Origin of the sequence: Mesorhizobium sp. CA13 (assembly GCF_020165235.1) — a bacterium.
Classification (GTDB): domain Bacteria; phylum Pseudomonadota; class Alphaproteobacteria; order Rhizobiales; family Rhizobiaceae; genus Mesorhizobium.
Genome location: NZ_JAIUHS010000006.1, coordinates 1 through 55,773 on the forward strand (window position 1 = coordinate 1; position 55,773 = coordinate 55,773).

Here is a 55,773-nt window from a genome sequence, read left to right on the forward strand (position 1 = left end):
AAGACGACGCGCGGCGATTGCGAAACTGCTGGTCAGCCACCGGCCCTTGTGGTTGCTGGACGAGCCGACGGCGGGGCTGGACAGAGCGTCCGAGGAGCGGTTTGCCGGGCTGATGGCGAGGCATTGCGGGGATGGCGGGATTATTATCGCGGCGACGCATTTGCCGCTGGGATTGGATGGGGCGGCGGAATTGAGGATGGGGGAGCCCGGTTGATGTTGGTGCTCTACGGCGCCCCCCTCTGTCCTGCCGGACATCTCCCCCACAAGGGGGGAGATTGGCAGTTTCGGCGCCTTGCTCGTCCTTGCGACGGTGGTGATTGGCGAAATCGCTGGGGACAGCCGATCTCCCCCCTTGTGGGGGAGATGTCCGGCAGGACAGAGGGGGGCGCGACGGAACGCGCACTTCAGCAAGAAGGGGTCGCATCCTGATGTGGTGCCTCCTCCTCCGCGATATCCGCCTTTCGATTCGGGCCGGCGGCGGGGCGCTGACGGGTGTGATCTTCTTCCTCGCCGTGATCGCCACCATCCCCTTCGGTGTCGGGCCGGACCTGAAACTGCTCGCCCGCATCGGCCCGGCGATCCTGTGGATCGGGGCGCTGCTCTCTTGTCTGCTCGGCCTCGACCGGCTGTTCCAGGCCGACCGCGAGGACGGCTCGCTCGATCTCTTGGTGCTCGGCAACGACCGCCATATGCTGGCGCTGACGGTGCTCACCAAATGCCTGGCGCATTGGGCGGGGAGCGTGCTGCCGCTGGTGGTCGCCGCGCCGCTCCTCGGCCTGTTCATGAACATGGAGCCGGCGGCAATAGGCGCCACGGCGCTTACGCTGCTGGTCGGCACGCCGGCGATCACTTTCATCGGCGCCGTCGGTGCGGCGGTGGCGGTGGCGCTGCCGCGCGGCGGGCTCCTGATCTCGGTACTGGTGCTGCCGCTGACCATCCCGGTGCTGATCTTCGGCGTTTCGGCGAGTTACGGCGCGACGGCCAATCCCGATCCGTTCCTGCAACCTTTCCTCATTCTTGCCGCGCTGACGTTGTTTCTTGCCGTGCTCGGACCACTGGCGGCGGCGTTGGCGCTGCGCCATGGCACGGATTGAGGGCCACGACCGGCAGGGGCTGCGGCGCGGCGGCCAATTGCGCGGTCACCGGCGTGGGGCTAAGGGGAAGGCATGATCGAGCGCGGCAGAAGGATCGACCTGGCGGGCGGCATGCCGACGAGGCAGCCGGCATGAGCCCGCATGCGCTCTACGTCACCGCCGCCTATGCCGTCACGGCGATTGCGCTGGCCGGGCTGATCGGCTGGATCCTGCTCGATCAGCGGGCCCGCAAGCGCGAACTGGCCGAACTCGAGGCGGCGGGCGTGCGCCGACGCTCCGACAAGGGCGGGGAGCGCAAGTCATGAGCACGGATATGCCAACGCCGGCGCCGCCCCGGCGCCGCCTGTTCGTACTGTTGCCGCTGCTGGTCTTCCTCGGGCTGGCGGGGCTGTTCCTGGCGCAACTCCTGTCGGGGCGCGACACTTCGGAGGTGCCGTCGGCGCTGATCGGCCTGCCGGCGCCGCCGACCAACCTGCCGCCGCTGGACGGCACGAACCTGCCGGGGCTCGATTCGAAATCGTTCGCCGGCAAGGTGACGCTGGTCAACGTCTTCGCCTCATGGTGCGCGCCTTGCCGCGAAGAGCACCCGGTGCTTTTGGGGCTGGCGCAGGACAGGCGCTTCACCATGGCGGCGCTGAACTACAAGGACCGGCCGGAAAATGCCCGCCGGTTCCTCGGCGATCTCGGCAATCCGTTCCAGGCGATCGGCGTAGACGAGGCCGGCCGCACGGCGATCGACTGGGGCGTCTATGGCGTGCCGGAAACCTTCGTCATCGGCAAGGACGGGAAAATAGCCTACAAGCATGTCGGGCCGCTGACCGCCGAGACGGCCCGGACGCTGCTGTTGCCGCAGATCGAGAAGGCGCTGGCCGCGCCGAACTGAGGTGACCGGCCGTCTTACTTGCCTGCCTTGGCCCGCTCGATCGCGTCGACGATCATCTTCTTGGCGTATTTGGAATCGTGCCAGCCCTCGATCTTGACCCATTTGCCGGGCTCGAGATCCTTGTAGTGCTCGAAGAAGTGCTGCACCTGATCGCGGGTGATCTCGGGCAACTGAGTGTATTCCGTGACGTTCTCGTAACGCAGCGTCAACTTCGGCGACGGCACGGCGATGACCTTCTCGTCCTGGCCGGCATTGTCTTCCATGATCAGCACGCCGATCGGCCGCACATTGATGACGCAGCCGGGCACCAGCGCGCGCGTGTTGCAGACCAGCACGTCGATCGGATCGCCGTCGCCAGACAATGTGTGCGGAACGAAGCCGTAATTGCCGGGATAGCGCATCGAGGTGTGCAGGAAACGATCGACGAACAACGTGCCGGCCTCCTTGTCCATCTCGTATTTGATCGGCTCGCCGCCGATCGGCACCTCGATGATGACGTTGACGTCCTCGGGCGGATTCTTTCCGGTGGCGATGGCTTCAATACGCATGGCTTATCCCTCTCTCGATTGGCAGACCGATAGCGGGCGGCGCAAAATGGTGCAATGCGGCGAATGGCGCTCGAGAACGCCCAGCAAGACGCAATGGCATTCAACGCGTTCAATCATCAGCAGAAGATGTTTCAGTGTCGTGATTGCGTAGGCTTCGCGCCGCTTACGCGATCGTTCCTCGCCGGTCATTCCCAGACGAAAGCAACCTTTTTCAGCGCTTTCTGCTCGAATATCTCGACGCCTTCGGCGATATCGCGGCCGCCGGCACCGGAATAGAAGGCGAGCGCGTTCTGATTGTCTTCCAGCGCCCACACCACTGTGCCCTTCAATCCATGGTCGGCAAGCCGCGCCCGTGCCGCCTTGAAAAGCCGGCTGCCGAGCCCGATGCCCTGATATTCGGGCCGCAGGTACAATTCATAGATCTCGCCCTGCTGCTTGAGTTCGCGGGCCCGGTTCTTGCCGATCGTGGCGTAGCCGGCAACCGTGCCGCCGATCTCGATCACCAGAACGGTGGCGGCGCGGCGGATGGCATTGGCCCACCAGTCGGCGCCGCGACGGTTGATCATCGATGTCAGGGTGCGGTGCGGGATGATGCCGCTATAGGCGCCGCGCCAAGCCTGCAAATGCACGTCGGCGATCGCCGCGGCGTCGCGCGGTTCGGCTTTGCGGATATCGATGCTCAGCGTATTCATGATTTGTTAACCATAAACCCGCATCGCTCGAATGCAAGAGTCCGGGCAGACCGGCGCCGGCTTTCTCACAAGCCGTCATGGCCTGCGCGATGCCCATTCGAAGCTGTCGGTGGAGCTCAAATCTCGACCAGATGATCGTCGAGCTCGTTGGCGTCGCCCGACGTGACCGGGAAGTGCTCGGCGAGCACCGCTCCAACCGATTGGATCGCCTTGACGAAGCCGTCGGCAAGCCGGTCGTCGCCGGCATGTGCGGTAAGCTCGCGCACCACATCGTCCCAGACATGCTGGCCAACCTTGGCGTCAATGCCTGAATCGGCGACCACCTCGGCGTAGTGCTCGGTGACCGAGACGAAGACCAGCACGCCGGTGCGCGCGGTCGTGCGGTGGACGTTGCGGGCCAGGAACTGCTTCAATGCGTTGTCATGCGCGGTCTGATAGCGCAGCCGTCTCGGCACCATATGGATGCGCAGCCCCGGAAAGGCCCATAACAGCAAAAGAAAGCAGGCAAGCGCCAGAAGCTGGGCAATCACGAAGTGGGGCAGGCGGATGGTGAGCCACCAGGCCTCCAGCCCATAGGCGACGGCGAGGCTGACCAGCAGCGTGGCGAGAGCCGCCACGAAGGCAGCCGGAAAGAAGTAGTTGCCGCTGGCATGCGCCACCACGCAGTAGATTTCGCCGTCGGTCCTCGATTCGGCGGCGCGGATCGCCCCGGCGATGCGCTCATGGTCCTGCGGACTGATCGGTCGTGTCGCCATGATCCCTCTCACCAGCTTCCCGAAGAGCCGCCGCCGCCCGAAGAGCCGCCACCGCCGGAGAAACCACCGCCGCCGCCCGAGGACCAGCCGCCGCCCGACCAGCCGCCGCCACCTGACGACCAGCCGCCACGTGACGATCGCCGGCTCGGCTCGAACGTCATGCCGAGCCAGCGGTAACGGCCGGGACCGATCTTCTGGCCGAAGATCGGCGGCAACACCGAGGCCGCTATGCTGCCGAAGAAGATGAGCGCCCAGATGCCGATGAAGATGGCGAAGAACAAATCGTCGGAATTGAACGGCGCCTGCTGGTTGCGCTTGCCGCGTGCTTCCAGCTCCTCGGGATTGCCGTTGAGCACCATGATCATGTCGTCGACGGCCTTGGTGATGCCGCCGGAGAAATCGCCGGCACGGAAGGCCGGCACCATGTCGTTTTCGATGATCAGCTTGGTGTGCAAGTCGGTCAGCGTGCCTTCCAGCCCGTAGCCGACCTCGATGCGCATCTTGCGGTCGTTCGGCGCGACCAGAAGCAGCACGCCGTTGTTCTCTTTCGCCTGGCCAAGTTTCCAGAACCGGTACAGCCGGTTGGCATAGGGTTCGATCTCCTCCCCGCCGAGGCTGGGGATGGTGGCGACGACGATCTGATCGGAGCCTTTCGTCTCGAAATCGGCAAGCTTCTGCGTCAGTGCCGCCCTGGTCGCCGCATCGATGATACCTGCATTATCGACGACACGGCCGGTCAGCGCCGGGAGCTCGGCGGCGAGAGCCGCAAATGGCAGCGCGAGAACGAGGAGCAGGACAGCGACGCGACACATGGCGCGTCGTCCCTCATTGGCGGGCAGGATCACCACGTCGGAATCCGGCAATCATCCGCCCTGTTTCGTGCCGAAATCGACCTTCGGCGTCTGCAATTTGTCCTCCTCGACCGTGAAATTGGCGAAGGGCTCGTTGCTGCGGAACCAGAAAGTCGCCCACAGCACCGAGGGGAAGGTCCGCAGCGTCAGATTGTAGTCCCTGACCGCCTGGATATAGTCACGCCGCGCCACCGCGATGCGGTTCTCGGTGCCTTCGAGCTGCGCCTGCAGCGCCAGGAAGTTCTGGTTGGCCTTCAGGTCCGGGTATGCCTCCGACACAGCGAGCAGCCGCGACAGCGCGCTGGTCAGCCCTGCCTGGGCGTCCTGGAACTTCTTGAGGGCTTCGGGATCCTTCAACGTCTCTGGCGTTACCGTGACCTGTGTCGCCTTGGCGCGCGCCTCGACCACGGCGTCGAGCGTGTCCTTTTCGTGCGAGGCGTAGCCCTTGACCGTCTCGACCAGGTTGGGAATGAGGTCGGCGCGGCGTTGATACTGGTTCAGCACCTCGCTCCATGCCGCCTTGGCGTTTTCCTCCGCCGTCGGGATGGTGTTGTAGCCGCAGCCGGCAAGCAGCGGCAGCATGACGGCCATCACCAGCAAGGCGGGCAGCGTGCGGAATGTCGGGAAAGCAAGGCGCTGGGCAAACATGATCGGTCCCCTCGGTAGAAGTTGCATGCCAAGCATTACCACAATCGGCGCGCAAGAAAACGACCTCGGCGCAGACGGTTGTCGATGGGGTTACGGTCGGCCGCAAGGCGCTGTAATTGACGGAGCGAACGCGGTAAGGTCGCCACGAAACAGGACAGCATCATGGCGCAGCGCCAGGACAGCGACACCGAATCGCGCCGCATCCTCGAGCGCGTCGCGCGCGAGACCGATCCGGCCGCAACCTCGCTCGCGGCGCGGACCGCGAAGGCCGTGCGCGACCACGTCGCCGCCGCCGATGCCGACCGCGCCGACCCGATCGAAGTCTGGGGCACGCGCATTGGCCGGATAATTGGGCTGCTGCTGGCGCTGGGCCTGATGATCTGGCTCGTGCTTTTCCTCACCCGGGGCAGTTAGGATTCCAATGAGCACCGAGCAAGCCGACGCGCCGCGCGCGGTCATCGTCGTTTCCAGCCATGTCGCACGCGGCTCGGTCGGCAATCGCGCTGCCGTCTTTGCGTTGGAATCGCTGGGTTTCCCGGTATGGGCGGTGCCGACAATCATCCTGCCCTGGCATCCCGGCCATGGGCGCGCGACCCGCATCGTGCCGCCGCTCGATCAGTTCAAGGCATTGATGGCCGATCTGGAGCGCGCGCCGTGGCTGGGCGAGGTCGGGGCGGTGCTGTCGGGCTATCTCGGCGAGGCCGGCCAGGCCGAAGCCGTCGCCTCGCTGGTCGCCGCGGTCAAGGCGAGAACGCCTGATGCCGTCTACATATGCGATCCGGTGATGGGCGATTCGGGCGGACTCTATGTGCCGGAGCCGACGGCGATCGCCATGCGCGACCGGCTGATGCCGATCGCCGACATTGCCACCCCTAACCGCTATGAACTGGAATGGATGGCCGGAGCGCCGTTGCCCGACCTGAAGTCGGTGATGGGGGCGGCGCTCCATGCCGGGCCTTCGACCATGCTGGTCACCTCGGCGCCGTCGATGATTTCAGGCGGCACCGGCAATCTTCTGCTCGACGGCAGCCAGGTGCTGCTTGCTGAGCACCGCGTTATCGAAAAGCCGCCGAACGGTTTGGGCGACCTGACAGCGGCGGTCTACCTGGCGCGCATCCTCTCCGGCCAGCCGGCGATCAAGGCGCTGCAATCGACGACGGCGGCGGTCTACGAAATCCTGGCGCGCACGGCCAAACGCGGCGGCGACGAATTGCAGCTCGAAACCGATGCGCAGAGCCTGTCGCACCCGATGGCGATGGTGCAGCTTCGCCATCTCACGCATCCGGGGCGGGACCGCCGCGCGTGACATCGGCACGGGTGCTGGTCGGCGCGGACGGCTGCAAGGCCGGCTGGGTCGCCGTGCGGAGGGCTCCGAACGCGGCGCCTTCGGTCGAGGTCTTCGCCAGCTTCGCCGCGCTGCTGGCGGCGGTCCCCGACGACGCGATCGTCGCCGTCGACATGCCGATCGGCCTGCCCGAATTTTCGAGCAAGGGCGGGCGCGGACCGGAGGCGCAGGTCAGGTCGCTGCTCGGGCCACGCCAATCCAGCGTCTTCTCGATCCCGTCTCGTGCGGCACTCTACGCCGATACCGCCGAGTTCACTTCGATCGAAGCCTGGTACGCCGCGCATCGCCGGGCGAGCGACGTGGCCAGGACCACTTCCGATCCGCCGCGCGGCGTTTCGATCCAGGCATTCGGCATCTTTGGCAAAATACGCGAGATCGATACGTTGCTGATCGCGCGGCCCGAACTGCGTCGCCGCGTCTTCGAATCGCATCCGGAAGTGGCTTTCTGTCGGCTCAACGGGGGGCAGGCCATGCTGCTGCCGAAGAAGGTCAAGGGCAGCATCAATCCGGCCGGCATGGCGGAACGCAAGGCGCTGCTTAGCCGGCACGGCTATGACTTGAACTTCCTCGATCAGGCGCCGCCGCGCGGCGCGGCCGCCGACGATTTCCTCGATGCGGCGGCGATGATGCTGATCGCCGGCCGCATCGCCGCCGGCACGGCAAGGCCGTTTCCCGACCCGCCACTCACCGACGGCTTTGGCATACCGGTCGCCATCTGGGCGTGACAACATTGGCCAGCGTCGCGCCCGACGCATGGCATTTCTCGCCAACCCTACAATTCTGCATTGCTCGCGACGGCCTTTTACCGCTAGAGCGTTTCTCGACCGCAACGCGCTGCCGCCCTCCAACCGGAAAGCCGCCCATGCCTCACCTTCCCGATCACCTTCTCACCGGCTACCGCAATTTCATGAACGGTCGCTATCTCACCGAGAGCGGCCGCTATCGCGAGCTCGCCCGGGAGGGGCAAGCGCCGGAAACCATGATCGTCGCGTGCTGCGATTCCCGCTCTGCACCCGAGGCGATCTTCGACGCAGGGCCCGGCGAACTCTTCGTGCTGCGCAATGTCGGCAATCTGGTGCCGCCTTACGAGCCGGACGGCGAGTTCCACTCGACCTCGGCCGCGCTCGAATTCGCGGTGCAGAGCCTCAAGGTCAAGAACATCGTCGTCATGGGCCATGGCCGCTGCGGCGGCATCCGTGCCGCGCTCGACGCCAATTCCGCGCCGCTGTCGCCGGGCGACTTCATCGGCAAATGGATGAGCCTGATCGCGCCGGCCGCCGAGACCGTGTCGGCCAGCACCTTCATGACGGCGACGGAGCGCCAGACGGCGCTGGAGCGCATCTCGATCCGCTATTCCCTAGCCAATCTCAGAACCTTTCCCTGCGTCTCGATCCTTGAGGGCAAGGGGCGGCTGTCGCTGCACGGTGCCTGGTTCGATATTTCGACCGGCGAGCTCTGGGTGATGAACAAGGAGACCGGCGATTTCGAGCGCCCGGTGCTGGAGTGACCGAAACGGCACGCCAGGCGATGAGCATCCGGCCGGTCATGTTCACCGCCGCCGCACTGCTGATGGCGATCATGGCCGCCCGCGCCGATGACGGCGCCATCATCAGCCGCTGGTATTCGGCCTTGCTGGTCGCCGACCGCACCGAACTTTCCGACCTGCTCGCCGACAATGTGCGTATCGAACTCGACGATCTCGGCATCGTGCAGGGCAAGCAGGAGTTCATCGCCTCGCTCGACGAATGGAAAGGTGCGGTTGCGGGTGCCGCGATCCGACACCGGATCGAGAAGAACGAAGGCGGCGTCACCACGGTGATCGCCTGCTACGACTTCCCCAACAATGACATGCTGATGCATGAGACCTTCGCCATAGCGGGCGACCGCATCACGGCCAGCACGCAGAAAGCCCTCGCGGAAAGCTGCGAAGCCTACTGACCGGCCACGCTGTTGCACGCGCCGGACGAGCGCCCTACATCGGTGATTTCAGCCTTTCCCGACCTGCCAGCCCGAAAGACAATCCATGCCCGCCACGAAAGCCGTCGACCTCGCCGCTCATCCGCTGACCACGTGGCAAGGGCCGCTCGGCCTGCCCGATTTCGCCCGATTTGGCGACGATGAGTTCGCACCCGTCTTCGATGCGGCGCTGAAGGCGCATGAGGCCGAGATCGAGGCCATCGCCGCGAACGAGGATACGCCGACCATCGAGAACACGCTTCAAGCCCTGGAGCTCGCCGGCGAGGCGCTCGACCATGTCTCGTCGATCTTCTGGTGCCGCGCCGGGGCCCACACCAACGAGGATATCCAGGCGCTGGAGCGCGACATCTCGCCAAGGATGTCGAGGCACTTCTCGGCGATCTCGATGAATGAAAGGCTCTTTGCCCGCATCGACGACCTTTACCAGCGCCGCGAGACACTCAAGCTCGATGCCGAGACGCTGCGGGTGCTGGAGAAGACCTGGAAGGGTTTTGTCCGCTCGGGCGCAAAACTTGACGCCGAGGGCAAGAAGCGACTGGCAGGGATCAACGAGGAGCTGTCGTCGCTCGGCACCAGTTTCGGCCAGAACGTGCTTGCCGACGAGCGCGACTGGGCGCTGTTCCTCGACGAGGCCGACCTGGCCGGTCTGCCGGACTTCCTGAAGAGCTCAATGGCCGAAGCCGCCGAGATGCGCGGCCAGAAAGGCCGCTACGCCGTCACTTTGTCGCGCTCGATCTACGAGCCGTTCTCGACCTTCTCGGAGCGGCGCGACCTGCGCGAGATCGCCTTCCGCGCCTTCACCATGCGCGGCCAGAATGGCGGCGCGACCGACAACACGGCCGTGGTGCGCGACATGCTGAAGCTGCGCGCCGAGAAGGCAAAGCTGCTCGGCTACGGCTCCTTCGCGGCGCTGAAGCTCGACGACACCATGGCCAAGACGCCCAAGGCGGTGCACGACCTGCTCGATCCGGTCTGGGAAAAGGCGCTGGAGAAGGCAGCAAGCGACCAGAAGGAGTTGGAACGGCTGGCGACGGAAGCCGGCAGCAACGAAAAATTCGCAGCCTGGGACTGGCGGTTCTACCAGGAGAAGCTGCGCGCCGAGAAATTCGCCTTCGACGAGGCGGAATTGAAGCCCTATCTCCAACTCGACCGGATCATCGACGCCTGCTTCGACGTCGCGACAAGATTGTTCGGCATCACCTTCGAAGAGAAGAAAGGCATTGCCGCCTGGCATCCGGACGCGCGTGTGTTCGTGGTGAAGAATGCCGATGGCAGCGAGCGCGGCCTGTTCCTGGCCGATTACTTCGCCAGGCCGTCGAAACGCTCCGGGGCCTGGATGAGCGCGCTGAAGTCGGGCTATCGCCTGGGCCACGGTGCGAGCCCGATCATCTACAACATTATGAACTTCGCCAAGCCACCCGTGGGCGAGCCGGCGCTGCTGTCGGTGGACGAGGCGAAGACCTTGTTCCATGAATTCGGCCATGCCCTGCACGGCATGCTGACCGACGTCACCTGGCCTTCGGTGTCGGGCACGTCCGTCAGCCGCGATTTCGTCGAACTGCCCTCGCAGCTCTACGAGCATTGGCTGACCGTGCCGGCAGTGCTGGAAAAGCACGCTTTGCATGTCAAGACCGGCAAGCCGATGCCGAAGGCGCTGCTCGACAAGATGCTCGCCGCGCGCACCTTCGGCGCCGGCTTCGCCACTGTCGAATTCACCGCCTCGGCGCTGATCGACATGGCCTACCACGCGCGGCCGGACGCCCCGCAGGAGCCGCTTCGTTTCGAAGCCGAAACGCTCGAAAAACTCGACATGCCCGACACCATCGCCATGCGCCACCGCACGCCGCATTTCGGCCATGTCTTTGCCGGCGAGGGCTATTCGGCCGGCTACTATTCCTACATGTGGTCGGAAGTGCTGGACGCCGACGCCTTCGCTGCTTTCGAGGAGACGGGCGATCCCTTCAATCCCGCACTGGCCGAGCGGCTGAGAAAGAACGTCTATGCCGCTGGCGGCTCGAAGGATCCGGAAGAGCTCTACACCGCGTTTCGAGGCAAGATGCCCTCGCCGGAAGCCATGATGGTGAAGCGGGGATTGGTGTAGCGCCTTTTTCCTTCTCCCCTTGTGGGAGAAGGTGGATCGGCGCGCTAGCGCCGAGACGGATGAGGGGTGTTCCAGCGGAGTGAGGCGTTGGTGTTCTCTGGAGCCCCCTCATCCGTCGCCTTCGGCGACACCTTCTCCCACAAGGGGAGAAGGGGGAGCCTTATCCTTCCACGGATCCGCTACCCTTGGCCAAATCGCCCGCTTCAGTTTCTTATAATCCGTCACCGCTGGATTGCTGGGGTACGCGCTCGGCGCCGAGACATAGATGATCTCGGCGGCGATCGGTTCGAAGCCGGCGTAGAAATGGTTGGTCGATTTGATCAGCAGCATGTCCTTGGCCAGCGGATCGACGCCGATGTTGGAAAAAATGTCCGGCTCGAAGGTCTGCGTGCGGTTGGTGTTGAGGATAATGTCGACCTCGGTGCCCTCGATGCGGACCAGCGCGGCTGGCCCAAGCGTCACCCGGCTGGGTCCAAAGCTCTGCCAGCCCTCGGCGACAGCTCTCAGCACCGTGACGCGGGCGTCGATCGGCTCGCCGGCCTGGGGACCGGCCTTGCCGCCGAAACGCAGGTCGATGCCGGCGCCCTCGCCCGCGGCCTGGCAGAAGGTCACGGCGACCGGATCCCAGATCGTCGCCACGCCGACCTTATCGATGCCGCGCGCCAAAAGCTCCCGCAGCACGATGGTGCCATCGCCCGGCACGCCGCCGCCCGGATTATCCCAGATATCGGCGATGACCACCGGCCTGCCGCGCTTTTCAGCGCGAACGGCCAAGGCGCGCTCGATGCCGTCCTTGGCGCTCAGCATCGTCATCGCCGTCTTTTCGCGCATTGCGTAGAGCTCGCGTCCCAGCGTTTCGGCCAGCGCGTCGCCCTTGGCCTTGTCATTGTCGGTGACCACGAGGATGCGCGTGCCCATTTCGGGCACATCCGCCGCCATGAAGCCATGGATGACCGAGACCGACAGCACGCCGTCCTTGCCGTGCAGCGCCTTGATGCGGTCGACGAAGGAGCGCATCGGCTCGCGGCTGGTCGGCAGCACCTGGATCATGCGGCAGTCGAAGGTCGAGATGACGGGCTTGATCTCGCCGCGCGCCGCGGCGAGGCCGAGCTCGACGACATGCTCGCCGCGCTCGTAGAAGTCGGTGTGCGGGAATTCGAGGAAATAGGCCATGACATTACAGGCCGCCGCGCGCTTGGGCGTGAGATGGCTGTGCGGATCGAACTCGCAGGCGATCACCACGCCGGGCCCGACGATCTCGCGCACCCGTTCAAGCAGGTCGCCCTCACAATCGTCATAGCCTTGCGCCACCATGGCGCCGTGCAGGCCGAGAATGACGGCCTCCACCGGCAGAGCCGCCCTGAGTTGGCCAAGAATCTCGTCGCGCAGCGCCTCGTAGGTCTGCCGCTGCACCAGGCCGCCGGGTTCGGCCCAGGTGGCGGTGCCCTCGACGACGTCAAGACCTTCCGCGGCCGCGCGCCGACGCAGCGCGACGATCGGCGAGGAGCACAGTGTCGGCGTCTCCGGATGCTTGCCCGGCCCGGCATAGAAGGCCAGCTCGAACGATGCCCTGTCGGTCGGCACCGGCGAAAAAGTGTTGGTTTCCGTCGCCAGCGAGGCGGTGAAGATGCGCATGAAAACTCCGTGATGGACTTTCTTGTTTTCGCAATTCCGGGGGGAAACCGCCGCACGCTTTTCCTGGAATTGCTGGGTTGCTATTTGACCGCCCCGAGCGCCAGCCCCCGTACCAGGTAGCGCTGCAGCCAGATGAACAGGATCGCCACCGGTAGCGTCGCCAACAGCGTGGCGGCCATGACGTGATGCCATTCGATCGTGTAGCGCCCGGCGACCAGCGAGAACACCTGGATCGGCAGCGTGTAGCTCTCCTGGCTGCGCAGCATGGTCAGCGCCACGACGAATTCGTTCCAGGCGTTGATGAAGGTGAAGATGGCGGTGACGGCAATGGCCGGCAGGCAGAGCGGCAGGAAGACTTTGCGCAACGTCAGCCAGCGCCCGGCGCCTTCCATCCAGGCCGCCTCCTCGAGATCGCGCGGGATGGTGTCGAAATAGCTCTGCAGCATCCACACGGTGAAAGCGACGTTGAAGGCCATATAGATGAAACCGAGCGCCGTTGTCGATTCGACAAGGCCCCAGGCGGCCATCAGCCGGAACAGACCGAGCACCAGCACGATGGGCGAGATCATCTGCGAGATCAGCAGGAACTGGCGGAAGGCGCCATAGCCGGCAAAACGAAAGCGCGACATGGCATAGGCCGCCGGCACCGAGATCAGGATGGCGCCGACCGTGGCGATCACCGAGACATAGAGCGAATTGGCAAGCGCCCGGCCGAAGCCGGTCGCCACCCACATGTCGGCAAAATTCGACCAGCGGAATTCGCTCGGCCACCAGGTCGGCGACAGCACCTCCTGCCGCGGCTTGACCGCGGTCAGGAACATCACCGCGAAGGGGAAGATCGTCACCACGATCAGCGGCGCCAGCAGCAGCCAGGCGATGACGGTTCGCTTCAGCTTGCCCGCCATGCTCCTCATGCGCGCTGCTCCCGCATGGCGAGGCGCACATAGATCATGGTGAAGACCAGCAATATGGCGAACATCACCAGCGACACGGCGGAAGCCTCGCCCAGTTTGCCGATGCGGAAGGCGAGCTTGTAGAGGTGAGTGACCAGTATGTCGGTCGAATTGGCCGGCCCGCCCTGCGTCATCACCCAGATGATCGGGAACGAATTGAAGACGTAGATGGTGTTGAGCACGATGGCGATGTTGATGAACGGCTTCAGGAGCGGAAAGGTGATTTCGCGAAACTGCTGTGCCGGCGTCGCTCCTTCAAGCGCGGCGGCCTCGTAGAGATCGTCCGGAATCGAAGACAGGCCGCCGAGGAAGATCGTCGTGGTAAACGGCACCGTCACCAATATACCGATCAGCACCTGCATCGGGAACGCCGTCTCGGCGCTGGCCAGCCATTGGACATTGTGATCGATCAGGCCGAGGCCGAGCAGCGCCGAATTCAGCATGCCGCTTTCGCCGCTCAGCGCCCAGCGCCAGACCACCGCCGTCATGGTCAGCGACACCGCCCAGGGCAGCATGATGATAACGCGGGCAATGCTGCGGCCGTAGAAATCAGTGTTGAGGATGATGGCGACCGGGATCGACAGAAGCAGCGCGCCGCCAACCACCAGTACGGTCCATACCGCCGTGCGCCACAGTGCCGCGACGAAATCGGGATCGGCGGCGAGGGCCGCGAAATTGGCAAGGCCGCTGAATTCGCGCAGCTGGCCGAAGCGGTTGACGTCATGGGTTGCGATCTGGATCAGGTCCCAGACCGGCCAGAAGATGACGACCGCCGCCAGGAACAGACTGGGCAAGGTCAGCAGATAGGGCAAGAAACGATTTTGCATCGGCTGGCCTGGGTTTCGGCGCGCTGGATCGGAAGGTCTATGCGAATTTTCGGATCCGCCGCAGCAGGCGTGAACCAAGGGAGTGGCGCGCCCCGCCTGAATGGGGCGCGCCACGGGCGCAGGGAGATACGCCCTATTTCTTCAGCACGGCGTTGGCCTTCGCTGCCGCATCCTTCAAACCTGCCTCCGGGTCGCCGCCGAGATAGATCTTCTGCATGGCGTCCGACGTGATCTGGGCGATCTCCTCCCAGCCCGGAATGACCGGCGCAAAGCGGGCGTCGGGCAGAAGCGCGGTGAAAGCGGCGAGGTCGGCATTGTTGACGTAATAGTCCATCTTGGCCTCTTCCTTGTTCACCGGCAGGAAGCCTTCGCCTTGCGTGAACTTGGCGCGCTGTTCCGTGGTGAACAGGAAGTCGAGCAGCTTCCAGGCCTCGTCCTTGTTCTTGGAGTTCTTGAACATGATGATGGAATCGGTGACGCCATAGGTGCCGCGCGCGCCCGTCGGGCCGGCGGGTATAGCCGCAACGCCATATTTCAGGCTCGGCGCTTCTTCCTTGATCTGGTTGGACAGGAAGGGCGCGGTGATCATCATGCCGACCTTGCCCTGCTTGAACAGGTTCTGGACGTCCTCACGGTTGTTGGAGGTTACGCCGGGTTCCGTCAGGCCTTCGTCGATCATCGACTTGTAGAGCTTGGCGGCTTCGAGCGCGCCGGGCGTGCTCAAGCCCGATGTGCCGTCCTTATTGAGGATCTCGGTGCCGTATGACCACATCGCATAATAATAATAGACGTCTGTCTCGATCTCCTTGCCCTGCAGGCCGAAGCCGAATGTGCCGGACCCCAGCGCCTTGATCTTGCGGGCGTCCTCCTGCAGCTCGGTCCAATTGGCCGGCGGCTTGGCGATGCCGGCCTTCTCGAACAACTCCTTGTTGTAATACATGGCGCGCGCCGAAGCGGCGATCGGCAGGCCGTAGGTCTTGCCGTCCATGATCGAAGGCGACAGGAACGTGTCGATGAAACGGCCCTTGAAATCTGGCGTGATATAGCTGTCGAGCGGCTCGGCGACGTCCTGCTGCACGAAGTCGATCAACCAGCGCGTGCCGATGATCGAGAGATCCGCGTTGGTGCCGGCGGTGATGTCGGTGGTCAGCTTCTGCAAGAGCACATCCCATGGCACCACTTCGAACTTGACCGTGATGCCGGGGTTCTTTGCCTCGAACTCCTTCTTGACCTCCTCGAAGTAGGGGCCGGTCTTGGCGCTGTATTCGGCGACGGTGACGCGCACCTCGCCGGCTTGCGCCTGTGCCGCGAAGGCCAGCATGCTCATTCCGGCCATCAAGCCGACAGTCCATTTCGCAATGCTCATCCGATCTCTCCCATTTTGTTCCGCGCTTTTGCGCTCCTCACGCCGATGTTGGCGCAGGATTATGTGACTTTCCTACATTATCGAGGAACTAGCCGCATGCAAGCAGATTATCGTGTTGCTTAATTACATTCCATTCACTAGCCTGCCGACATCTGCCTAACATGCGGAGGAGCGCGCATCGTGGTTTCGAGAGCCGAGTTCGAGGGCAGGACTGTCGTCGTCACGGGTGCCGGCGGCGGGCTCGGCTCGGCCATCGTCGCGTTGCTGGCCGGAAGAGGCGCGCGGGTGGTCGGCTGCGATCAATCGGAGGAGGCTTTGGAAAGCCCGCACCTCGCCTCGCGCCATGTCTTCAACCTTCTCGACCGGGTTTCGGTCGAAGCAGCCGTCGCGGCCGTGCTCGACAAAGACGGCGTGCCCGACATCCTGATCAACAATGCCGGCTGGACGCGCGCGGAGACGCTTGGCGCATTGACGGCCGACAGGATAGAGCAGGAACTCGATCTCAACCTGACCGGCGTGATGACGTTCGCCGATCCGCTGGTCAAGGCGATGGCGGCGCGCGGTTCGGGCAGCGTCGTCTTCATTTCCTCCGTCAACGCCGTCGCCCATTTCGGCAACCCGGCCTATGCCGCCGCCAAGGCCGGCATCAACGCCTATGCCAAGGCGATCGCGGTCGAGCTCGGCCGCAGCGGCGTTCGCGCCAATGTCGTCTGTCCCGGATCGATCCGCACCGCCGCCTGGGACCATCGCCTGGCCAAGAACCCCGACATTCTCGGCAAGCTCCAGCGGCTCTATCCGCTCGGCCGCATCGTCAATGCCTCTGAGGTGGCGGAAGCCGTGGCGTTCCTTGCCTCCGACCGGGCGTCGGGCGTAACGGGCGTGGTGATGCCGGTGGATGCTGGCCTGACCGCCGGCTGCCTGCCGTTCATAGACGACATAGTGGGAGCGTGACCATGACCGACGTCCAGTTCCGCGGCCTTTCGAAATCCTTCGGACAGCACAGCATCCTCGAGAACATCAACCTCGACATCGAGAGTGGCGAATTCGTCGTGCTGGTCGGCCCGTCCGGCTGCGGCAAGTCGACCCTGCTGCGCATGCTGGCCGGACTGGAAACGATAAGCTCGGGCGATCTGGTCATTGGCGGCGTGCGCGCCAACGACCTGCCGCCGCAGCAGCGCAACATCGCCATGGTCTTCCAGTCCTACGCGCTGTTTCCGCATCTCAAGGCCTCCGACAATATCGGCTTCGGACCGAAAATCCGCGGCGAGAGCCGCGCCGCGGTCGAGGACAAGGTCAAGAAGGCATCCGGCGTCCTCAACCTGTTCTCCTATCTCGACCGCTTCCCCCGGCAATTGTCGGGGGGCCAGCGCCAGCGCGTCGCCATGGGCCGCGCCATCGTGCGCGAACCCTCGGTCTTCCTGTTCGACGAACCGCTGTCCAACCTCGACGCGCAATTGCGGGTGCAGATGCGCACCGAGATCAAGGCGCTGCACCAGCGACTGAAATCGACGGTCGTCTACGTCACCCACGATCAGATCGAGGCCATGACCATGGCCGACCGCATCGTGGTGATGGATCGCGGCCGGATCCAGCAGGTCGGGCCGCCGCTGGAGCTCTATGACCGGCCGGCCAACAAGTTCGTCGCCGGCTTTCTCGGCTCGCCGTCGATGAGTTTCGTTTCCGGGTCCCTCAAGACGACGGCCACGAACAGCTGGTTCGAATCGACCGGCGGCGGAAGGCTTGCGCTTGCCGGCAAAGAGGTACCGGCAGGTGGTGCGGTGGAGGCCGGCATCCGGCCCGAGCATTTTGTCATCGGCGAAGCTGCCGACGCGATGACCATCAAGGTGGACGTCGTCGAGCCGACGGGCTCGGAAACCCATGTCTACGGTGCTATTGGCAACGATACGGTGCGCGTCGTCTTCCGCGACCGGATGCAGGTGAAGCCGGGCGACCGCCTGCCGGTCTCGGTCGAGCCGCGCAACATCCATCTTTTCGACAAGGCGACGGGCCTGCCTCTATGAAAGCACAAGCGTGAAGACACCGGCCGACATCATCACCCGGTTGCAGCTGATGTCGCAGGACGGCACCAAGTCGGATCGTCGGCTGGCCGGCCTTGTCCTGTCCGATCTCGATTTCGCCTCCAAGGCGGCGATCTCGGAGATCGCCGCGCGCGTCGGCGTCAGCGAGCCGACGGTGACCCGCTTCTGCCGCAATCTCGGCTGCGAAGGCCTGCGCGACTTCAAGTTCTATCTGGCGCAGGCGATCGCCATCGGCGGGCAGTATCTGTCGCCCGAGCCGCTGAGCCGCGACGCCCGTGAGCAGCGCATCGCATCGGCCATCACCGAGGCGGCGATATCGGCCATCCAGCGCGCCAGCGAAAACCTCGACATGACGACGCTGGTCGACGTCGCCGCGCGCATTGCCACGTCAGGCAACGTGCTGTGCGTCGGCTCCGGCGGCATTTCCTCGATGATGGCGACCGAAATGCAAAACAGGCTGTTCAGGCTGGGCCTGCCGGTGCTGGCGCAGATCGACGGGCAATTGCAGCGCATGTACGCCGCCGTGGCCACGCCCGACACCACTCTGGTCGCCTTCTCGGTTTCCGGCTATGCACGGTCGGTCATCGAGGCGGTGCAGGTCGCGCAGCAATATGGCGCCACAACGGTCGCCGTCACCGCGCCGGACTCGGCATTGGCCAGGGCCGCCGACACCGTCATCCATTTGCAGCCGCTCGAGGACGGCAACATCTATAAACCGACATCGTCGCGCTATGCGCTGCTGGCGATCGTAGACATGATCGTCACGTCGGTGGCCGAGACGCGCGGCCCGAAGGTGCTGGAGAATTTGCGCCGCATCAAGCAGAGCGTGAACACGCTGAAGGTCGACGATCCGCGTTTGCCGCTGGGCGATTGAACTTCAGGCCGAAGCACTGAGCGCCTCGATACGCTGCATCAGCACCTCGGGTTCACCCGTCACGCGCAGCGTCTTGAGCCGTGCCGTGGCGCCAGCGACAACCGAAACGGCTGAGGCCGGCACGCCGAGCATCTTGGCGGCCAGCTTCTCCAACGCTTGATTGGCGGCGCCGTTTTCGGGCACGGCGCGGACCCGGGCCTTCACGTGACTTCGCCCGTCAGCCGATGTCTCGATGCCTTCGAACCTGTCAATGGGAGAGTTCGGCGTCAGCCGGACAAACAGCTCGATGCCGTTCTCGCGGATGCGGAACGGGGCACTCATGCGATCGTCGGGTTCACAGCACCAGCGGTGCCACGGTGGTGAGCAGGAACTGCCTGAGGAAGAACAGGATCAGCAGCAGGATGATCGGCGAGATGTCGATACCGCCAAGGTCCGGCATGAAACGGCGGATCGGCCGCAGCGCCGGCTCGGTCAGGCGGTAGAGCATGTTGCCGATGCTGCCGACAAACTGGTTGCGCGAGTTGACGACGTTGAAGGCGTAGAGCCAGGAAAAGATCGCCGAGATGATGATGACCCACCAATAGAGGTCGAGCGCCATGACGATTGTTTGAATGAGGGCGAGCATGCCGGTCTCCAATTGTTGCCGACATGTAGCCATTGCGCGCGAAACCGGCAAGGGCAGGCTTCGGCCGCCAGGATTTCGGCAAAACGTCGCCTTGACAGAAAACTGCCGTGCCCGATAAATGCGCCATCCGCTGGACGGGGCTGTAGCTCAGCTGGGAGAGCGCGTCGTTCGCAATGACGAGGTCAGGGGTTCGATCCCCCTCAGCTCCACCAGCGGAATAATCCATTTTCCGTTTGTCGCTGCGTTGCAACAGCCGAAGCCACGTCGGGTGGCTACGGTGCGAAATGTCACGATACCGGCGCTCCTTTCGGCCCGCCACGGTCGATTGCGAGAGCCTCCAGGGGCAAACGCCTGTCAATTGGACTTATGACGGTGATCGCTATCGAATCGCGCTATTTTTTTTGGAATCCACCCCATTAGAGTGGCATTACCAAATCAGTTTTTTCTGTGTGTTGTAGCAAGGCGTTTCGGTGGGGGCGGCTGAAGGCGCTATACGGATTTGGAAGTCGATATGAAGAACCCGCCCGCGGAAGCAAAACGTGTCAATTCGCGAGTATCTCGCTGCAAATCTCAGACGGCTCTGTAAGGAGCATGCCTCGGTAAGCGCGGTATGCCGGGAACTGGGCATCAATCGGACGCAGTTCGAACGCTACCTTCAGGGACAGTCCGTTCCGAACAAAGCGACAGCCAAGCTGATCTGCGAGTATTTCCGCATCGACGAAGCCGAATTGTACCGGGAACCGGGCGCGCCGAAGCCTACGGTTCGCGGCCTGCCACCGATTTCCGAAAGCCTGTTCAACCAAATGATCCGGCCGCCCGCCCCGTCGATCGCGGGCGGCACCTACTTCACCTATTTTTCGATCCCGGCTCGCCCCGATCTGTTGATGCGGTCGGTGACCTTCGTGCGGCGCGATGCCGAGCTGGTGACGTTCCGAAGGGTCACTGGATGGTCGGAGCGCCGGGGAACGACATGGGCGCGGGCGCGCGGCAATCATTACGGCGTGGCGATCTCGCGCCTGAACTGGATCTACTTCAGCGGCGTCAATCGCCGCCAGACCGGTGAACCATCGCTGATCTCGGTGCAGTGGGCTCCCATCTCGGAACCGGTGCTGATTGGCAAGGCCATGCTTCTGACGGAAGCCGGGCCGGCCTTCGTGTCGGTCATCATGCGGCAGGACGTATCCATCCGCCCGCGGCAGGCGATCCGCATGGCGCACGTCGTCAAGCTCGACGACCCGAGCCTCGACCAACTCGTGGTCAGCCTCGCGCGGGACGGGCTGGACTGACCGCGTCAGAATCTTCCCTTGTTACGCTAAATAAGAATAATCCTATCCGGAAAGAGCGTATGCCGGCAATCATCTACTCCGTATACGAGTAAAATCGATTTTTTGTACTTTAAGGCCATGAAAGATAATTTAGATTAATTCAGTTTTACTACTATTTTAACAAACCATTAACTCTTTCGATCTTACCTTCCGCCCGTGGATCCCGTTTTGGGGATCTTTTCAACAGATCCCATTTGGGGTCAGGAAGGGATGAAAATGGCGAAGAAAGTGAACGCTGCTCCGAAGCTGACGATTGCCGCAGGCACCCAGACCGTCTTCTTTTCGCAGGGCATGCACTACAACAAGCGCTGAGCTGCCCGAGGCGCCGGCGACGGTGTTCGTCGGCGCCTCGCCTTCGCAATGAGATTTCTGCATTGGCTTTCGGCATCATGAAAATGCGCTCCGCAAAAACGCTTGTCTTCTATCCCGGCGCCAACAAGGTCACTGCGTGCAATTTCCTGACCAGAAGCGTGTTCGAATGCAGTTCCGAGGTGATCGGTCTTCTCGCATCCTGGGACAAATGGGCATCCGCGGCGGAGATCGCGCGGGACCACGGATGGTCGCGATCAGAGCTGGATGCCGTCATCCCCCAATTGCTCGATTTTTCCGCACTGGTGACCGCCGGGTCGCAGCTGGCCGAACAGGAAACCCAATTCTCCGGACAATGGAACTGGGGCATTCCGACCGCGCTGATGCATTTCTGCGTGCAGGACAGCGAGTTCATGACCATCGAACAGGCGGAGGCACGACAGATCGAACGCGCAGGTCACAGCGTGCAGCCCGACCTCGTGCTCAGGAATTCCGCGGCGGCCATCCGGCTGCCGGACGCGCTCGACGACAATGAACTCCTTGCCCTGATGGCGCAGCGCCGCACCAACCGAACGGCGGCGGCGCCCACCATCACCGCGAAACAGCTTTCCGACTGCCTGTTCGCGGGCATGGGCATAACCGGCGAAACCAGCAACTGCGTCGGCGCCTTGCCACTGGGCATGACCCCTTCCGGCGGCGCGAGAAACCCCTATGAAGCCTATGTGGTTGCGCCGGCGGTGGAAGGGCTGGAGCCCGGTGTCTACCACTACTCGGCTGCCGGACACGATCTTGAAAGGATTTCGGCGAACCACCTGCCGAAGATCTCCGAACTGGTCGGCGGACAGGAATGGGCCGACACCATGCCCTGCCTGGTCCTGCTTTGCGCCAGGCTCGACCGCACCATGTGGAAGTATGAGGACGCCAACGCCTATCGTGTCGTGCTGATCGAAGCCGGCCATATCGGCCAGAACATGATGCTGGCGGCGACCAGGCACGGCCTGTCGGCCTGCCCGACCGCGGCACTCAGCCACTCCGCGATCAAGCGCCTGCTCGGCCTCGACCGCCTCACCGACGCGCCCATCTACGCCTTGACCCTGTCTATCCCGGAGACCAATCCGCGTCCGGCAGCGCGGTCAATCAATTAGCCGATCGATTATGTTCAGAGTGCCCGGTGAGGGGTCCCTGAATTCTATCACATAACAGGAGCAGCACGTGGCCAACCAGTCCCTACGCCAGTCGGATATCGATAGTCTCCAATACATCGCGTCGATGGCCAATGAGCTGGTGCAGATGGCCGAAGCAAGCCGTTTCCCCATGATCTCCTATCTGCTTGGCATGGCTTATGCCGAGGCCTTCGACGTCCTTCGCGGCGCCCGGCCGGCCAGGCATCCGCAGCTCAGCGGCAATCCGATGCACCCCAAGGCGCAGGCGAAAGACAATCGCGCCCAGCCGAGGAGAGCATAGCCAGATGCAGCCATCATCTCCATGCGTGACGGCGCGCCCCGGGACGTGCGCTGCAAGGCCTGCTGCCGTCCTTGAGGAAGGCCGCCGTCGGCTTGACCGCATCGAGATGGCCTATTGGTTGGAACACGCGGGCGCAGAGGTAACATCATCCAAGGCCGAACGATGCCGCCGCGATCGCTGCAATGATCGCCCGCAGCCCGCCGAACCGGTATTTATGCACGACGATCTGAGGGGAACCCACAAATGAACATGATCGCAGCCATCAAAAGCGCCGACGTCGGTGAAAGTGTCTTCAGCCGCCTCCATGCCCTGATCGCCAGCCGGCCGGCATCGCCGGATGCGGCGCGCCTTCAAGCCCGCCAACTGGTTTCCACGGCAATCGCCGACACCTGGCAGGCCGACAGTCTCTGGGGCGCGGTGGACGCCTTCTATGCCCATTTCGACTTCATGATGCAGACCATCGAGATCAACGGCGCCGGCGATCCGAACCTCAGGATCCTGCGCACGAGATGCCGCTTCTACCTCGAGCAGGTCGAGGCTCTGTGTCTGTCGATGAGCTATCGGTAGGCCGACCGTTCGACCTTGCTTGATCCGTATATGTCGTTTCTCCCGAAACGGGTTCAGTTTTGGGCGGCATGCATCAGTTCCGAAGGCTGAATACGAACGGCGCCGTGCGGCTGACGCGCGAACCAAGCTCCGGCGGCGGCGGCGGCACGGTGGCGCCCTGCAGCACGGCGAGCGCGGCGCGGTCGAGGTCGGGATCGCCCGAGGAGCGGACGACGCGCGCCGACGTCACTCGGCCCGAGGCGTCCACCGTGAAGGTGACGTTCGCATTGCCTTGCGAGCGTCGCGATTTCGCGGCGCTCGGATAGCGCGTATGCCGCTTGATCCATGACAGCAGCCGCGATTCCCACTTGGCCGGGTCGACGCCGGACGCCCCGGACGCCGATTTCGGCGCGGCTGTCCTGACGGCGGGCTTTGCCTCCGCGCTCGCGGCGGTTACCGTCTTCGGCGGTGCCGTCTTCTCCTTCTTCGGCTTCGGCTTCTCGACGGGCTTTTTCACCTTGGCCTGGACGGGTTTCTTTTCCCTGGGCGTTTCGACCGGCTTCGGCTGCGGCAGCGGCACGGCGACGTCGGGCGCGACCGTCTCGGCGATATCAGGGACGACCTCTTCGAGCGGTGGTTGGTCGACCGGATCAGCCGTCGCCGTCTCAGTCGGCTCGGCCGCATCAGGCGGTGGGGCATCCGTCTTGGCAACGGGCTCCGCTTGCTCGGCCACTTTCTCGGGCTCGGCTTCGGGCGCCTTTTCGGTCTCCTCGACCGGCTCGGCCTGGTCTGGCACAGCCGCGTCCAGCATCGCGGCCAGTTCGGGCACTGCCGGCGTCACCACCATCGGCGCCATCTCGATCGCCATTGCCGGCGGCGGCCCGCCATCCGCCGGGTCGACCGGGCTGAAGCTCTGCACCGCATAGGCGACCGCAACATGCGCGCCAAGCACCAGCGCGGCCGCAACCGCCCACAGGCCGAGGTCGCGCCAGCCGAGGCGTGACAGCTCCACCGTGGGCGAGGCGGCCGCTTGCCCGGTCATGGACCAGCGGCTCCGCCTGGCGCCGCTGCGGGAGCATCGCCGGCGGGCGCAGCCTCCAGGCCGACCAGGGCGATCTTCAGATAGCCGGCGCCGCGCAGCAGGTTCATCGCCTCCATCAGGTCGCCATAGGCAACCGACTTGTCGGCGCGAAGGAAGATGCGCGTCTGCTTGTCGCCTTTGGTCCTGCCGTCCAGCGTGGCCGCGAAAACCTGGCGCGGCACGGTTTCGTTGCCGATCGCCAGCGAGAGATCATCCTTCAATGTCAGGAACAGCGGCGTCTCGGGCCGGGGCGCCGGCGTCGCGGTCGAGCCCGGCAGGTCGACATTGACATCCACCGTCGCCAAGGGCGCCGCGACCATGAAGATGATCAGCAGCACCAGGATGACGTCGATGAAGGGCGTGACATTGATCTCGTGGCTTTCCTCGAGATCGTCGTCCATGGTCTGACGGATGCGGCTGCCCATGGTCTTGCCCCGCTACTGCGCCGCCAGCGCCGTTGCCGGCGCCACCGTGCGGAAATCGAGGTCGCGGCTGACCAGCCGCTCGACGCCAGCCGAGGCGTCGGCGAGGATCTGCCGGTAGCCGGCTATCGAGCGCGCAAAGACGTTGTAGATGACGACGGCCGGTATCGCGGCGACAAGCCCCATGGCGGTGGCGAGAAGGGCTTCGGCAATGCCCGGCGCCACCACCGCCAGGTTGGTGGTCTGCGCCTGCGAGATGCCGATGAAGGCGTTCATGATGCCCCACACGGTGCCGAACAGGCCGACGAAAGGCGCTGTCGAGCCGATCGTCGCCAGCAGTCCTGTGCCGCGCGACATGCGTCGCGCCGCCGCCGCCTCGATGCGTGACAGGCGCGAGGCCACCCGTTCCTTCAGCCCGTCGCCGCCGGCATGGTCGAGCGCGCCGGCCGAAAGTGCTGCTTCTTCCTCCGCCGCCCGCACCAGCAGGGCGCCGGTGCCGCCGTTACGGCCGAGCGCATGGCTCGCCTGCTTCAGCGTCGCGGCATTGCTGATGGCGCGCGCGGCGCGACGGGCGCCGAGCTTGCCGGCAAGCACTTCCAGCGATTTAGCCAGCCATATCGTCCAGGTGACGAGCGAGGCGAAGGCCAGCCCGATCATCACCGCCTTGACGATGATGTCGGCAGCCATGAACATGCCCCATGGCGACAGATCGTGCGGCAAGGTGAGCGCCGGCGTTGTCGAGGGCTCGGCCGCCGTGCCGGCCCCGGCTTGCGGCTGTGCAGGCGCCGCGGCTCCCACGGGAGCGGCAGGCGCGGTCGGCGCATTGAGGGCAGGCGCCGATGGTGCCGGCGCCGTGGTGGTGGCGGGCGCGCCGCTTGCCGGTTGCTCCTGTGCCGAAGCGCTGGCGGCCGTCAGCATGGCGGATGCAAACAGGGCTGCGGCCAAACCGGTTCTCGACATCGTCTTCTTCCTTGTTCTCACAGCCACCAGCCTTTCCTCGCGACAGTCCCGAAGCGTCACTGGACGTAGCCGACGGGCTGGCCGGTAAGGGGGTGCGCGAACACGCCCATCTCGACCCCGAAAATGCCCTTGAGCACATCGCCTTGCATGATTTCGCCGGGCGTGCCGCGCGTCAGCAGCCTGCCGTCCTTCAGGGCAATCAGCTCGTCGCAATAGCGCGCCGCCATGTTGGGATCGTGCAGCACCACGACGACGCAAAGGTCGCGCTTGCGGCTAAGTTCCCTGACCAGCCCAAGCACCTCGACCTGGTGGGCAATGTCGAGCGCCGAGATAGGCTCATCGAGCAGCATGACGCCGGCGTCCTGCGCCACCAGCATGGCGAGCCAGGCGCGCTGGCGCTCGCCGCCCGACAGCTCGTCGACCAGCCGGTTGGCAAAACCGGCCATGTCGGTCAGATCAAGCGCTTCCTCGACATGCCGTCTGTCGTCCTGGCCGAAGCGGCCGAGCGCGCCATGCCAGGGATAACGTCCGAGCGCTGCCAGCTCGCGCACGGTCAAGCCGGTCGCCGCCGGCGTCGTCTGCGGCAGATAGGCAAGCGCCCGCGCCAGTTCGCGCGCACCCCACTGCGCCAAAGGCCGCCTGGAGAAGGTGATGGCGCCAGAGCTTGCCGGCTGCTGGCGCGCCAAAAGCTTGACCAGCGTCGACTTGCCGGACCCGTTGTGGCCGATCAGCCCGTAGACGCGCGCGCGTTGCAATTCGAGCGAAACCGGACCGAGCAGCGTCCGCTCGCCCACGGCAAAGCGCACCGCGTCGATGTGGAAAGCAGTCTGGCTGTCGGCTCCGGTCAAGGTCCATCTCCAGTATGGCTGCGGGCATCAATCCGATTTTCGGGCAACCGTACCCGGTTGACTATGAAACATGACTTTGCTAGTCAACAATTAAGTCGATTTTTTGCGTCAACAAAATATCGTGACGCCTGATGCCGCTTTGAATTTCAGGCAACGAAGCGTTTCCGTGAAGCGATGAACCGCTCTAAGGTCTTCGCTGAAACAGGAAACCGCGCATGATCAAGGCGACACCCTTCGACTTCCCCTATGACGGCAGGCTTGTGGCCGAGAACACCGCGCTGGTCGTGATCGACCTGCAACAGGATTTCCTGTCGACGACGGGTTACTTCGCCAGGAAGGGATATGATCCGTCGCCGCTGAGAGCGATCCTGCCCGCGGTGAGTCGACTGATCGCCGCTGCCCGCGAGGCGGGCGTCAACATCGTCCATACAAGGCAGGGCTACCGGGCCGACATGGCCGACATGACACCTTACGAGAAATGGCGCCGCGGGCGGGCCGGCCTCGACGGCACCGAGATCCTGCTTCGTTCGGGTCCGGGTTTTCAGATCGTTCCGGAAATCGACGTCGCGCCGCAGGACATCATCGTCGACAAGACCTGCAACGGCGCCTTCACCTATACGGATTTCGAGCTCGTGCTGCGCGCGCGAGGCATCACGCATCTTCTGTTTTGCGGATGCACGACGGATGTCTGCGTGCACACGACGCTGCGCGAAGCCTGCGATCGCAACTTCCAGTGCCTGACGATCTCCGACGCCTGCGCCAGCGGCGACAGACGGGCGCATGAGGCGGCACTTCACATGGTGACGGTCGAAGACGGCGTCTTCGGCGCGCTGGCGGATTCAGGTGCGGTCATCGAAGGCCTGTCGCGGCTGGGTGGCGTGGATCGCCAATAAATTCCGTTCCGCCGTTCGGCCCATTGCCCGTGTTTCCAATCCCGTGCGCTGCGCGAAAGCCCCATGCTGGATTTCGCCGTCCTCGCGCCGCGCCAGCGAATTGCGCAGCAGCGCGATCGTCTCGCGGCCGACTGTCGCGATTTCGCGCGGCGTGTCGACACCGACGATCATGAATTCATCGATGCCGAGAGCCGCGTAAGCAAGCAGCGACAGGGCGGCCTGGGCCGGCGGACCGGAGACATCGACCGCCTTGTGCACTGCCGAGGAAACTCCCCGGTGGATGCGGACCGGAAGGGCGAAGCGCAGTCTGGCGGCCCGGCCATGTTCGGCGGCGGCGCCGCGCACCCGCTCCATCAACCGCCTGACATCGTCGATCGAACCGGGCGCCAGTTCGAAGACGTCGGCATGCCGGCCGGCCACTCTCAGCGCCGTGCCGGATTGCCCGCCCATGCGGATGACGAGGTCGGCACCATGTGGCCCCTTGCGCGGAACAAAGCCGCCCTTGATGCTGTAGAACGCGCCTTCATGGTCGAAAGGCCGCTCGTTCGACCATAGCCGCTTCAACAGAACCAGATATTCGTCGATGCGCTGCCAGATGACGCCGTGTCCGACCGGACGCGTTTCGGCATCGTCGTCGTTCAACGGCTCGCTGATCATCCTGAGCGCCAGGCGGCCGCCGCTGCGGGCGTCGATCGAGGCAAGCTGCCGCGCCGCCACGGTCGGTTCGACCACGCCGGCCCAATGGGTGAGGACCACTTCCAGCGACGAGCTGCGGTCCAGCACCTGGGCGGCAAGATCCATATTGGTCAGCAGGCCGGCCGGATCGTCGACCACGAGGTTGCGGAAACCGCCATCCTCGATCAGCGCCAGCCTGGTCGCCGTCTCGGCAAAGTCGTAGAAAAAGGAAACTGCGCTATCGGCAGGATGGGTCTTGCCGGGGACATGCGTGAATTCGATCGGCATTGCCATCTCCTCCATCTCTGGAATCACGGATGCGGTCAAATACGAATCAATGGCGCACGCGAAAGCGCACCGTGATCCGGTTCATTCAACTCCGATTGCCTGAAGGCGGTGGGTCGTCAGCCTGGCCGGACCACGGCTCAGGGAATGAGGCCCAGAACAACAGCCCCGGTGAACACGAACGCAAGGGCAAAGACGACATAGGCGAAAGCGCCGGCGTAGGCCGGACGAAAGCTCTGGGCATTGGCCAGCCTCTGGCCGCTGCTGCGGGTCTCGGTGTTCTGCATATAGGACATGTCGACCTCCGTCTCGCCGGTTAATCTATAAAAGTTGTAGACTTTGTCGATTGCTATTTTTCGGCCATGCGCAGAATTTTTTTCTAATAGTGCCGTGAAAATTGGCGCTGAGTTGCTGCAGAGCGGCATCGACCTAATCGACAGACATTGCAGTGTTGGTTTCGCTCCGGCGCTGGACAGCGCTTCACTTGCTGATCCATTCGTGCATTGGCGCGCCCCGCGCGGGCAGGATAGCATCGCGGCAGAGCGACAATGCGAGATCGTCCAAAGGACATTTAGGAGGAGCAAGGAAATGGGAGCAAGACTGGCCGGCAAGGTCGCCATCGTTTCGGGCGGCGCGACGGGAATGGGCGGGGCGGCCTCGGAACTGTTCGCGGCGGAAGGCGCAAAGGTGGCGATCATCGACCGCAATGGCGAAGCGGCGGCAGCCACCGCCGCGGCGATCCGGGCGCGCGGCCAAATCGCGGAGCATTTTGTCGCCGACGTTTCCGACGAGGCGCAGGTCGAGGCGGCCGTGAAGGGCGCGGCCGAGAAGTTCGGCGCGGTTACCGTCCTGTTCAATCATGCCGGCACCATCGTGATAAAGCCGTTCCTGGAGACCAGCGTGCAGGAATGGGATTGGCTGCATGCCGTCAATGTGCGCTCAATGTTCCTGATGACCCGCGCCGTGCTGCCCGGCATGATCGCGGCCGGCGGCGGCTCGATCGTCTGCACCTCATCGATCTCAGCGGTGGCGGCGACGCCGAACGAAGTGCTCTACGACACCACCAAGGGCGCCTGTCACATGTTCGCGCGCGCCATCGCCGTGGAGTTCCGCGACCGCAACATCCGCTGCAACGCCGTCTGCCCCGGTTTCATTCGCACACCGCATGGCCTGCGCGAGGTCGCCGATCTGGGCAAGCTCGGCGTCGATGTTTCCGACGCGGCGTTGGCTGCACAGCAGGGGCGGATCGGCGAACCGGAAGAGGTGGCAAAGGCGGCGCTGTACCTCGCCAGCGACGAGTCGAGCTTCGTCAACGGGGCCCATCTGTTCGTCGACAATGGTTTTACCGCGATGTGAGGTGTCCCAAGGTCCAGGGTCTTCGTCCCAAGCCCTACTCGTCTATCGTTCTTCCCGTCTAAACGGCTTCAGCAGTGCCGATGGCGCCACCGCATTGCGCGACATCACCGCCATGGCGACGATGGTGAAGATGAAGGGCAGCATCAGGAACGCCTCGTAGGGAATATGCCCGAGACCACTCGCCTGCATGCGCAACTGCAAGGCATCGACAAAGGCGAATAGCAATGCCGCCCCCGCCGAGCGCCACGGGTCCCAGCGGCCGAACACGACGAGTGCGATCGCCACCCAGCCGCGCCCGGAGACGACGCCGAAGGTGAAGGCGTTGAACTGCGCCATCGACAGGAAGGCGCCGGCCAGCCCCATCAGCGCGCCACCCAGGATGACCGCCTGGAATCGCGTGGCGATGACGCTGACGCCGGCCGAGTCCGCGGCTCGCGGGTTTTCGCCGACCATGCGCACCGACAGGCCCCATGGCGTGCGATAGAGCACGAAGGCGGCAAGCGGTATGGCCAGGATCGCCATGTAGACCAGTGTGAACTGGTTGAACACCGCCGGGCCAAGCACGGGAATGTCGGAGAGGATCGGGATCGGCAGCGGCTGAAAACCCTTGATGCTCGGCGGCACCGATTGCTGGCCGAAGATCAGCCGGTAGAGGAAATAGGCCAGACCCGACGAAAGCAGCGTCACGCCGATGCCGCAGACATGCTGGCTCAAGCCCAGCGCCACCGTGACCAGCGCATGCAGCGCCCCCATCAGCATACCGGTCAGTACCGCCGCCAGGACGCCCAGCCACAGGTTGCCGCTGAGGCTGGCGGCGGTGAAGCCGGTCATGGCCGACAACAGCATGATGCCTTCGATACCGAGATTGAGCACGCCGGCGCGCTCGGAGAACATTTCGCCGAGCGTGGCGAAAGCCAAGGGCGTGGCGATGCGGATGATGGCGGCCAAGAAGCCGACCTGGAAGATCTGTTCGAACACCGCGCTCATTGGGCGGCTCCGACGCGGCGGATGCGATAGGCGGTGAACAGCAGCGCCACCAGCATGGCAAGCAGTGCCGTGCCCTGGATGACATCGCTGAGGAAGGCCGGCACGCCGGTCGCGCGCGACATCGCCTCGGCGCCGGTCATCACGGCAGCCAGGAAGATCGCCGCCGGCACCACGCCGAGCGGGTTGAGCCGCGCCAGCATGGCAACGACGATGCCGGAATAGCCGTAGCCCGGCGAGATGTCGCTCATCACCTGGAAATGCACGCCGCCGACCTCGCCGACGCCGGCGAGGCCCGCCAGCGCACCAGAGAGCAGCGCCGTCGAGAGCAGCACCCGGTGGACATTGATGCCGCCATATCTGGCCGCTTCCGGATTCTCGCCGGTGACCCGGATTCGGAAGCCGAGCGTGGTGCGCACGATCAGGAACCAGATCAACGGTGCCGCGATAAGCGCGGCGATGACGCCGAGATGCAGCCGCGTGCCCTCGATCAGCACCGGGAAATTGGCCGAATCCTCAATCGGCGGCGAGATCGGATAGCCGCTGAAACTATCCTTCCACGGCCCTTCGATCAGCGCCATCAGCGCATAATAGATGACCGAATTGAGCAGCAGCGAACTGACGACGTCGTCGACCTTGAATTTCACCCGCAGCGTTGCCGGCACGAGCGCGACGGCTGCACCGGCCGCAGCGCCTGCCAGCGCCATCAAAAGCATGGCGAGCGGTCCCGGCATCGGGATCGCGCCGACGAAGCAACTCGCCACCGCGCCGGCCAGCAATTGCCCTTCGGCGCCGATGTTCCAGAATTTGGCGCGGAAGGCGACAGCCACCGCCAGCCCGGTGAAGATCATGGGTGCGGCCCGCACCAGCGTTTCGGTGATCGCATAGCTGTCGCCGAGCGACGCCGTGAACATAACGCCGTAGGATTCAAGCACGCCGGCGCCGGCCAGCGCGATCAGGCCGCTGCACAGCACCAGCGCCGCACCGATCGCCAGCAGCGGCAAAGCCAGGTTGAACCAGGCTGGCGTCGAGTTGCGGACTTCGAGGCGGAACATCAGCTATGGCCCTCCGCCCCGGTCATCAGCAGCCCCAGCCGTGCGATCGTCGCATCGGCGCTGGGAAGCGTGCCGGCGATGCGCCCCTCATACATCACCGCGATGCGGTCGCACAGCACAAGCAACTCCTCCAGATCCTCGCCGATGACGATGATGCCGCAGCCCTTGGCGCGCATGTCGAGGAATTTCTCATGGATGAAGCGGGCGGCTCCGATATCGAGGCCGCGTGTCGGCTGCGAGACGACAAGCACCTTCGGATCGAAGGCGAGTTCGCGCGCCAAAAGCGCTTTCTGCAAATTGCCGCCGGACAGCGCACCGGCACGCGTCATCGGCCCGGGGCACCTGATATCATAGGCCTTGATCTGCGCCTCGGCGAAGGCGCGGATCGCATCCGGCTTGAGCAGGCCCTTGCTGCTGAACGAGGCGGTGCCGATGCGCGGCAGCACCATGGAATCGGCGAGCGGCAAATTGGTGACCAGCCCGGTTGTCATGCGGTCTTCCGGGATGCGGCCGAGTCCCAGCGCCTGCACCTCGCGCGGCGAGAAGCGTGCCACTTGTTTGCCGGCGATCGTCATCCGGCCGGCATCAGGCGCAAGCACGCCCGAGATCACCTCTGCCAGCGCCCGCTGGCCATTGCCGGAGACACCGGCAATGCCGAGGATCTCGCCGGCGCGCACGGATAGCGACACATCGCGCAGCGGCGTGCCCGAATGGCTCGAGGTGGAAATGCTGTCGAGAGTGAGCACCGCTGCCCCCGGCGTCGGCGGCCCCTTGGCCGGCGGCACGATCTCTTGGCCGCACATCAGTCGCGCCATTTCCGCTGACGTGGTGTTGGCCGGATCGTCGACGCGGCCGGCGACGCAGCCATGCCGCAGCACCGTGCAGCGGTGGGTGAGCGCGCGCACCTCGTTGAGCTTGTGCGAGATGAAGATGATGCCCAGGCCCTGCGCCGCCATCGACCGCAAGGCCGAAAACAGCCCGTCGACTTCGCTCGGCGCCAGCACCGCGGTCGGCTCGTCGAGAATCAGCAGTTTTGCGCCACGAAACAGCGCCTTGACGATCTCGAGACGTTGCTGCTCTCCGACAGACAGCGCCGAGACCGGCAGGCTGGGATCGAGTGTCAGCCCGTGCTGGCGGCTGATTTCGGCCAACCGCGCCAGTCCGCCGGACCGGTCGATCCGTCCGGACTTGCCTGGCATGCCGATAAGCAGGTTTTCCAGCACCGTAAGCCGTGGCGCCAGGTGAAAATGCTGGTGCACCATGCCGATGCCCGCGGCCAGCGCATCGGCCGAACTGGTGATCCGCACCTTCCGGCCCTGGATGAGGATCTCGCCGGCGTCGGGCGCATAGGCGCCGAACAGCACGTTCATCAGCGTCGTTTTTCCGGCGCCGTTCTCGCCCAGCAGGCCGAGGATCTCGCCGGGCGCCACGCTGAGGTCGACGGCTTCGTTCGCCTTGACGGCGCCGAAACTCTTGGTGATGCCACGCATTTCGATGAGGGGGGCAGGCAAGGGGGAATCCTGGTGAGAATTGGCTTTGCGATTCAGTCCGATAGAGATGCGCTGCACCCCCCTCTGGCCTGCCGGCCATCTCCCCCTAAAGGGGGATCAGATGTCACTTCGGCTTTCGCCAATCTGCACCGTTTGAAGAGACAAGCACCGCCGGCGAAGCTGCCAATCTCCCCCCTCGAGGGGGAGATGTCCGGTAGGACAGAGGGGGGCGCCACGCGCCAACCCCTCAAATAACGACACTCAATCCGAGACCGGCGTATTCTCGTCGACATCCACCCGGAAATTGCCTTCGAGAATCTCGGCCTTCTTCTTCTCGACCATGTCCTTGACCTCGGCTGGCAGCGTCTTGTCGAACTTATGGTAAGGCGCGAGGTGAGAACCGCCCTTGGCCATGCGCGAGAAATCGCCATAGTCCTGCGCCGTGAAGACGCCGGCCTTGACCAGCTTGATCGCCTGTTCGACGGTCGGATACATGTCCCAGACCGGGCCGGTGATGACGGTGTCGGGACCAAGGCTCGACTGGTCGGACATGTTCGAGATGGCGTAGATCTTCTTCTCAACCGCCGCTTCGATGACTCCGAAACGCTCGGCATAGATGACGTCGACGCCGGCGTCGATCTGCGCCACCGCCGCTTCCTTGGCCTTGGGCGGGTCAAAGAAGGAACCGATGAAGGCGACCTTCTTCTTGATGTTCGGATTGACCTCCTTGGCGCCGGCGAAGAAGGCGTTGACCAGCCGGTTCACTTCCGGAATGCCCATCGCCGCGACGGCGCCGATCGTGCCCGACTTCGACATCTTGCCGGCGATCATGCCAGAGAGATAGGCGGGCTCGTGGATCCAATTGTCGAAGACGCCGAAATTCGGCTCCGCCGGCCCAGCGCCGGAGCCGAACAGCCAGGCAGTCTTCGGGAACTGCTTGGCCGTGCGGCGCGATTCACGCTCGGCAGCGAAGGCATCGCCCAGCACCAGTTCATAGCCGCCCTGTGCATATTCGCGCATGACGCGGCTGAAGTCGGCGGTCTGTACCTTCTCGGACCATTTATACTCGATGCCGAGTTCCTTCTCGGCCTTCTGCAAAGCGACATGGATCTGGTTGTCCCACGGCTCCTCGATGGGCGTGGCGAAGATCGCCGCCACTTTCAGCTTCTTGTCCTTGGCGAAGGCGGCGCCCGGCAGCATCGCCGTAGCCAGGCCAAGCGCGCCCAGCTCCAGCACGTTGCGCCGCGAAAGGCCTTCGCGCGTTGAACGGGATTTGTTCTTCCGGTTTTCCATTGCAGTCCCCTCTGTTCGACAGCCGTGTCGAGCCGGCCGTTCTAAAAATCAGACGGGGAACTATGGAACGGGTCCGGACTTTTGTCCACATGGTCAAATTTGGCAGAGCGATCATATCCGCTCTCCTGGACTAGCTGGGAAGGTGATTGTTCAGACCCGTTCTAGCGCGATGGCGATGCCCTGGCCGACGCCGATGCACATCGTCGCCAGCGCGTAACGGCCGCCGCGTTCGCGCAGCTCCAGCGCCGCCGTGCCGGAGATGCGCGCGCCCGACATGCCCAAGGGGTGGCCGAGCGCGATGGCGCCGCCATTCGGGTTGACGTGCGGCGCATCCTCCGCGATGCCGAGCTGGCGCAGCACGGCGATGCCTTGCGAGGCGAAGGCTTCGTTGAGCTCGATGACGTCGAACTGTTTTGGCGTCAGGCCAAGCCGCGCGCACAGTTTTTGCGTTGCCGGCACCGGACCGATGCCCATGATGCGTGGTGCAACACCAGCGGCGGCGCCGCCGAGTACGCGGGCGATCGGCGTCAGGCCGTATTTCCTGGCCGCCGCTTCCGAAGCGACGATCAGCGCCGCCGCGCCGTCATTGACGCCCGACGCATTGCCGGCTGTCACCGTGCCGCCTTGGCGGAAAGGCGTCGGCAATTTGGCGAGCGCTTCCACCGTGGTACCGGCGCGTGGGTGCTCATCTCGTGAGACGACCACCGCATCGCCCTTGCGCTGCGGGATCGTAACCGGCGTGATTTCCTTCGCCAGCCGGCCATTGGCCTGCGCGGCGACGGCCTTGTCCTGGCTGCGCACCGCGAAAGCGTCCTGGTCCGCGCGTGAAACCGAAAAATCCTCGGCGACGTTCTCGCCGGTCTCGGGCATGGAATCGACGCCATACTGGTTCTTCATCAGCGGGTTGACGAAGCGCCAGCCGATCGTGGTGTCGTAGATCTCGGCATTGCGTGAAAACGCCGTGTCAGCCTTGGGCATGACGAAGGGCGCCCGGCTCATCGATTCGACGCCGCCGGCGATCATCAGTTCGGCCTCGCCAGCCCTGATTGCGCGGGCGGCGATGGTCAGCGCATCCATGCCGGAGCCGCACAGGCGGTTGACGGTCGAGCCCGGGATTTCCTTCGGCAGGCCGGCCAGCAGCAGCGCCATGCGCGCCACGTTGCGGTTGTCCTCGCCGGCCTGGTTGGCGCAGCCATAGACAACGTCGTCGACCGCCTGCCAGTCGACGCCGGCATTGCGCTCGACCAGCGCCTTCAGCGGAATGGCGCCGAGGTCGTCGGTGCGCACCGCGGACAGCGAGCCGCCAAAGCGCCCGATCGGCGTGCGGATATAGTCGCAAATATAGGCTTCGGCCATGACAGGCAGCTCTCCCATTTCCCTCATGCGCCGCCTTGGACGGCGCGTGCGGGTCGCGCAATGTCTTCAGTTCGAGTTCGCCTGGCGCCGGCGTTTCGTCAAGCGCCTGCGCGAACTTAAGCAGCCAGCCACAGCCCGCCTGCACCTGGCGACAGCCTTGGCCCCGAGCTCAATGCTTGATCCTGTCCCTCATCGCGTACCACAGCATTCCCAGCACGTAGAGCGGACCGCGCAGCGCCGTGCCTCCGGGGAAGGGCCTCGGGGTCAACGTCGAGAACAGGTCGAGCCGCGAAGCGTCGCCCGTGATCGCCTCGGCGAGCAGCTTGCCAGACAGCGTCGACAGGATGACGCCCTTGCCGGAATAGCCGTGCGCGTAATAGACCTCGCCATAGTGCCCGACATGCGGCAGTCGCGACGTCGTCACCGACACCAGCCCACCCCAGGCATGATCGATGCGACAGCCCTTGAGTTGCGGGAAGGTGGCTTCCAGATGCGGCCGCACGAAGCCGGCAATATCGGCCGGCGGCGATGGCGTGTAGCGCTCGCCGCCGCCGAACAGCAGGCGGCCGTCCGCCGACATGCGGTAATAGTTGACGACGAAACGCGTGTCGGACACCGCGACATTGGCCGGGATGACGCTGCGCGAGCCCTCCAGCGGCTCGGTGGCGACGATGTAGTTGCCGACCGGCATTATGCGGCTGTTGACGCGCGGCTCCAGCCCATTGAGCAGCGCATCGCCAGCCAGCACGACATGCTTTGCCCGCACCGATCCCTTTGATGTCGAGACCCGGATCGAAGGCTCGCGCTCAAGCCGCACGGCCACCGAATTCTCGTGGATGACGACGCCCGCCGCGCTTGCAGCGCGGGCAAGCCCGAGCGTGTAATTCAAGGGATGCATGTGGCCGCCGAGCGGCTCGTACATCGCGCCGTGATAGGGCGTGTCGACCTTAGCCCGCGCCTCTCCCGCCGACAGGATCTCGACGTCGCGGAATCTCATCACGCTCTCGAGGCATTTCGCCTCTTCCTCCAGATCCCTGAGATCGGAGCCGTTGACCGCGCCGACCAGATGGCCGGTCAGCCTGAGATCGCAATCGATCGCATGGCGCTCGATGATGTCGAGTACCAGGCTGCGCGCCTCGAAGGCGAGGTCGAACAGCGCCTTCGCCCGTTCAGGCCCGTAAAGCTTGACCAGGCCCTTGGCGCCCTTGCGCAGGCCGGGGATCATCTGGCCGCCATTACGGCCCGAAGCGCCCCAGCCGATCTTGCCGCCTTCCAGCAGCACCACCTTCAAGCCGCGTTCGGCGGCGTGGAGAGCGGCCGACAGACCGGTGCAGCCGCCGCCGACGACCACCAGGTCGGCCTCGGCATCGCCGATGAGTGCAGGATGGTCCGGCGCCGGATTGGCGGTGGCGACATAGTAGGACTTGCCGATGTCGAGACCGGAATTGAAACCCATTGAAGATGCCATGATCACACCTTCAACAGCAGGTGGTCGCGTTCCCAGCTCGTCACCACGCTCTGGAACAGGTCGAGCTCGACGCTTTTCACGCGCAGATAGGTCTGGAAGAAGTCCTCGCCGAGCAGTTTGCGCACCGGTTCACAGGCCTCGAAACGATCCAGCGCCTCCTCCATCGTTTTCGGCAGCGTGCTCTTGATCTTGTAAGCATTTCCGGATGCTTCCGCCGAGCGCGCCAGCTTCTGTTCGACGCCCAGATAGCCCGCCAGAAGCGAGCCGGCGATCGCCAGATACGGGTTGCAATCGGCACCCGGCAGCCGGTTCTCCACCCGCCGCGCAGCGCGCCCGCCGGCCGGTACTCGCAGGCCGCAGGAGCGGTTGTCATGCGACCATTCGATGTTGGCCGGCGCACTGTGGTTCGGTCTAACGCGCCGGAACGAGTTCACGTTTGGCGCGAACAGCGGCATGATCTCGGGAATGTATTTTTGCAGGCCGCCGATGAAATGACCGAACATGGCGGTATCGGCATCGTCACTGCGGGCAAACAACGTGTTGCCGGCCTCGTCGATGACGGACATGTGCAGATGCATCGAGCTGCCGGCCTGTGCGGCGATCGGCTTGGCCATGAAGGTCGCATACATGCCGCCTTGCTGGGCGGCCTGGCGCGTCAGCCGTTTGAACAGCAGCACCTTGTCGGCCAGCGGCAGCGCGTCGCCGTGCAGGAAGTTGATCTCCAGCTGCCCCGGTCCCGATTCATGGATCAGCGTGTCGAGCGGCAGTCCGGCGGCCGCCGCATAGTCATAGACGCGCCGGACCACCGGTTCGTATTCCTCGAGCGCCGCCATGTCGTAGGGATGCTGCACCGCCTCGGCGCGGCCATTGCCGCCGGTCGGCGCGGTCAGTGGCTTGTCCGGATCGGGATTGGGCGCGGTCAGGTAGAATTCGAGCTCCGGCGCCACCACCGCCCGCCAGCCGCGCTGCCGGTAGAGATCGAGCACGGCGCGCAGAACATGGCGCGGCGAGGCCATCCATGGCCGGCCGTCCATGTGGAAGGCGTCGGCGAAGACGTAGGCCTTGCCGGCGCCCGGCGCCAGGCAAAGCGTCGAGACATCGGGCACCATGCGCATGTCGGGGTCCGAATACGCAAACCCCTCGTCGATGGAACCGGAATAGCGGCCGTCTATGCTGACCAGGAAGGCGCTGCTCGGCAGATAAAGCGCACGGTCTTCCAGCGCCTTGAGGAATTTTACCGTCGGCAGCGTCTTGCCGCGTAGCACGCCATTCATGTCGGGCACAAGGCATTCGACCTCGTTGATGCCGTGCTGCGCCAACCAGGCCTTGGGATCGGTGGAGGGCGCGGTATTCGTGTTCTTCTCAAGCATTTCGTTCAAGTCCGTATCAGAGAGAGTATGGCTTGCGCGGCCACGTCCGTTCCGGGGTTCAGCGCCATCTGGGCTGCATTTCCCTTGAGGCGGGCGCGCATGGCGTCGTCGGCCAGCAGGCCGAGAATGGCTCTCTCCAATACTCCTTCGGTCCAGCCGTCACGACCGATATGGTCGCCGGTGCCGGTCTCTTCGGCGCGGCGTGCATTGTCGTGGCCGTCCCGGCAATAGGGCATGATCAGCGACGGCACGTCGAAGCGCAGCGCCTCGCAAAAGCTGTTGTCGCCGCGATGATGGCTAAACAGTTCCGACTTCGCCACCGCCGAGGGCTGCGGGAACCAGGCGTCGAGAGAGACATTGTCCTGCACCGCGCGGTAAGCGTCGGGCAGACCGCCGACATGACGATGAAGCGCGCCGGCAGCTTGTCGGCGAGACGCCGGAAAGGCCGGCATGGCAGATGAAGGCGGGCGCCACGCGCACGCACGGCCTGCGCGATGCCGATGCAATCCAACGCCGCGCCAAAGCTTGCTTCGGGAAACAGCGCGATGTTCGGGCTGGCTTTACGCGTCAATTATTCCTCTTCATTCCGGCTGGCTGACCATGCCGAACAGCGCGGGAGCGCCGCGGCCGCCTGCTTGCGGTCGCAGTTTGCGAGAGCCGCAGATGGACGCAAAGCAGATCGGCAGTCACCTAATACTGCCGGCTTTCGAGCTGGTCGAGTATTTTCAGATGTTCGCGCAGCGATTGCCGCAGCCGGAAGAGGTTGGCGGCCGCCGGCATCTATGCCGGCAGCCGCCGCAGCTTGAGGTGATCGGACAAGGCATCCGCCACGAAGCGGTTGGCCGCAAACACATGTGAGGCCGGATGCCCCGTCGTCCTTGGCGATGCTACGGCGTCGGTTGCATTGCAGCGGCCGTCTCGTCGATCTTGCCGGCAAGGACACCTTGGGCCCAAGCGGTAACCTCGGCGTCGACGGGCTTGTTGGCCATATCCGTCAACGCCGCGTCGAGTGCGGCCGGGTCGGTGCCGACCTCTGCCGCGTCGACCACTTCCTGCTGGGCGTCGATCTGGTCCTGCAGAGCCGATATCTGTCCAGGCAGGGCCGCCTGCTCCTCGGGCGACATGGCGGCGATCTGGTCCGGCGTCAGCGACGTCAATGCGTCCAGCTGTGAATTCAGAGCGTCCAGCTGGGCTTGTGCGACCTTGGCTTTGGCCGACTGCGTCACGAAGGCCTGAAGCGCAGCGAATTTCTTGCTCTTGGAATTCATATAGGCGTTGACGTTGCGCTGCAGCGAGTTCAGCCGGCCGAGCTTGGCATGGAGGTTCTTTTCCTTGGGTACGGACGAGACCTTTGTCTTCGTATCGACCGTGGACGTCTCCGCTGTCGCCTTGGCTACCTGCCCCCGAGCCGACGAAGACTTGCCGTGCGCGGCGCCGCTGCTGCCGTGGGCGCCGCTGTTGCCGTGGGCGCCACCATTGCCATTGCCGTTGCCGCCGCCATGACCATTGCCCCCACCGCCTCCGCCGTGTCCATTGGCGGCGAGGGCCAGCTCCGGAGACGCCAGAAGGGCCAATGCGGCCAGCGCCGCGAACACAGTTTTCCGGTTTGTCATGATGATCTCCTCGGGATACGCCGCCCTGCGCCCGCTGCTATGGTAAGTTCGTATGAGAAGCCGCTAACTATGCGCAGTAAACTTTAGATAAAGACTGTCTCAATAAGAGAGTAGAGCAACCTGCCGATACCATAACTACCTGATATCGAATAAAAATCTACGTTTTCAAAGGGCTGTGATACTGAAGTCCCATGCCAGTCGGACGATGGTCCGAACTGCCGGTCAGAGTTGATTTCGGTACTGCCGGCCGGCGACGCGGCTCTGGCCCAGAACGCGCAGGCGATGGCGCTTTTCATCAACAGGCTGAAGGCCAAGGCGGCTGCTTCAGCCTATACTTTCGCCACCGTCGATCACCAGCGCCTGGCCGGTCATGAAGGATGACCGATCGGAAACGAGGAACAGGATCGCCTCGGCGATTTCCTCGGCGCTGGCCCAGCGCCCCATCGGGATCTTGGTGCGGACATAGTCTTCGATTGCTTCGCGTCCGCCCATCTGGGCGATGAACGGTCCATTGAACGGCGTGTCGACCCAGCCCGGGCAGAGCGCGTTGACGCGCACATTGTGGCGGGCATAGTCCAGCGACATCTGCCTGGTCATCGCCACCACGGCATGTTTCGACGTCGCATAAGCGATCATCTCGCGGTCGTAGAACACGCCTGAATTGGAGGCCGTGTTGAGGATGACGCCGCCGCCCTGCGCGACCATCGATGGCATGACGATCCTCGCCGCCAGGAACTGCGCCCGCACATTGACCCGCCAGGAGGCATCCATGCCGTCGGCCTCGACCTCGGTCAGCGTGCCGCCGACCTGGATGCCGGCGTGATTGTGCAGGATGTCGATGCGCCCATGCCGGTCGAGCGTGCCGATAATGAGTTCTTCGACCGCCGAGTCGTCCGAGACGTCGGTGGCTACCGCCTCCGCCCGGCCACCCGCGGCGCGTATGTCTGAAGCCGTCGCCTCGCCGCTGGTCCGATCCCGGTCCGCGATGACGACCACCGCGCCTTCCCTGGCCATGATCATGGCGCCGGCGCGCCCGATGCCGGAACCGGCGCCTGTCACCACGGCGATGCGGTCTTCGAGGATCATGATGCGGCCTTCAGTTTGACGGCTTGCGCTGGCGCAGCTGCCATTGGGCAAGCACCACGAGCAGGACGGAGGCGACGAGCACGATCGTCGCGATGGCATTGATCTCCGGCGTCACCCCGCGCCGGATCGACGCAAAGACATAGATCGGCAGCGTCGTCTGCGCGCCGGCGACGAAGAAGGCGATGATGAAATCGTCGAAGGAGAAGGTGAAGGCGAGCAGGAAGCCGGCGACCACCGCCGGCATGATCTGCGGCAAGACGATCGAGCGGAACGTCGTCAGCGGCGTGGCGTAGAGATCGCTCGAGGCCTCGACCAGATTGCGGTCGAGGCTTGCGAGGCGCGTGCCGACGATCATCGTCACCAGCGCCATCGAGAACAGGCCGTGCGCGGCGATGATCGAACCATAGCCGAGCGACAGGCGCGGCGGCTGGTCGTCCGGCCAGATCGAGGCGAGGAACGGATTGACGACGGCAAACAGCTGGACGAGCGCGACCAGTGTCGAAATGCCGATGACGACGCCGGGGACGACGATCGCGGCCCCAAGCAAGGCGTCGAAGACAGCGCGGGTCCGCACCCCGACGCGTGCCAGGCCAAGGGCTGCCGCGGTACCGAACACCGCCGCCAGCAAGGCGCTGGTGGTGGCGATGAACAGGCTGTTCTTCAGCGCCTCGACCAGGAACGGGTTCGACAGCGCCTTGCCGTACCATTGCACGGAAAAACCGGTGAACTCGCTGGCGTGGTGACCGGCGTTGAAGGAGAACAGCACGACCAGTGCGATCGGCAGGTAGAGGAAGGCGAAGACGGCAATGACGAAGGCGCGCATCAGATCAAATCCACCCGGCGGGCGCCCGAGACGCGGGTCGAGATGCGGTTGGCGGCAATCAGCACCACAACCGAAACCAGCACCAGCGTGATCGCGATGGCCGATCCGAACGGCCAGTTGCGCGACTGCAGGAACAGGTCGACCAGCGCATTGCCGATGAAGAACACCTTGCCGCCGCCGAGCAGCGTCGGGATCAGGTATTCGCCGAGCAGCAGGATCATAACCAGGGAGAAGCCGGTCATCACGCCGGGCAGGGACAGTTTCAGGGTCACGCCCAGAAAGGTCGAGAGCGGCGTCGCGCCGAGATCGGCCGAGGCCTCCAGCAGGCGGCGGTCGAGCCGCTCGAGGCTGACATAGATCGGCAGGATCATCAGCGGCAGGTAGCCGTAGACGATGCCGAGCAGGACGGCGCCCGGCGTGTTGATGAGCCTGACATCCTCGATGCCGACAAAGGCGAGCAGCGCCGGTATGCCGCGTCCACCCAGAATGTACATCCAGGCATAGGTCCGCATCAGAAGGCTGGTCCAGAACGGTATGACGACCAGCGCAAGCAGGATCAACCGCCAGCGCTGCGGTGCCCGCAAGGCGAGGTAATAGGCGACGGGATAGGCGACGAGCAGACAGGCGAGCGCGCCCACCGGCGCGAGCACCATCGTGTTCCAGAACGCGGTCGCGCGTGCCGGAAGATTGGCATATTGCGCCAGTGTGAAGGCCGCCTGATAGCCGCCCTCCGGCGCCCGCTCGCCGACGCTGAAGACGGCGATGGCCATGAACGGCAGCACCAGGAACACGACGAGCCAGGCGGCCGCCGGCCCGAGCAGCATGGCCGTCAGCAGATTTTTGCGAATGCCGCGCATCGAAGGATTGCCCCGGTGCCGGCGGGTCGGGGCCCGCCGGTCAAGTTTGTCTCGAATGGGATTTGTTGCCCGCCTGGCTCAAGCAGACTTGAAACGCGCCATCAGCTCGGCGCGGCCCGGATCAGTCAGCGTTGCAGCAGCGCCGAACTCCAGCGGCGTCAACAGGTCGGCCGCCGGATAGAGGATCGGATTGTCCAGCACTTCCTTGGGAAGCAGTTTGTTGACGCGCGCGTCGGTCGAGGGCGCGCCGTTGGCGAGGTGCTCCTTCACCGCGACCTGCGGGTTCATCAAATAGTTGAGCAAGGCATAGCCGGCGGGCTTGTTCGGCGCGTCTTTCGGGATGGCATAGAAGTCGGTCCAGATCTCGCCGCCTTCCTTGCCCAGCACATAGGCGATCTCGGGAATGTCGCGATGGAGCTGCGCGCCGTCATTAGTCCAGCACATGGTCATCCAGGCGTCGCCCGCGCGCATGCCAGGCTGATAGTCTGATGAGACCGCGAACAGATGCGGCTTGACTTCCAGCAGCAACTCCTCGGCCTTGGCGAGTTCGTCCTGCTTGAGCGAGTTGAAGGAGTAGCCATAATATTTCAGCGCATTGCCGATGGTTGTGAGCTGGTAGTCGTGGACCATGGTGCGGCCGTCGCCTTCCGCCATGGCGGTGTCCCAAAACTCCTTCCAGCTTGTCATCGGCTTGGTCAGCTTCTTGGTGTTGACGGCAAAACCTGTCGTGCCCCAGTTCTTCGGCACCGCGTAGATGGTGCTGTCGATCGTGCCCTCGGAGGTGAAGCGCGGGTCTTCCTGCGTGCCATCGAAATTCGGCAGCTTGGCCATGTCGAGCGGCTCGATGATGCCGAGCTTCTTGTAGGTCGAGATCGTGTAATTGGTCGGCACGAACAGGCTCCAGCCCGAGGCGCCGGCCTGCAATTTGGCCAGCATCTCCTCGTTGGAACCGAACACGTTAACCTCGACGGCGACGCCTGTGTCCTTCTTGAAGTTCTCGAAGGTCTGCGGGTCGTGATAGTTCGGCCAGGTGGCGATCGACATGCGGTCGCCGAGGTTTTCGGCGGCGAAAGCCGGCGTCGGAACGATGCCGATCTCGCGCGCCATCACCGCCGTCGCGATGCCGAGGCCGGTGAGGCCGAGGAAGTCGCGGCGGCCGATCGAGCCGCGCCTGAGGCGCATCAGTTGGTCGACGAAATTCTCGGGGCTTATCGGCAGTCCGTCACGATATGATTTCGACATGTTTTTCTACCCTCTGGTTGGTCCCGTTGTTCTTTGGGTCCGCAAACGCCAGCGGCGTTCCGGCGGCAAAGCCGATGGCGACGGGTTCACCCGGCTTGAAGAGATTGCCTTGGCCGACCACATGATCGGTCTTGGCCAGCAGCGTTCCGATACCTTGGACCTCGACCGCGTATTCCGCCGTGGAGCCCAGAAAGATCCGGTTGCGGACGATGCCCCTGAGCGGGCCGCTTGTCGGACCACCGAGGCTGAGCGATTCAGGACGCAGGCTGACCGAAACGGTTTCGCCCTGTCGCAAGGCGGCCCGCTTGCGCGCCGCAATGACCGTGCCGTCCGCCAGTTTCACATCCACCAGGTCGCCTGAATGCCCGGCGACGGCGCCGCTCAGCAGATTGGTCTTGCCGACGAAATCGGCGACGAACAGGTCGGCCGGCTCGTCATAGATTTCGCTGGGTTGGCCGAGCTGGACGATGCGGCCGCCATTCATGACGCAGACGAAGTCGCTCATCGACAGCGCCTCCTCCTGGTCGTGGGTGACGAGCACGAAGGTGATGCCGATCTCGCGCTGCAGGTTCTGCAATTCGATCTGCATGTCGGTACGCAGCTTCTTGTCGAGCGCCGCCAGCGGCTCGTCGAGCAGCAGCACCGCCGGCTTGTTGACCAGCGCGCGCGCCAGCGCGATACGCTGCTGCTGGCCGCCGGACAATTCGTGGATCTTGCGCCTGTTATAGCCGGCGAGCCGCACCATTTCGAGCGCCGCGCCGGCGCGCTCGCCGATCTCGCGCGACGCCAGCCGCGGCCGTGCCTGGCGCAATCCATAGGCGACGTTGTCTTCCACATCCAGATGCGGGAACAGCGCGTATTGCTGGAACACCATGTTTACCGGCCGCCTGTAGGGCGGCGTGCCGGCCATATCCTGGCCGCGGATGAACACCTTGCCCTCGCTCGGCTGCTCGAAGCCGCCGATCATGCGCAGGCAGGTCGTCTTGCCGCAGCCGGATGGTCCGAGCAGAGCGACAAAGGCAGAGGGCGGCACGGCCAGATCGATGCCGGTGACCGCCGTCACCGCGCCATAGCGCTTGGTGACGCCGCGAAACTCGATGTCGGGCACTGCGGTCAAGGCTGCGGGCTCCAGCGGCAGGCGATGCGATTTCAGGACGCTACCAGAGCCAATGGCAGCTAGTATATACCTCGCAGGTGGTATATCTCACCTATTTTCTCGTTTAAGGGGGTATTGGATGTCCCGCAGCGACGACTACAGCCAGCTCGCCGCGCTGGTCGCGGCGACGCGGGAGACGAGCGGCGACCTCTTCGGCAAAGCGATGGTCGCGTGGCTGCGGCAGCATGTCGGCTTCGATCATTGCGTGATCTTCGGCTACCGCGGCGCTGCCCGTCCGCCGCTGCTGTTCGAGACCTTCTCTGCGACCGAGAGCCATGTCTTCGTCGCGCTTTACCAGGAAGGACCCTATCTGCTCGACCCGTTCCATCACGCGGCGGTCGAACGCAAGGAAGGGTTCTGGCGCATGCGGGAGTTGGCGCCCGACCGCTTCTATGCCAGCGAATATTTTCGCTCCTACTACAGCCAGACCAGGCTGGCCGAGGAGGTCGGCTTCTTCGTGCCGCTGCCGGGCAAGGATGCACTGGTGCTTTCGCTGATGCGGCTCAGCGCTTCAGGTCCGTTCGGAACCGCCGACGCCAGGCTGCTGCGCGACATGGCGCCGGCGGTGATTGCCTTCGCCAGGCTGCGCTGGCCCGCCCTTCCCGCCGACGAGCCTGTCGAGGCCAGGCAGGACGATGCGATCGCTCAGGTCAACGAGTTCGACCGCGCCCATATCTGGAAGAGCTTGTCGCTGACGCCGCGCGAAAAGCATGTCGTCGACCTGGTGCTGCAGGGGCATTCCACGGAATCGATCGCCAGGGCCATGCGCATCGTGCCGGGGACGGTGAAGGTCCATCGTCGCAACATCTACCGCAAGCTCAAGATCAAGTCGCAGGCCGGTCTCTTCGCCCGCTTCGTCGAGATCATCGACGCGCGGACAAGATAAATCCACGGCCTTTCGATCAGGTTCTTGCGCCAGCCTCCCAGGAACCGGTCTCGGCCATCTGCTTCAGCAGCGGCGCCGGCTTGAAGACATCCTTGCCCGTCCGCTGATGCCAATATTCGAGCCGCTGGACGATCTTGTCCGCGCCTTCGAGGCCGGCCCAGAACATCGGCCCGCCCTTGCCGATGGGAAAGCCGTAGCCGTTGACCCAGACGACATCGATGTCGGAGGCGCGGGCGGCTATCTCTTCTTCGAGGATCTTCGCCCCTTCGTTGATCAGTGGGTAATGCGTGCGCTCGATGACTTCTTGGGCGCTGATTTCGCGCGGCGCGATGCCCTTCTCTGCCGCCTTGTCGCGAATTAGCGCCTCGACTTGCGGGTCTGGGGTCGGCATACGTGACCCGTTCTCGTAGAGATAAAAACCTCGACCGGCTTTCTGGCCGAAACGCCCCTGTTCGCACAGCGTGTCGGCGATCACCGCCGTCTGGCCGCGGGCCTTGCGGTTGCGCCAGCCAATGTCGAGGCCGGCGAGGTCGCCCATCTGGAACGGCCCCATCGGCCAGCCGAAATCGGTGAACGCCTTGTCGATCCGGCTTGGCGTCGCGCCCTCCAGCAGGAGCGCTTCGGATTCGGAGCCGCGCGCGGCCAGCATGCGGTTGCCGACGAAGCCGTGACAGACGCCGACCACGACGGCGACCTTGCCGATCCGGCGTGCCAGATCGACCACAGTCGCCAGCGCATCGGGCGCGGTCTTTTCGGCGCGCACGATTTCCAGCAGCTTCATGACGTTGGCCGGCGAAAAGAAATGCAGGCCCAGCACATCCTGCGGGCGCGAGATCGAGGCGGCGATTTCATCGATGTCGAGATAGGAGGTGTTGGTGGCAAGGATGGCGCCCGGCTTGGCCACGGCGTCGAGCTTGCCGAACACCTCCTTCTTCACAGCCATGTCCTCGAACACCGCCTCGATGATCAGGTCGCAATCGGCGAGGTCGGCGTAGTCGATCGAGCCGGTGAACTGGGCAAGCCGCTGCCGCTTGGCGTCTTCCGTCAAGGAACCACGCGAGACCGAGACGGCATAGTTCTTGTCGATCATGCCGAGCCCGCGCTGCATGGCTTCCTCGCTGGTCTCCAACAAGGTGACTGGAAAACCGCCATTGGCGAAGGCCATGGCGATGCCGCCGCCCATCGTGCCGGCGCCGATGACGCCGACGCGGGCGATCCTGCGCTTGACGAGATCCTTGTCAGGAATCCTTGCCGCCTCACGCTCGGCGAAGAACAGATGCCGCTGCGCCCGCGACTGATCACCGGCGACCAGATTCACGAACAGTGCGCGCTCCGACGCCAGCGCCTCGTCGAAGGGCAGCGTGACGGCGTTGCGCACCGCCTGCGCACAGGCGATCGGCGCTTCGAGGCCGCGCGCTTTTCGGGTAAGAGCAGCAGCCTCGTCATCGAAGGCCGCCATATCGGTTTTCTTGATCTCGTCATCGCGATCGCGCACCGGCGTGAACGGACCACCCTTGCGGGCGATCTCCCTGGCGAAGTTCACGGCATGGGTGGTCACGTTACTGTCGAAGACAGCATCGACCAGTCCGGCTTCATGCGCCTCATCAGCACCGATCGGCGCGCCGGAAACGATCATCCTCAGCGCTTTGATCGCGCCGACGAGGCGCGGCAGCCTCACCGTGCCGCCGCCGCCCGGCAGCAGGCCGAGCTTCACCTCGGGCAGGCCGAGCCTGGCGGCGGCATCGGCAACGCGGAAATGGCAACCGAGCGCCAGCTCCAGCCCGCCGCCGAGCGCGGTGCCGTGGATGGCGGCAACCGTAGGCTTGGCGATCGTTTCCAGCGTCGCCACAATGGCGCGGAGTTCAGGCTGCCGCACCGGCTTGCCGAATTCGGTGATGTCGGCGCCGGCCACGAAAGTCCGGCCCGCGCAGGCGATGACGATGGCCGCGACCGAAGGGTCGTCCCGCAATGCCACCAGCGCCTGCATCAGCGGCTCTCGGACATGGAAGCTCAGCGCGTTGACCGGCGGGTTGTCGATGGTGACGATGGCGACATCGTTGTCCCTGGTGACGCCGACGAAACTGGACAAGCTGAACCTCCCGAGACCGGCTGCGATCGGCAGGGTTTACTAGGCCGCGCCGCGAATGGGAACCGCGTGTCGCACTGGCACAACGCTTGTCAGGACAGGCTGTAGGGCGGCAGCTGGCGAGTTGCGGTGGAACGAAGGCACGAATATCACCGCACCGCCTTCTCCCCACCGGCCGCCGTGATCACGCCGACAATGATCAGCCCGGTCAAAAGCAGGCGCACGCCGGCGCTGACGCCGAACGTGTTAAGCATGGTGAGCAGCAGCACCAGGAACAGCGCCGCGCCCCAGACGCCTGGCACGTTGGCCTTGCCCCCGGCCACCGACGTGCCGCCGATGACGACGACGGCTATCGAGGCCAGCAGATACTCGTTGCCGATATCGACATTGGCGCCGCGGAAATAGCCGGCGAGCAGCGCGCCGTCGATGCCGCCGAGCGCCCCTGACAACGTGTAGGTAAGAAAGCGGACGCGGCCGACGTCGACGCCGGCTAGCCAGGCGGCGCGGATGTTCTGGCCGATCGCCAGTACAGAACGGCCATAGATCATACGCTGCAAGGCGAGGGCCGCGCCGAGGGTGAACAGCACGGTGAGAACCGCCAGCACCGGAATGCCGAGAACCTGCCGGTTGGCGAAATCGGCAAAACCCGGCGGCGGCTTGATCTGCAATCCGCGCCCGTAGCTGATGTCGATCGACTGGATGATGAAGCTCGCCGACAATGTGGCGATGATCGGCGGAATGCGCAGCGCCCAGATCAGCAGATAGTTGGCGACGCCGATTGCTGCACCACAGGCAAGCGCGGCCAGCAGGCCGGCCACGATCATGGCATCGCTGCCACCCATCACCTTCATGGCCACCGCGCTGGCTAGGCCGATATTGGCCGGCAGCGACAGGTCGACATTGCCCGGCCCAAGCGTGATGACGAACATCTGGCCGACGCCGACGATGACGGTGAAAACGGCCAGCGACAGCCCGGCGGTGACCATGCCGCCGGCGCCATAGCCGCCGGTGAAGGCTATCGTCGCCAGCCACACGACAAGCGCGCCGATGAAGGACCAGATCCAGGGTTTGGCGGTCAGCGACCTCAGCAATGTCATCGCTTACCTCTCCCTGCGGCTGATCAGCACCCGCGCCGCCAGCACGATGATCAGGATGGCGCCGTTGGCCGCTACCTGCCAGTCGGGCGGGATGTGCATGAAGGTGAGCAGCGGCGATGCCGCCAGCGCCAAGGTCAGCGCGCCGATCACCGCGCCGATCGGCGACACCCGGCCGCCGACGAATTCGCCGCCGCCGAGGATGACGCCGGCGATCGAAAGCAGCGTGTAGCCATTGCCGATATTGGCATCGGCCGAGGTGGTGATGCCGATCAGCGCCATGCCGGACAGCACGCCGAACAGACCCGTCAGCGCGAACAATACGACCTTGGTCTTGAGCAGCGACCAGCCGGCGCGTTTGAGCGCGGCCGGGTTGCCGCCCGAGCCGCGCAGAATCACGCCATAGGAGGTGCGCATCAGCCCGAAATGGACGATCAGTCCGATCACCAGCGCCGCGATGATGGGGAAGGGCACGAAGGGCGGCTTGAACGCCATGATCGCCAGCAGCCAGTCCGGCGCCTTGCCGCCCGGTTTGGGCAGGACGAGAATGGCCAGCCCCTGCCAGACGAAACTCATGCCCAGCGTCACCACGATCGACGGCAAATTGCGCAGGTGGATCAGCGCGCCGAGCAATGCATAGACGCCGATCGATGCGAGCAGGACGGCCACACCGATGAGAGGCGCGTCCTTCAGCCAGGTCGCGGTGACGCAGCCGACGAAACCGACAAAGGTGCCGATCGACAGGTCGAGCTCGTTGCCCGATATGACGAACATCTGCGCGATCGTCGCCAGCGCGATCGGGATCGCCAGGTTCAGCATCAGGCCGAAGCCGAAATAGCTGATGGCGCGCGGATTGAGCCAGGCGATGGCGAGCAGCACCAGCGCCATTGACAGCGCCGGCAGCAGCCCGCGCAGCAGGCGGGCGCGCGCCGCTCCGCTCCCGAAAGTCTTTGAACCGTTTTGAACCGAGACGGCCGTCATCTCAGGCCGCGTCGCCGAAGGAGGACTGGATGATCTTTTCTTCCGTCAGCTCGTCGCGCGTCAGATTGGCGACGATGCGGCCGTTCTTGAAAACATAGACGTGGTCGCAATTGTCGAGTTCTTCCGTTTCCGTGGTGTACCAGAGGAAGGTGCGGCCTTTGCCGGCCTCCTCGCGCACGAGATCGTAAACCTCGAGCTTGGTGCCGATGTCTACGCCGCGCATAGGGTCGTCCATCAGCACGATGCCGGCATCGGAGCCGAGAGCCCGGGCGAACAAGGCCTTCTGCTGGTTGCCGCCCGACAGCGAAAAGATGTTGTTGTTCATATCAGGCGTGCGGATGCCGATCTTCTTTTGCCAGAACCCGGCCAGTTCGGCCTCGCGCCGCGGCGAGATCAACAGCCCGTTGCGCAGCCGTGCCAGCGAGCGGATGCCGATATTTTCAGCGATCGACCACTGCGGAAAGATGCCGTCCGACTGGCGGTCGCCGGCCACTAGCGCCACCGGTGCGGTGACCTCGATACCGGCCTTGGCGCGGGACGCGGCGGCGAAAATCGTCAGCAGCAGGTCGGTCTGGCCATGCCCGGCCAGGCCGGCAAGTCCGATGATCTCGCCGGCGCGGGCCACCAGCTCCTTGCCGTCCTGCTGCCGCACCGGCCGGGCACGCACGCGCAACGGGCCGGCCTCGGCTTTCCGGGTTTCGGTGGGCGCCCTGTGATGTGCTTCGGCACCGCCCATAGTGGCGACCAGCCTATCGCGGTCGAAGGCGTTCGCCGCGTCGGCGGCGACAACCTTGCCGTCGCGCATCACGACGATGCGATCGGCGTTCTGCAGCACTTCGCCCAGCACGTGAGAGATCAGGATGCAGCTGCCGCCCGACGCGACGAAGCGGCGCACGAAGGCAAGCAGCTGGCCCGCCGTGTGCGCGTCGAGCGAGGAAGTCGGCTCGTCCAGGATGACCAGGTGCAACGGCTCGCGGGTCAGCGTGAACGCGCGCGCCACCTCCACCATCTGTCGCCGTCCGATGGAAAGGTCGCCGGCGATGTCGGCCGCCGAGATGCCATGGTCCGGAAAGATTTCGTCCAGCTTGGCCGCGATCAGCGCGGCCGCCTTGCGCCGCCAGCCGAAGCCGGTGAGCGAGGCGTGGTTGATGCGCGTGTTCTCGGCGACGCTGAGATTGGGACACAGCGACAGTTCCTGGAAGACGCAGCGTATGCCGAGCTGCTGCGCCCGCGACACCGAGTAATTTCCCTCGGAGCCGCCATGCACGCCGATCGTGCCGCCGTCGGGCGCCAGCGTGCCCGCCACCATATGCATGAGCGTCGATTTGCCGGCGCCGTTGTGGCCGACGAGGCCGACGCACTCGCCGGGCCCGACATGGAAATCCACCCCACCCAGCGCGCGAACGGCGCCGAAGTGTTTTTCGGCGCCGCTCAATCTGATGATGTCCGCGTTCCCTTCAGGCATGCTCAACGATATCCGGTCGGCGATGTGCACGGCAACGCGTGTGCGACATTCACTTGATATTGGCTTTGATGGCCGCGATGGCATCTTCCTGGGTGTATTCGTGGGTGGCGACACCGCCCTCCTTGATTTTCGGCAACGCGGCTTCGAAATCGTCCTGGGTGAAGGCGAGATACGGCACCAGCAGGTCGTGCGGAATGTCCTTGCGGCCATCGAGCACCTGCTGCGCCACCCAGAAGGCGAGCGTCGAGACACCGGGCGCAATCGAGGCCGACCAGGTCTGGTAGCCGTCCTTTTCCTTCTGTTCCTTCCACCATTTCAGCTCGTCCTGCCGATTGCCCATGATGATGGTCGGGCGAGGCTTGCCGGCTGCGGCGAAGGCTTGCGCCGCGCCATAACCGTCGCCGCCCTGGTCGACGATGCCGACGATGTCGGGCAGCGAGGGCAGGATGGTCGCCACCGCTTTCTGCGCCGTCGTCTGGTCCCAGTCGCCGGTCACCGAGCCGACGATCTTGAACTCGGGATGGGCGGCGACCCCTTCGAGGATGCCGGCATGGATGGCGTCGTCGATCGAGGTGCCGGCGAGGCCACGGATCTCGAGCAGGTTGCCGCCCTTGGGCTGGAACTTGGCCATATGCTCGACTTCCTGCTTGCCCATGTCCTTATAGTCGACGACGACGCGGTAGGCGCAGGGTTCGGTGACGATGCCGTCGAAGGAGACGACCACGATGCCGGCGTCGCAGGCCTGCTTGATGGCGCCGTTCAGCGCGTCGGGCGAGGCGGCGTTGATGACGATGGCGTCATAGCCCTGCAGAATCAGGTTCTGCACCTGGGCGGCCTGGGTCGGCACTTCCTTGTCGGCCGTCGTGAAGACATCGGCGGCCCCGACCACCTTGTCGGCCACCGCCTTCTTGGTGACGGCGTCATAGCTGTCGAGCATCGCCTGCCGCCACGAATTGCCGGCGTAATTGTTCGAGAAAGCAATCTTCTTGCCGCTGGTGTCGGCAAAAGCCGTACCGGCGGCGAGCACCATTGCAAGGGTGCCCAGAACGAACAGTTTCTTCATGTCATACTCCTCCCAAAGAGTTGCTGGTCTTGCTGGCTGATGATGAGTTTCGGGCTCGCGTTCCTGTTTTTTATCTATTGTCAGACAAAAGTGCAGAAGGGCGGCAAGCTGTCAACTGCAATCCGCGGCGGGCTGGCGATCAACTTCAAGTGCGTCGATTGAAATGGCTTCGACAGATAGGCTAGGCATGCGGGCAGGAGGCCGCAGACGCATGGCAGTGACGCCGATCGTTCCCGCAGGCGCCCCGGGGATTCCGGCGCGCTGGACGTCGAGCGCCAAGAGCGGCGTCGGCGCGGCGCTTTCGCCGTCGAGCCGCGTCTGGTTTACGCTCAGCCATGGCATCCTGAACGAAATCTATTATCCCCGTGTCGACAGTGCCTGCACGCGCGACCTCGGCCTGATCGTGACCGGCCCAAACGGATATTTCTCGGAAGAAAAACGCGATGCCGCGCACGGCATCGAACCATTCGAAGAGGGCGTGCCCGCCTACAGGTTGATCAACACCGCCGATGACGGCGCCTACCGGATCGAAAAGCGCATCCTGGCCGACCCGGCGCGACCAACCTTGCTGCAGGAGATCGCCTTCACTCCGCTCAAGGGCGCGCCGGGCGACTACCGCGTCCACGCCTTGCTGGCGCCGCATCTGGTCAATGCAGGCATGGGCAACACCGCCTGGGTCGGCGACCATGGGGGAGAGCCTGTGTTGTTTGCTTCGGGCCGCGGCACCTGTCTGGCGCTGGCCTCATCGCTGCCCTGGCGGAACTGCTCGGCCGGATATGTCGGCGTCTCCGACGGCTGGCAGCAACTCAAGCACACCGGCCAACTCGATCCAGCCTTTCAGCGAGCCGAGGACGGCAATGTCGCGCTGACCGGCGAAATCGGGTTTTCCGCCAACAGCTCCGAAGCCCTGCTGGCGCTGGGCTTCGGGGCGACGCCCGAAGACGCTGCTCGGAACGCCTTCGCCAGTCTCGGGCAGGGTTTCTCGGCGGCGGCAACGTCCTACGTCGAAGAATGGCGCGAATGGCAGGCGGGTCTGCTGCGACTGGATCGCCATGGCGCGTCCGGAGTGAACAGCTACAGGATCTCCACCGCCGTCCTGGCGGCGCACCGGTCATCGCTCATGCCGGGCGCGGCGGTCGCCAGCCTGTCTATCCCATGGGGCTTCGACAAGGGCGACGACGATCTCGGCGGCTACCATCTGGTCTGGCCGCGCGATCTGGTCGAAACGGCGGGCGGCCTTCTCGCCGCCGGCGATGCCGCCTCGGCCCTGCAAACCCTCCACTATCTCCGCTCCATCCAGCAGCCGGACGGCCACTGGCCGCAGAACGCCTGGCTCGACGGATCGGCCTATTGGCCGGGCATCCAGATGGATGAATGCGCCTTTCCGCTGCTGCTGGCCGATGCGCTGCGGCGCCAAGGCCATTTGCCGCGCGCCAGGCTCTTTGCCTTCCTGCCGATGATCGAGCGCGCCGCAGCCTATGTCGTGCGCAATGGACCCGTCACCGGCGAGGACCGCTGGGAGGAGGACGCCGGTTACAGCCCGTTCACGCTCGCCGTCGAGATCGCGGCGCTGCTTGCCGCCGCGGATATGCTGGAGGCCTGCGGCAACCAGGACGCGGCAAGCTATCTGCGCGAAACCGCCGACGGCTGGAACGACCAGGTCGAGCGCTGGACCTATGTCACCGGTACGGCAAGCTGCGAGGCGGTTGGCGTCACCGGCTACTATGTCCGCATCGCACCGCCCGACAGCGCCGAGGCCGGTTCGCCGAAGGACGGCTATGTGCCGATCAAGAACCGCCCGCCCGGCGATGCCACCCGGCCGGCCCAGGAAATCGTCAGCCCAGACGCCTTGGCGCTGGTGCGCTTTGGCCTCAGGGCAGTCGACGATCCACGCATCATCGACACGGTCAAGGTCATCGACACGCAGCTGCGCCGGCAACTGCCGCAGGGGTCGCTCTGGTATCGCTACACCGGCGACGGCTATGGCGAGCACGAGGACGGCGCGCCGTTCGACGGCACCGGCCGGGGCCGCCCCTGGCCGTTGCTCGCCGGCGAACGGGCCCACTACGAGCTGGCGGCCGGACGCAAGGACAAGGCGACCTCGCTGCTCGCGGCAATGGAGGGCTCGGCCGGGCCGGGCGGCCTGTTGCCGGAGCAGGTCTGGGACGGTGCCGACCTGCCCGAGCGCGAACTGCTGCACGGCAAGCCCTCGGGCAGCGCCATGCCGCTGGTCTGGGCGCATTCCGAACACATCAAGCTGTTGCGCTCGCTGCGTGACGGCGCGGTGTTCGACATGCCGCCGCAAGGCGTCGAACGCTATATCGACAAAAAGACCGTCTCGCCATTCCGGACATGGCGCTTCAACAACAAGGTCCGTTCCATGCCGGCCGGCAAGACAATGCGCCTCGAGCTTCTGGCGAAGGCAACCGTTCATTGGAGCGTCGACAATTGGGCGACCGTGCATGACAGCGCGACCAGCGAGAATGCTCTCGGCATCCACCTCGCTGATCTGCCGGTCGCCAGCCTGCCCGAGGGGAGCACGCTGATCTTCACTTTTTTCTGGCCCGGCAGCGGCGATTGGGAGAATGTCGACTTCTCCGTCATCATTGGTGAACAGGACAGAGTGTAGATCCTTCCCACCAGATCCTCTTCAAGACACAAGGACGAGACCATGCAGATCGGAATGATGGGACTGGGCCGGATGGGCGCCAACATGGTCCGGCGCCTGATGCGCGACGGCCACGAATGCGTCGTCTACGACATCAACCCGGCAAGCGTCGCCGCCTTGGTCAAGGACGGCGCGATCGGCGCAGCCTCGATGGAGGAGTTCGTCGGCAAGCTCGCCAAGCCGCGCAGCGCATGGCTGATGCTGCCGGCGGCGATCACCGGCAAGATCGCCGACCAGGTGGCGGCGCTGATGGAACCCGGCGACATCATCATCGATGGCGGCAATTCCTACTATCACGACGCCGTCGACCAGGCGGCTGAACTCGCGGCCAAGGGCCTCAGCTATGTCGATGTCGGCACC

The 55,773-nt window shown here is 64.5% G+C and carries 58 protein-coding genes, 1 tRNA gene and 1 pseudogene (1 of these 60 only partly in view); 24 read left to right on the forward strand and 36 right to left on the reverse strand.

Annotated elements, in window-relative coordinates:
* From LB566_RS15655 to LB566_RS15670, 4 genes and pseudogenes are all read left to right on the forward strand, one after another.
* Positions 1-214: pseudogene (locus tag LB566_RS15655) on the forward strand (heme ABC transporter ATP-binding protein CcmA); the annotation flags it as partial.
* Between the two features lie 214 nt (positions 215-428).
* Positions 429-1,094 (forward strand): heme exporter protein CcmB, encoded by a 666-nt coding sequence (gene ccmB / locus LB566_RS15660; RefSeq protein ID WP_224625058.1) that lies wholly within the window; start codon positions 429-431, stop codon positions 1,092-1,094.
* Positions 1,095-1,225: 131 nt separating this feature from the next.
* Entirely contained in the window at positions 1,226-1,399 is a 174-nt protein-coding gene (gene ccmD / locus LB566_RS15665) for a heme exporter protein CcmD (RefSeq protein WP_140550941.1), read from the forward strand.
* A complete protein-coding gene (locus LB566_RS15670; protein ID WP_140670657.1) occupies positions 1,396-1,977 on the forward strand; it encodes a DsbE family thiol:disulfide interchange protein in 582 nt (193 codons plus the stop codon). Before ccmD ends, LB566_RS15670 begins: the two co-directional genes overlap by 4 nt.
* A 14-nt stretch (positions 1,978-1,991) precedes the next feature.
* Here the strand turns inward: LB566_RS15670 and ppa are convergent, their stop codons facing one another.
* The 5 genes from ppa to LB566_RS15695 form a co-directional block, all read right to left on the reverse strand.
* The gene (ppa, locus tag LB566_RS15675; RefSeq protein ID WP_140514009.1) at positions 1,992-2,525 is read right to left on the reverse strand and encodes an inorganic diphosphatase; all 534 of its coding nucleotides are present in this window, start codon (positions 2,523-2,525) and stop codon (positions 1,992-1,994) included.
* Between the two features lie 185 nt (positions 2,526-2,710).
* Positions 2,711-3,217: a GNAT family N-acetyltransferase gene (locus LB566_RS15680; RefSeq protein WP_224625059.1), complete on the reverse strand. Its 507-nt coding sequence runs from the start codon at positions 3,215-3,217 to the stop codon at positions 2,711-2,713.
* A 116-nt stretch (positions 3,218-3,333) separates the two neighbouring features.
* Positions 3,334-3,972: a TPM domain-containing protein gene (locus LB566_RS15685; RefSeq protein WP_224625060.1), complete on the reverse strand. Its 639-nt coding sequence runs from the start codon at positions 3,970-3,972 to the stop codon at positions 3,334-3,336.
* An 8-nt stretch (positions 3,973-3,980) separates the two neighbouring features.
* The gene (locus LB566_RS15690; protein ID WP_224625269.1) at positions 3,981-4,784 is read right to left on the reverse strand and encodes a TPM domain-containing protein; all 804 of its coding nucleotides are present in this window, start codon (positions 4,782-4,784) and stop codon (positions 3,981-3,983) included.
* A gap of 51 nt (positions 4,785-4,835) precedes the next feature.
* Entirely contained in the window at positions 4,836-5,471 is a 636-nt protein-coding gene (locus LB566_RS15695) for a LemA family protein (protein ID WP_224625061.1), read from the reverse strand.
* A gap of 162 nt (positions 5,472-5,633) precedes the next feature.
* Between LB566_RS15695 and LB566_RS15700 the strand changes: the two genes are divergently transcribed.
* The 6 genes from LB566_RS15700 to LB566_RS15725 all read left to right on the forward strand — a co-directional run bounded on the left by LB566_RS15700 (position 5,634) and on the right by LB566_RS15725 (position 10,894).
* Entirely contained in the window at positions 5,634-5,885 is a 252-nt protein-coding gene (locus LB566_RS15700; protein ID WP_224625062.1) for a hypothetical protein, read from the forward strand.
* Positions 5,886-5,892: 7 nt separating this feature from the next.
* The gene (gene pdxY / locus LB566_RS15705) at positions 5,893-6,777 is read left to right on the forward strand and encodes a pyridoxal kinase PdxY (RefSeq protein WP_224625063.1); all 885 of its coding nucleotides are present in this window, start codon (positions 5,893-5,895) and stop codon (positions 6,775-6,777) included.
* A complete protein-coding gene (locus tag LB566_RS15710) occupies positions 6,774-7,541 on the forward strand; it encodes a DUF429 domain-containing protein (protein WP_224625064.1) in 768 nt (255 codons plus the stop codon). The genes pdxY and LB566_RS15710 overlap by 4 nt, the downstream gene beginning before the upstream one ends.
* Before the next feature lie 137 nt (positions 7,542-7,678).
* The gene (locus LB566_RS15715) at positions 7,679-8,323 is read left to right on the forward strand and encodes a carbonic anhydrase (protein ID WP_140550632.1); all 645 of its coding nucleotides are present in this window, start codon (positions 7,679-7,681) and stop codon (positions 8,321-8,323) included.
* On the forward strand, positions 8,320-8,754 hold the full coding sequence (locus LB566_RS15720; protein WP_411910482.1) for a nuclear transport factor 2 family protein: 435 nt from the start codon (positions 8,320-8,322) through the stop codon (positions 8,752-8,754). The genes LB566_RS15715 and LB566_RS15720 overlap by 4 nt, the downstream gene beginning before the upstream one ends.
* Before the next feature lie 85 nt (positions 8,755-8,839).
* Positions 8,840-10,894, forward strand: a complete 2,055-nt coding sequence (locus LB566_RS15725; RefSeq protein ID WP_224625065.1) for a M3 family metallopeptidase — start codon at positions 8,840-8,842, stop codon at positions 10,892-10,894.
* Positions 10,895-11,002: 108 nt separating this feature from the next.
* Here LB566_RS15725 and LB566_RS15730 read toward each other — a convergent pair whose 3' ends face one another.
* From LB566_RS15730 to LB566_RS15745, 4 genes are all read right to left on the reverse strand, one after another.
* A complete protein-coding gene (locus LB566_RS15730) occupies positions 11,003-12,529 on the reverse strand; it encodes a M81 family metallopeptidase (protein ID WP_224625066.1) in 1,527 nt (508 codons plus the stop codon).
* Between the two features lie 80 nt (positions 12,530-12,609).
* Positions 12,610-13,434 (reverse strand): carbohydrate ABC transporter permease, encoded by an 825-nt coding sequence (locus LB566_RS15735; RefSeq protein ID WP_140524682.1) that lies wholly within the window; start codon positions 13,432-13,434, stop codon positions 12,610-12,612.
* A gap of 5 nt (positions 13,435-13,439) precedes the next feature.
* Positions 13,440-14,309 carry a carbohydrate ABC transporter permease gene (locus tag LB566_RS15740; RefSeq protein WP_224625067.1) on the reverse strand — a complete coding sequence of 290 codons (870 nt, stop codon included), beginning with the start codon at positions 14,307-14,309 and terminating at the stop codon, positions 13,440-13,442.
* A 133-nt stretch (positions 14,310-14,442) separates the two neighbouring features.
* A complete protein-coding gene (locus LB566_RS15745) occupies positions 14,443-15,675 on the reverse strand; it encodes an ABC transporter substrate-binding protein (protein WP_140643438.1) in 1,233 nt (410 codons plus the stop codon).
* A gap of 180 nt (positions 15,676-15,855) precedes the next feature.
* On the opposite strand from LB566_RS15745, the gene LB566_RS15750 reads away from it, so the two are divergent.
* The 3 genes from LB566_RS15750 to LB566_RS15760 are packed head-to-tail and all read left to right on the forward strand — an operon-like array spanning position 15,856 to position 18,588.
* On the forward strand, positions 15,856-16,626 hold the full coding sequence (locus LB566_RS15750; RefSeq protein WP_224625068.1) for an SDR family oxidoreductase: 771 nt from the start codon (positions 15,856-15,858) through the stop codon (positions 16,624-16,626).
* A gap of 2 nt (positions 16,627-16,628) precedes the next feature.
* Complete coding sequence (locus tag LB566_RS15755; RefSeq protein WP_224625069.1) at positions 16,629-17,696, forward strand: ABC transporter ATP-binding protein; 1,068 nt, start codon at positions 16,629-16,631, stop codon at positions 17,694-17,696.
* 10 nt (positions 17,697-17,706) lie between these two features.
* Positions 17,707-18,588: a MurR/RpiR family transcriptional regulator gene (locus LB566_RS15760; protein WP_140492512.1), complete on the forward strand. Its 882-nt coding sequence runs from the start codon at positions 17,707-17,709 to the stop codon at positions 18,586-18,588.
* 3 nt (positions 18,589-18,591) lie between these two features.
* Here the strand turns inward: LB566_RS15760 and LB566_RS15765 are convergent, their stop codons facing one another.
* A complete protein-coding gene (locus LB566_RS15765; RefSeq protein ID WP_224625070.1) occupies positions 18,592-18,909 on the reverse strand; it encodes a DUF167 domain-containing protein in 318 nt (105 codons plus the stop codon).
* Positions 18,910-18,922: 13 nt separating this feature from the next.
* Positions 18,923-19,213, reverse strand: a complete 291-nt coding sequence (locus tag LB566_RS15770) for a YggT family protein (RefSeq protein ID WP_140492518.1) — start codon at positions 19,211-19,213, stop codon at positions 18,923-18,925.
* 136 nt (positions 19,214-19,349) lie between these two features.
* Between LB566_RS15770 and LB566_RS15775 the strand changes: the two genes are divergently transcribed.
* The 5 genes from LB566_RS15775 (at position 19,350) to LB566_RS15795 (ending at position 22,878) form a co-directional block, all read left to right on the forward strand.
* Positions 19,350-19,425: transfer RNA gene (locus tag LB566_RS15775), tRNA-Ala, on the forward strand.
* Between the two features lie 327 nt (positions 19,426-19,752).
* Complete coding sequence (locus tag LB566_RS15780) at positions 19,753-20,499, forward strand: helix-turn-helix domain-containing protein (protein WP_140550642.1); 747 nt, start codon at positions 19,753-19,755, stop codon at positions 20,497-20,499.
* Between the two features lie 428 nt (positions 20,500-20,927).
* Positions 20,928-21,992 carry a SagB/ThcOx family dehydrogenase gene (locus LB566_RS15785; RefSeq protein WP_224625071.1) on the forward strand — a complete coding sequence of 355 codons (1,065 nt, stop codon included), beginning with the start codon at positions 20,928-20,930 and terminating at the stop codon, positions 21,990-21,992.
* 67 nt (positions 21,993-22,059) lie between these two features.
* Positions 22,060-22,311 (forward strand): hypothetical protein, encoded by a 252-nt coding sequence (locus LB566_RS15790; protein WP_224625072.1) that lies wholly within the window; start codon positions 22,060-22,062, stop codon positions 22,309-22,311.
* 243 nt (positions 22,312-22,554) lie between these two features.
* The gene (locus LB566_RS15795; protein ID WP_224625073.1) at positions 22,555-22,878 is read left to right on the forward strand and encodes a hypothetical protein; all 324 of its coding nucleotides are present in this window, start codon (positions 22,555-22,557) and stop codon (positions 22,876-22,878) included.
* Positions 22,879-22,951: 73 nt separating this feature from the next.
* Here the strand turns inward: LB566_RS15795 and LB566_RS15800 are convergent, their stop codons facing one another.
* Genes LB566_RS15800 through LB566_RS15815 form a run of 4 tightly spaced genes read right to left on the reverse strand, consistent with a single transcriptional unit; the run spans position 22,952 to position 26,168 of the window.
* Positions 22,952-23,899: an energy transducer TonB gene (locus tag LB566_RS15800; RefSeq protein ID WP_224625074.1), complete on the reverse strand. Its 948-nt coding sequence runs from the start codon at positions 23,897-23,899 to the stop codon at positions 22,952-22,954.
* Complete coding sequence (exbD, locus tag LB566_RS15805; RefSeq protein ID WP_140550648.1) at positions 23,896-24,363, reverse strand: TonB system transport protein ExbD; 468 nt, start codon at positions 24,361-24,363, stop codon at positions 23,896-23,898. Before exbD ends, LB566_RS15800 begins: the two co-directional genes overlap by 4 nt.
* Positions 24,364-24,375: 12 nt before the next feature.
* On the reverse strand, positions 24,376-25,320 hold the full coding sequence (exbB, locus tag LB566_RS15810; protein WP_224625075.1) for a tonB-system energizer ExbB: 945 nt from the start codon (positions 25,318-25,320) through the stop codon (positions 24,376-24,378).
* Positions 25,321-25,376: 56 nt separating this feature from the next.
* Positions 25,377-26,168, reverse strand: a complete 792-nt coding sequence (locus tag LB566_RS15815; RefSeq protein WP_224625076.1) for an ATP-binding cassette domain-containing protein — start codon at positions 26,166-26,168, stop codon at positions 25,377-25,379.
* A 215-nt stretch (positions 26,169-26,383) separates the two neighbouring features.
* Between LB566_RS15815 and LB566_RS15820 the strand changes: the two genes are divergently transcribed.
* Positions 26,384-27,061, forward strand: a complete 678-nt coding sequence (locus LB566_RS15820; RefSeq protein ID WP_224625077.1) for a cysteine hydrolase family protein — start codon at positions 26,384-26,386, stop codon at positions 27,059-27,061.
* Here the strand turns inward: LB566_RS15820 and LB566_RS15825 are convergent.
* Together LB566_RS15825 and LB566_RS15830 are read right to left on the reverse strand one after the other, a co-directional pair.
* A complete protein-coding gene (locus tag LB566_RS15825; protein WP_224625078.1) occupies positions 27,008-28,024 on the reverse strand; it encodes an LLM class flavin-dependent oxidoreductase in 1,017 nt (338 codons plus the stop codon). The two genes, LB566_RS15820 and LB566_RS15825, sit on opposite strands and share 54 nt — an antisense overlap.
* Positions 28,025-28,161: 137 nt before the next feature.
* Positions 28,162-28,317: a hypothetical protein gene (locus LB566_RS15830; protein WP_140492547.1), complete on the reverse strand. Its 156-nt coding sequence runs from the start codon at positions 28,315-28,317 to the stop codon at positions 28,162-28,164.
* 292 nt (positions 28,318-28,609) lie between these two features.
* On the opposite strand from LB566_RS15830, the gene LB566_RS15835 reads away from it, so the two are divergent.
* A complete protein-coding gene (locus LB566_RS15835) occupies positions 28,610-29,377 on the forward strand; it encodes an SDR family NAD(P)-dependent oxidoreductase (RefSeq protein WP_140492551.1) in 768 nt (255 codons plus the stop codon).
* A gap of 42 nt (positions 29,378-29,419) precedes the next feature.
* On the opposite strand, the gene LB566_RS15840 is transcribed toward LB566_RS15835, so the two are convergent.
* The 8 genes from LB566_RS15840 to LB566_RS15880 form a co-directional block, all read right to left on the reverse strand.
* Entirely contained in the window at positions 29,420-30,364 is a 945-nt protein-coding gene (locus LB566_RS15840; RefSeq protein ID WP_224625079.1) for an ABC transporter permease, read from the reverse strand.
* Entirely contained in the window at positions 30,361-31,416 is a 1,056-nt protein-coding gene (locus tag LB566_RS15845; protein WP_224625080.1) for an ABC transporter permease, read from the reverse strand. The genes LB566_RS15840 and LB566_RS15845 overlap by 4 nt, the downstream gene beginning before the upstream one ends.
* On the reverse strand, positions 31,416-32,927 hold the full coding sequence (locus LB566_RS15850) for an ABC transporter ATP-binding protein (protein ID WP_224625081.1): 1,512 nt from the start codon (positions 32,925-32,927) through the stop codon (positions 31,416-31,418). Before LB566_RS15850 ends, LB566_RS15845 begins: the two co-directional genes overlap by 1 nt.
* Positions 32,928-33,167: 240 nt before the next feature.
* Positions 33,168-34,199, reverse strand: a complete 1,032-nt coding sequence (locus tag LB566_RS15855; protein WP_224625082.1) for a BMP family protein — start codon at positions 34,197-34,199, stop codon at positions 33,168-33,170.
* A gap of 150 nt (positions 34,200-34,349) precedes the next feature.
* Positions 34,350-35,555 (reverse strand): 3-oxoadipyl-CoA thiolase, encoded by a 1,206-nt coding sequence (gene pcaF, locus LB566_RS15860; protein ID WP_224625083.1) that lies wholly within the window; start codon positions 35,553-35,555, stop codon positions 34,350-34,352.
* Positions 35,556-35,724: 169 nt separating this feature from the next.
* Positions 35,725-37,023, reverse strand: a complete 1,299-nt coding sequence (locus LB566_RS15870) for an NAD(P)/FAD-dependent oxidoreductase (protein ID WP_224625084.1) — start codon at positions 37,021-37,023, stop codon at positions 35,725-35,727.
* A gap of 2 nt (positions 37,024-37,025) precedes the next feature.
* On the reverse strand, positions 37,026-38,393 hold the full coding sequence (locus tag LB566_RS15875; RefSeq protein ID WP_224625085.1) for a glutamine synthetase family protein: 1,368 nt from the start codon (positions 38,391-38,393) through the stop codon (positions 37,026-37,028).
* A gap of 5 nt (positions 38,394-38,398) precedes the next feature.
* Positions 38,399-38,845 (reverse strand): glycosyltransferase, encoded by a 447-nt coding sequence (locus tag LB566_RS15880; protein WP_224625086.1) that lies wholly within the window; start codon positions 38,843-38,845, stop codon positions 38,399-38,401.
* On the opposite strand from LB566_RS15880, the gene LB566_RS15885 reads away from it, so the two are divergent.
* Positions 38,844-39,251, forward strand: a complete 408-nt coding sequence (locus LB566_RS15885) for a hypothetical protein (protein WP_224625087.1) — start codon at positions 38,844-38,846, stop codon at positions 39,249-39,251. The two genes, LB566_RS15880 and LB566_RS15885, sit on opposite strands and share 2 nt — an antisense overlap.
* Before the next feature lie 29 nt (positions 39,252-39,280).
* Here LB566_RS15885 and LB566_RS15890 read toward each other — a convergent pair whose 3' ends face one another.
* The 6 genes from LB566_RS15890 to LB566_RS15915 all read right to left on the reverse strand — a co-directional run bounded on the left by LB566_RS15890 (position 39,281) and on the right by LB566_RS15915 (position 45,131).
* Entirely contained in the window at positions 39,281-40,006 is a 726-nt protein-coding gene (locus LB566_RS15890; RefSeq protein WP_224625088.1) for a hypothetical protein, read from the reverse strand.
* 324 nt (positions 40,007-40,330) lie between these two features.
* A complete protein-coding gene (locus tag LB566_RS15895) occupies positions 40,331-41,092 on the reverse strand; it encodes an SDR family NAD(P)-dependent oxidoreductase (protein ID WP_224625089.1) in 762 nt (253 codons plus the stop codon).
* A 10-nt stretch (positions 41,093-41,102) separates the two neighbouring features.
* On the reverse strand, positions 41,103-41,915 hold the full coding sequence (locus LB566_RS15900; RefSeq protein ID WP_224625090.1) for an ABC transporter permease: 813 nt from the start codon (positions 41,913-41,915) through the stop codon (positions 41,103-41,105).
* Positions 41,915-42,772 (reverse strand): ABC transporter permease, encoded by an 858-nt coding sequence (locus LB566_RS15905; protein WP_140492578.1) that lies wholly within the window; start codon positions 42,770-42,772, stop codon positions 41,915-41,917. Before LB566_RS15905 ends, LB566_RS15900 begins: the two co-directional genes overlap by 1 nt.
* Positions 42,773-42,850: 78 nt before the next feature.
* Positions 42,851-44,014 (reverse strand): PotD/PotF family extracellular solute-binding protein, encoded by a 1,164-nt coding sequence (locus LB566_RS15910; RefSeq protein WP_224625091.1) that lies wholly within the window; start codon positions 44,012-44,014, stop codon positions 42,851-42,853.
* On the reverse strand, positions 43,995-45,131 hold the full coding sequence (locus LB566_RS15915; protein WP_224625092.1) for an ABC transporter ATP-binding protein: 1,137 nt from the start codon (positions 45,129-45,131) through the stop codon (positions 43,995-43,997). Before LB566_RS15915 ends, LB566_RS15910 begins: the two co-directional genes overlap by 20 nt.
* Before the next feature lie 118 nt (positions 45,132-45,249).
* On the opposite strand from LB566_RS15915, the gene LB566_RS15920 reads away from it, so the two are divergent.
* Positions 45,250-46,056 (forward strand): response regulator transcription factor, encoded by an 807-nt coding sequence (locus LB566_RS15920; protein ID WP_224625093.1) that lies wholly within the window; start codon positions 45,250-45,252, stop codon positions 46,054-46,056.
* A gap of 16 nt (positions 46,057-46,072) precedes the next feature.
* Here LB566_RS15920 and LB566_RS15925 read toward each other — a convergent pair whose 3' ends face one another.
* The 5 genes from LB566_RS15925 to LB566_RS15945 all read right to left on the reverse strand — a co-directional run bounded on the left by LB566_RS15925 (position 46,073) and on the right by LB566_RS15945 (position 52,745).
* Positions 46,073-48,145: a 3-hydroxyacyl-CoA dehydrogenase NAD-binding domain-containing protein gene (locus LB566_RS15925; RefSeq protein WP_224625094.1), complete on the reverse strand. Its 2,073-nt coding sequence runs from the start codon at positions 48,143-48,145 to the stop codon at positions 46,073-46,075.
* Positions 48,146-48,291: 146 nt separating this feature from the next.
* The gene (locus LB566_RS15930; RefSeq protein WP_224625095.1) at positions 48,292-49,239 is read right to left on the reverse strand and encodes an ABC transporter permease; all 948 of its coding nucleotides are present in this window, start codon (positions 49,237-49,239) and stop codon (positions 48,292-48,294) included.
* Positions 49,240-49,242: 3 nt separating this feature from the next.
* On the reverse strand, positions 49,243-50,217 hold the full coding sequence (locus LB566_RS15935) for an ABC transporter permease (RefSeq protein WP_224625096.1): 975 nt from the start codon (positions 50,215-50,217) through the stop codon (positions 49,243-49,245).
* A gap of 1 nt (position 50,218) precedes the next feature.
* Positions 50,219-51,682 carry a sugar ABC transporter ATP-binding protein gene (locus tag LB566_RS15940; protein WP_224625097.1) on the reverse strand — a complete coding sequence of 488 codons (1,464 nt, stop codon included), beginning with the start codon at positions 51,680-51,682 and terminating at the stop codon, positions 50,219-50,221.
* Between the two features lie 49 nt (positions 51,683-51,731).
* Complete coding sequence (locus tag LB566_RS15945) at positions 51,732-52,745, reverse strand: ABC transporter substrate-binding protein (protein WP_140550670.1); 1,014 nt, start codon at positions 52,743-52,745, stop codon at positions 51,732-51,734.
* 211 nt (positions 52,746-52,956) lie between these two features.
* Between LB566_RS15945 and LB566_RS15950 the strand changes: the two genes are divergently transcribed.
* Both LB566_RS15950 and gnd read left to right on the forward strand, forming a co-directional pair.
* Positions 52,957-55,374, forward strand: a complete 2,418-nt coding sequence (locus tag LB566_RS15950) for a glucan 1,4-alpha-glucosidase (RefSeq protein WP_224625098.1) — start codon at positions 52,957-52,959, stop codon at positions 55,372-55,374.
* A 42-nt stretch (positions 55,375-55,416) separates the two neighbouring features.
* A protein-coding gene (gnd, locus tag LB566_RS15955) for a phosphogluconate dehydrogenase (NAD(+)-dependent, decarboxylating) (protein ID WP_224625099.1) crosses the window boundary here: on the forward strand, positions 55,417-55,773 show its start. Its footprint extends 657 nt past the window's final position; 357 of the gene's 1,014 nt are visible here — the first part of the coding sequence; its start codon is at positions 55,417-55,419; its stop codon lies beyond the right edge, outside the window.

Bases quoted from the DNA above. Each gene is read 5' to 3' on its own strand.
- ccmB (WP_224625058.1), top strand. From the start codon at position 429: ATGTGGTGCCTCCTCCTCCGCGATATCCGCCTTTCGATTCGGGCCGGC.
- ccmD (WP_140550941.1), top strand. From the start codon at position 1,226: ATGAGCCCGCATGCGCTCTACGTCACCGCCGCCTATGCCGTCACGGCG.
- LB566_RS15670 (WP_140670657.1), top strand. From the start codon at position 1,396: ATGAGCACGGATATGCCAACGCCGGCGCCGCCCCGGCGCCGCCTGTTC.
- ppa (WP_140514009.1), bottom strand. From the start codon at position 2,525: ATGCGTATTGAAGCCATCGCCACCGGAAAGAATCCGCCCGAGGACGTC.
- LB566_RS15680 (WP_224625059.1), bottom strand. From the start codon at position 3,217: ATGAATACGCTGAGCATCGATATCCGCAAAGCCGAACCGCGCGACGCC.
- LB566_RS15685 (WP_224625060.1), bottom strand. From the start codon at position 3,972: ATGGCGACACGACCGATCAGTCCGCAGGACCATGAGCGCATCGCCGGG.
- LB566_RS15690 (WP_224625269.1), bottom strand. From the start codon at position 4,784: ATGTGTCGCGTCGCTGTCCTGCTCCTCGTTCTCGCGCTGCCATTTGCG.
- LB566_RS15695 (WP_224625061.1), bottom strand. From the start codon at position 5,471: ATGTTTGCCCAGCGCCTTGCTTTCCCGACATTCCGCACGCTGCCCGCC.
- LB566_RS15700 (WP_224625062.1), top strand. From the start codon at position 5,634: ATGGCGCAGCGCCAGGACAGCGACACCGAATCGCGCCGCATCCTCGAG.
- pdxY (WP_224625063.1), top strand. From the start codon at position 5,893: ATGAGCACCGAGCAAGCCGACGCGCCGCGCGCGGTCATCGTCGTTTCC.
- LB566_RS15715 (WP_140550632.1), top strand. From the start codon at position 7,679: ATGCCTCACCTTCCCGATCACCTTCTCACCGGCTACCGCAATTTCATG.
- LB566_RS15725 (WP_224625065.1), top strand. From the start codon at position 8,840: ATGCCCGCCACGAAAGCCGTCGACCTCGCCGCTCATCCGCTGACCACG.
- LB566_RS15730 (WP_224625066.1), bottom strand. From the start codon at position 12,529: ATGCGCATCTTCACCGCCTCGCTGGCGACGGAAACCAACACTTTTTCG.
- LB566_RS15735 (WP_140524682.1), bottom strand. From the start codon at position 13,434: ATGGCGGGCAAGCTGAAGCGAACCGTCATCGCCTGGCTGCTGCTGGCG.
- LB566_RS15740 (WP_224625067.1), bottom strand. From the start codon at position 14,309: ATGCAAAATCGTTTCTTGCCCTATCTGCTGACCTTGCCCAGTCTGTTC.
- LB566_RS15745 (WP_140643438.1), bottom strand. From the start codon at position 15,675: ATGAGCATTGCGAAATGGACTGTCGGCTTGATGGCCGGAATGAGCATG.
- LB566_RS15755 (WP_224625069.1), top strand. From the start codon at position 16,629: ATGACCGACGTCCAGTTCCGCGGCCTTTCGAAATCCTTCGGACAGCAC.
- LB566_RS15765 (WP_224625070.1), bottom strand. From the start codon at position 18,909: ATGAGTGCCCCGTTCCGCATCCGCGAGAACGGCATCGAGCTGTTTGTC.
- LB566_RS15770 (WP_140492518.1), bottom strand. From the start codon at position 19,213: ATGCTCGCCCTCATTCAAACAATCGTCATGGCGCTCGACCTCTATTGG.
- LB566_RS15785 (WP_224625071.1), top strand. From the start codon at position 20,928: ATGAAAATGCGCTCCGCAAAAACGCTTGTCTTCTATCCCGGCGCCAAC.
- LB566_RS15795 (WP_224625073.1), top strand. From the start codon at position 22,555: ATGAACATGATCGCAGCCATCAAAAGCGCCGACGTCGGTGAAAGTGTC.
- LB566_RS15800 (WP_224625074.1), bottom strand. From the start codon at position 23,899: ATGACCGGGCAAGCGGCCGCCTCGCCCACGGTGGAGCTGTCACGCCTC.
- exbD (WP_140550648.1), bottom strand. From the start codon at position 24,363: ATGGGCAGCCGCATCCGTCAGACCATGGACGACGATCTCGAGGAAAGC.
- exbB (WP_224625075.1), bottom strand. From the start codon at position 25,320: ATGTCGAGAACCGGTTTGGCCGCAGCCCTGTTTGCATCCGCCATGCTG.
- LB566_RS15820 (WP_224625077.1), top strand. From the start codon at position 26,384: ATGATCAAGGCGACACCCTTCGACTTCCCCTATGACGGCAGGCTTGTG.
- LB566_RS15825 (WP_224625078.1), bottom strand. From the start codon at position 28,024: ATGCCGATCGAATTCACGCATGTCCCCGGCAAGACCCATCCTGCCGAT.
- LB566_RS15830 (WP_140492547.1), bottom strand. From the start codon at position 28,317: ATGTCCTATATGCAGAACACCGAGACCCGCAGCAGCGGCCAGAGGCTG.
- LB566_RS15835 (WP_140492551.1), top strand. From the start codon at position 28,610: ATGGGAGCAAGACTGGCCGGCAAGGTCGCCATCGTTTCGGGCGGCGCG.
- LB566_RS15840 (WP_224625079.1), bottom strand. From the start codon at position 30,364: ATGAGCGCGGTGTTCGAACAGATCTTCCAGGTCGGCTTCTTGGCCGCC.
- LB566_RS15845 (WP_224625080.1), bottom strand. From the start codon at position 31,416: ATGTTCCGCCTCGAAGTCCGCAACTCGACGCCAGCCTGGTTCAACCTG.
- LB566_RS15855 (WP_224625082.1), bottom strand. From the start codon at position 34,199: ATGGAAAACCGGAAGAACAAATCCCGTTCAACGCGCGAAGGCCTTTCG.
- pcaF (WP_224625083.1), bottom strand. From the start codon at position 35,555: ATGGCCGAAGCCTATATTTGCGACTATATCCGCACGCCGATCGGGCGC.
- LB566_RS15870 (WP_224625084.1), bottom strand. From the start codon at position 37,023: ATGGCATCTTCAATGGGTTTCAATTCCGGTCTCGACATCGGCAAGTCC.
- LB566_RS15875 (WP_224625085.1), bottom strand. From the start codon at position 38,393: ATGCTTGAGAAGAACACGAATACCGCGCCCTCCACCGATCCCAAGGCC.
- LB566_RS15885 (WP_224625087.1), top strand. From the start codon at position 38,844: ATGGCAGATGAAGGCGGGCGCCACGCGCACGCACGGCCTGCGCGATGC.
- LB566_RS15880 (WP_224625086.1), bottom strand. From the start codon at position 38,845: ATGCCGGCCTTTCCGGCGTCTCGCCGACAAGCTGCCGGCGCGCTTCAT.
- LB566_RS15890 (WP_224625088.1), bottom strand. From the start codon at position 40,006: ATGACAAACCGGAAAACTGTGTTCGCGGCGCTGGCCGCATTGGCCCTT.
- LB566_RS15895 (WP_224625089.1), bottom strand. From the start codon at position 41,092: ATGATCCTCGAAGACCGCATCGCCGTGGTGACAGGCGCCGGTTCCGGC.
- LB566_RS15900 (WP_224625090.1), bottom strand. From the start codon at position 41,915: ATGCGCGCCTTCGTCATTGCCGTCTTCGCCTTCCTCTACCTGCCGATC.
- LB566_RS15905 (WP_140492578.1), bottom strand. From the start codon at position 42,772: ATGCGCGGCATTCGCAAAAATCTGCTGACGGCCATGCTGCTCGGGCCG.
- LB566_RS15910 (WP_224625091.1), bottom strand. From the start codon at position 44,014: ATGTCGAAATCATATCGTGACGGACTGCCGATAAGCCCCGAGAATTTC.
- LB566_RS15920 (WP_224625093.1), top strand. From the start codon at position 45,250: ATGTCCCGCAGCGACGACTACAGCCAGCTCGCCGCGCTGGTCGCGGCG.
- LB566_RS15930 (WP_224625095.1), bottom strand. From the start codon at position 49,239: ATGACATTGCTGAGGTCGCTGACCGCCAAACCCTGGATCTGGTCCTTC.
- LB566_RS15935 (WP_224625096.1), bottom strand. From the start codon at position 50,217: ATGACGGCCGTCTCGGTTCAAAACGGTTCAAAGACTTTCGGGAGCGGA.
- LB566_RS15940 (WP_224625097.1), bottom strand. From the start codon at position 51,682: ATGCCTGAAGGGAACGCGGACATCATCAGATTGAGCGGCGCCGAAAAA.
- LB566_RS15945 (WP_140550670.1), bottom strand. From the start codon at position 52,745: ATGAAGAAACTGTTCGTTCTGGGCACCCTTGCAATGGTGCTCGCCGCC.
- LB566_RS15950 (WP_224625098.1), top strand. From the start codon at position 52,957: ATGGCAGTGACGCCGATCGTTCCCGCAGGCGCCCCGGGGATTCCGGCG.